49 protein-coding genes and 3 pseudogenes (1 of these 52 cut by a window edge) are annotated in these 43,890 nt (G+C 70.6%); 24 read left to right on the top strand and 28 right to left on the bottom strand.

Annotation, left to right across the window (positions count from 1 at the left end; translation table 11 throughout):
- Window positions 1-175 precede the first annotated feature (175 nt).
- The 5 genes from amaP to OP79_RS14590 are packed head-to-tail and all read right to left on the bottom strand — an operon-like array spanning window position 176 to window position 2,603.
- Window positions 176-769, bottom strand: a complete 594-nt coding sequence (amaP, locus tag OP79_RS14610) for an alkaline shock response membrane anchor protein AmaP (protein ID WP_033320620.1) — start codon at window positions 767-769, stop codon at window positions 176-178.
- 10 nt (window positions 770-779) lie between these two features.
- Window positions 780-1,466 (bottom strand): DUF6286 domain-containing protein, encoded by a 687-nt coding sequence (locus OP79_RS14605; protein WP_033320563.1) that lies wholly within the window; start codon window positions 1,464-1,466, stop codon window positions 780-782.
- The gene (locus OP79_RS14600) at window positions 1,463-1,909 is read right to left on the bottom strand and encodes an Asp23/Gls24 family envelope stress response protein (RefSeq protein WP_033320562.1); all 447 of its coding nucleotides are present in this window, start codon (window positions 1,907-1,909) and stop codon (window positions 1,463-1,465) included. The genes OP79_RS14605 and OP79_RS14600 overlap by 4 nt, the downstream gene beginning before the upstream one ends.
- On the bottom strand, window positions 1,906-2,133 hold the full coding sequence (locus OP79_RS14595) for a hypothetical protein (RefSeq protein ID WP_033320561.1): 228 nt from the start codon (window positions 2,131-2,133) through the stop codon (window positions 1,906-1,908). Before OP79_RS14595 ends, OP79_RS14600 begins: the two co-directional genes overlap by 4 nt.
- 38 nt (window positions 2,134-2,171) lie before the next feature.
- Entirely contained in the window at window positions 2,172-2,603 is a 432-nt protein-coding gene (locus tag OP79_RS14590) for an Asp23/Gls24 family envelope stress response protein (RefSeq protein ID WP_033320560.1), read from the bottom strand.
- 203 nt (window positions 2,604-2,806) lie between these two features.
- Between OP79_RS14590 and OP79_RS14585 the strand changes: the two genes are divergently transcribed.
- The 4 genes from OP79_RS14585 to OP79_RS56980 all read left to right on the top strand — a co-directional run bounded on the left by OP79_RS14585 (window position 2,807) and on the right by OP79_RS56980 (window position 5,376).
- The gene (locus OP79_RS14585; RefSeq protein WP_033320619.1) at window positions 2,807-3,571 is read left to right on the top strand and encodes a hypothetical protein; all 765 of its coding nucleotides are present in this window, start codon (window positions 2,807-2,809) and stop codon (window positions 3,569-3,571) included.
- Window positions 3,572-3,624: 53 nt separating this feature from the next.
- On the top strand, window positions 3,625-3,876 hold the full coding sequence (locus OP79_RS14580) for a hypothetical protein (RefSeq protein WP_033320559.1): 252 nt from the start codon (window positions 3,625-3,627) through the stop codon (window positions 3,874-3,876).
- 353 nt (window positions 3,877-4,229) lie between these two features.
- Entirely contained in the window at window positions 4,230-4,490 is a 261-nt protein-coding gene (locus OP79_RS14575; RefSeq protein WP_033320558.1) for a hypothetical protein, read from the top strand.
- A gap of 307 nt (window positions 4,491-4,797) precedes the next feature.
- Window positions 4,798-5,376 carry a DUF5994 family protein gene (locus OP79_RS56980; protein WP_051744653.1) on the top strand — a complete coding sequence of 193 codons (579 nt, stop codon included), beginning with the start codon at window positions 4,798-4,800 and terminating at the stop codon, window positions 5,374-5,376.
- Window positions 5,377-5,619: 243 nt separating this feature from the next.
- Here the strand turns inward: OP79_RS56980 and OP79_RS14565 are convergent, their stop codons facing one another.
- From OP79_RS14565 to OP79_RS14555, 3 genes are all read right to left on the bottom strand, one after another.
- Complete coding sequence (locus OP79_RS14565; RefSeq protein WP_033320557.1) at window positions 5,620-6,021, bottom strand: DUF5994 family protein; 402 nt, start codon at window positions 6,019-6,021, stop codon at window positions 5,620-5,622.
- Window positions 6,022-6,395: 374 nt separating this feature from the next.
- A complete protein-coding gene (locus OP79_RS55255) occupies window positions 6,396-6,596 on the bottom strand; it encodes a hypothetical protein (protein WP_033320556.1) in 201 nt (66 codons plus the stop codon).
- Window positions 6,597-6,814: 218 nt separating this feature from the next.
- Window positions 6,815-7,318, bottom strand: a complete 504-nt coding sequence (locus tag OP79_RS14555; protein ID WP_033320617.1) for a DUF5994 family protein — start codon at window positions 7,316-7,318, stop codon at window positions 6,815-6,817.
- Window positions 7,319-7,591: 273 nt separating this feature from the next.
- Here OP79_RS14555 and OP79_RS14550 point away from each other — a divergent pair, with 273 nt between their 5' ends.
- The 4 genes from OP79_RS14550 to OP79_RS14535 all read left to right on the top strand — a co-directional run bounded on the left by OP79_RS14550 (window position 7,592) and on the right by OP79_RS14535 (window position 11,303).
- Window positions 7,592-7,864, top strand: coding sequence for a hypothetical protein (locus tag OP79_RS14550; protein ID WP_033320555.1), 273 nt, complete (start codon window positions 7,592-7,594; stop codon window positions 7,862-7,864).
- Between the two features lie 309 nt (window positions 7,865-8,173).
- A complete protein-coding gene (locus tag OP79_RS50410; protein WP_051744652.1) occupies window positions 8,174-8,773 on the top strand; it encodes a hypothetical protein in 600 nt (199 codons plus the stop codon).
- A 294-nt stretch (window positions 8,774-9,067) separates the two neighbouring features.
- Complete coding sequence (locus OP79_RS14540) at window positions 9,068-10,162, top strand: ferredoxin reductase (RefSeq protein ID WP_051744651.1); 1,095 nt, start codon at window positions 9,068-9,070, stop codon at window positions 10,160-10,162.
- A gap of 85 nt (window positions 10,163-10,247) precedes the next feature.
- Window positions 10,248-11,303 carry a fatty acid desaturase family protein gene (locus tag OP79_RS14535; RefSeq protein WP_033320554.1) on the top strand — a complete coding sequence of 352 codons (1,056 nt, stop codon included), beginning with the start codon at window positions 10,248-10,250 and terminating at the stop codon, window positions 11,301-11,303.
- A gap of 15 nt (window positions 11,304-11,318) precedes the next feature.
- On the opposite strand, the pseudogene OP79_RS56970 reads toward OP79_RS14535, so the two are convergent.
- The 9 genes and pseudogenes from OP79_RS56970 to OP79_RS14495 form a co-directional block, all read right to left on the bottom strand.
- Window positions 11,319-11,519 (bottom strand): annotated as a pseudogene (locus OP79_RS56970) (MFS transporter); the annotation flags it as partial.
- Window positions 11,520-11,582: 63 nt separating this feature from the next.
- Complete coding sequence (locus OP79_RS14530; RefSeq protein ID WP_157857314.1) at window positions 11,583-12,368, bottom strand: hypothetical protein; 786 nt, start codon at window positions 12,366-12,368, stop codon at window positions 11,583-11,585.
- A gap of 74 nt (window positions 12,369-12,442) precedes the next feature.
- Window positions 12,443-12,718 carry a hypothetical protein gene (locus OP79_RS14525; protein WP_033320552.1) on the bottom strand — a complete coding sequence of 92 codons (276 nt, stop codon included), beginning with the start codon at window positions 12,716-12,718 and terminating at the stop codon, window positions 12,443-12,445.
- Window positions 12,719-12,906: 188 nt separating this feature from the next.
- Window positions 12,907-13,677: a trimeric intracellular cation channel family protein gene (locus OP79_RS14520; RefSeq protein WP_063741920.1), complete on the bottom strand. Its 771-nt coding sequence runs from the start codon at window positions 13,675-13,677 to the stop codon at window positions 12,907-12,909.
- Window positions 13,678-13,692: 15 nt separating this feature from the next.
- The gene (locus OP79_RS14515) at window positions 13,693-16,278 is read right to left on the bottom strand and encodes an FtsX-like permease family protein (protein ID WP_211270789.1); all 2,586 of its coding nucleotides are present in this window, start codon (window positions 16,276-16,278) and stop codon (window positions 13,693-13,695) included.
- A 50-nt stretch (window positions 16,279-16,328) separates the two neighbouring features.
- On the bottom strand, window positions 16,329-17,114 hold the full coding sequence (locus OP79_RS14510) for an ABC transporter ATP-binding protein (RefSeq protein ID WP_051744649.1): 786 nt from the start codon (window positions 17,112-17,114) through the stop codon (window positions 16,329-16,331).
- Between the two features lie 64 nt (window positions 17,115-17,178).
- Complete coding sequence (locus OP79_RS14505) at window positions 17,179-17,610, bottom strand: hypothetical protein (RefSeq protein ID WP_033320551.1); 432 nt, start codon at window positions 17,608-17,610, stop codon at window positions 17,179-17,181.
- Between the two features lie 209 nt (window positions 17,611-17,819).
- Complete coding sequence (locus OP79_RS14500; protein WP_033320550.1) at window positions 17,820-18,509, bottom strand: response regulator; 690 nt, start codon at window positions 18,507-18,509, stop codon at window positions 17,820-17,822.
- On the bottom strand, window positions 18,506-19,723 hold the full coding sequence (locus OP79_RS14495) for a sensor histidine kinase (protein WP_033320549.1): 1,218 nt from the start codon (window positions 19,721-19,723) through the stop codon (window positions 18,506-18,508). The genes OP79_RS14500 and OP79_RS14495 overlap by 4 nt, the downstream gene beginning before the upstream one ends.
- Window positions 19,724-19,969: 246 nt before the next feature.
- Here OP79_RS14495 and OP79_RS14490 point away from each other — a divergent pair, with 246 nt between their 5' ends.
- From OP79_RS14490 to OP79_RS14465, 6 genes are all read left to right on the top strand, one after another.
- On the top strand, window positions 19,970-20,542 hold the full coding sequence (locus OP79_RS14490) for a SigE family RNA polymerase sigma factor (protein ID WP_245685326.1): 573 nt from the start codon (window positions 19,970-19,972) through the stop codon (window positions 20,540-20,542).
- A 2-nt stretch (window positions 20,543-20,544) separates the two neighbouring features.
- Window positions 20,545-21,387 carry a hypothetical protein gene (locus OP79_RS50405; protein WP_051744648.1) on the top strand — a complete coding sequence of 281 codons (843 nt, stop codon included), beginning with the start codon at window positions 20,545-20,547 and terminating at the stop codon, window positions 21,385-21,387.
- Between the two features lie 136 nt (window positions 21,388-21,523).
- On the top strand, window positions 21,524-22,492 hold the full coding sequence (locus OP79_RS14480; protein ID WP_157857313.1) for a hypothetical protein: 969 nt from the start codon (window positions 21,524-21,526) through the stop codon (window positions 22,490-22,492).
- The gene (locus tag OP79_RS14475) at window positions 22,489-24,099 is read left to right on the top strand and encodes a peptidoglycan-binding protein (protein WP_245685325.1); all 1,611 of its coding nucleotides are present in this window, start codon (window positions 22,489-22,491) and stop codon (window positions 24,097-24,099) included. The genes OP79_RS14480 and OP79_RS14475 overlap by 4 nt, the downstream gene beginning before the upstream one ends.
- The gene (locus OP79_RS14470; protein ID WP_033320547.1) at window positions 24,096-24,782 is read left to right on the top strand and encodes an ABC transporter ATP-binding protein; all 687 of its coding nucleotides are present in this window, start codon (window positions 24,096-24,098) and stop codon (window positions 24,780-24,782) included. Before OP79_RS14475 ends, OP79_RS14470 begins: the two co-directional genes overlap by 4 nt.
- Window positions 24,779-26,140 carry an ABC transporter permease gene (locus tag OP79_RS14465; protein ID WP_245685324.1) on the top strand — a complete coding sequence of 454 codons (1,362 nt, stop codon included), beginning with the start codon at window positions 24,779-24,781 and terminating at the stop codon, window positions 26,138-26,140. The genes OP79_RS14470 and OP79_RS14465 overlap by 4 nt, the downstream gene beginning before the upstream one ends.
- 115 nt (window positions 26,141-26,255) lie before the next feature.
- On the opposite strand, the gene OP79_RS14460 is transcribed toward OP79_RS14465, so the two are convergent.
- The 7 genes from OP79_RS14460 to OP79_RS14430 all read right to left on the bottom strand — a co-directional run bounded on the left by OP79_RS14460 (window position 26,256) and on the right by OP79_RS14430 (window position 32,538).
- Entirely contained in the window at window positions 26,256-26,831 is a 576-nt protein-coding gene (locus OP79_RS14460) for a hypothetical protein (RefSeq protein ID WP_033320546.1), read from the bottom strand.
- Window positions 26,828-28,201, bottom strand: a complete 1,374-nt coding sequence (locus OP79_RS14455; RefSeq protein WP_033320545.1) for a hypothetical protein — start codon at window positions 28,199-28,201, stop codon at window positions 26,828-26,830. Before OP79_RS14455 ends, OP79_RS14460 begins: the two co-directional genes overlap by 4 nt.
- On the bottom strand, window positions 28,198-29,004 hold the full coding sequence (locus OP79_RS14450; protein WP_033320544.1) for an ABC transporter ATP-binding protein: 807 nt from the start codon (window positions 29,002-29,004) through the stop codon (window positions 28,198-28,200). The genes OP79_RS14455 and OP79_RS14450 overlap by 4 nt, the downstream gene beginning before the upstream one ends.
- A gap of 80 nt (window positions 29,005-29,084) precedes the next feature.
- Complete coding sequence (locus OP79_RS14445) at window positions 29,085-29,906, bottom strand: membrane protein (protein ID WP_033320543.1); 822 nt, start codon at window positions 29,904-29,906, stop codon at window positions 29,085-29,087.
- Entirely contained in the window at window positions 29,903-30,472 is a 570-nt protein-coding gene (locus OP79_RS14440) for an RNA polymerase sigma factor (protein WP_425428570.1), read from the bottom strand. The genes OP79_RS14445 and OP79_RS14440 overlap by 4 nt, the downstream gene beginning before the upstream one ends.
- Window positions 30,473-30,613: 141 nt before the next feature.
- On the bottom strand, window positions 30,614-31,291 hold the full coding sequence (locus OP79_RS14435) for a response regulator (RefSeq protein ID WP_033320541.1): 678 nt from the start codon (window positions 31,289-31,291) through the stop codon (window positions 30,614-30,616).
- Window positions 31,288-32,538 (bottom strand): sensor histidine kinase, encoded by a 1,251-nt coding sequence (locus OP79_RS14430; protein WP_245685323.1) that lies wholly within the window; start codon window positions 32,536-32,538, stop codon window positions 31,288-31,290. The genes OP79_RS14435 and OP79_RS14430 overlap by 4 nt, the downstream gene beginning before the upstream one ends.
- Window positions 32,539-32,657: 119 nt before the next feature.
- Between OP79_RS14430 and OP79_RS14425 the strand changes: the two genes are divergently transcribed.
- The gene (locus OP79_RS14425) at window positions 32,658-32,876 is read left to right on the top strand and encodes a hypothetical protein (protein ID WP_033320540.1); all 219 of its coding nucleotides are present in this window, start codon (window positions 32,658-32,660) and stop codon (window positions 32,874-32,876) included.
- A gap of 748 nt (window positions 32,877-33,624) precedes the next feature.
- On the opposite strand, the pseudogene OP79_RS56965 reads toward OP79_RS14425, so the two are convergent.
- Window positions 33,625-33,777, bottom strand: a pseudogene (locus OP79_RS56965) (VOC family protein); the annotation flags it as partial.
- Between the two features lie 65 nt (window positions 33,778-33,842).
- Window positions 33,843-34,025: a hypothetical protein gene (locus tag OP79_RS14420; RefSeq protein ID WP_033320539.1), complete on the bottom strand. Its 183-nt coding sequence runs from the start codon at window positions 34,023-34,025 to the stop codon at window positions 33,843-33,845.
- Between the two features lie 115 nt (window positions 34,026-34,140).
- Here OP79_RS14420 and OP79_RS14415 point away from each other — a divergent pair, with 115 nt between their 5' ends.
- The gene (locus OP79_RS14415) at window positions 34,141-34,509 is read left to right on the top strand and encodes a winged helix-turn-helix transcriptional regulator (protein ID WP_033320538.1); all 369 of its coding nucleotides are present in this window, start codon (window positions 34,141-34,143) and stop codon (window positions 34,507-34,509) included.
- Window positions 34,510-34,674: 165 nt separating this feature from the next.
- Here the strand turns inward: OP79_RS14415 and OP79_RS14410 are convergent, their stop codons facing one another.
- Both OP79_RS14410 and OP79_RS53860 read right to left on the bottom strand, forming a co-directional pair.
- Window positions 34,675-35,070, bottom strand: a complete 396-nt coding sequence (locus OP79_RS14410; protein ID WP_033320537.1) for a nuclear transport factor 2 family protein — start codon at window positions 35,068-35,070, stop codon at window positions 34,675-34,677.
- Window positions 35,071-35,345: 275 nt separating this feature from the next.
- A pseudogene (locus OP79_RS53860) lies at window positions 35,346-35,952 on the bottom strand (HAD family hydrolase); the annotation flags it as partial.
- A gap of 180 nt (window positions 35,953-36,132) precedes the next feature.
- On the opposite strand from OP79_RS53860, the gene OP79_RS14400 reads away from it, so the two are divergent.
- From OP79_RS14400 to OP79_RS14365, 8 genes are all read left to right on the top strand, one after another.
- Window positions 36,133-37,038, top strand: coding sequence for an NADP-dependent oxidoreductase (locus OP79_RS14400; protein ID WP_033320535.1), 906 nt, complete (start codon window positions 36,133-36,135; stop codon window positions 37,036-37,038).
- 77 nt (window positions 37,039-37,115) lie between these two features.
- Window positions 37,116-38,177 carry an alkene reductase gene (locus tag OP79_RS14395; RefSeq protein ID WP_033320534.1) on the top strand — a complete coding sequence of 354 codons (1,062 nt, stop codon included), beginning with the start codon at window positions 37,116-37,118 and terminating at the stop codon, window positions 38,175-38,177.
- 11 nt (window positions 38,178-38,188) lie between these two features.
- A complete protein-coding gene (locus OP79_RS14390) occupies window positions 38,189-38,668 on the top strand; it encodes a MarR family winged helix-turn-helix transcriptional regulator (protein WP_033320533.1) in 480 nt (159 codons plus the stop codon).
- A 1,211-nt stretch (window positions 38,669-39,879) separates the two neighbouring features.
- The gene (locus OP79_RS58265; RefSeq protein ID WP_051744645.1) at window positions 39,880-40,233 is read left to right on the top strand and encodes a CAP domain-containing protein; all 354 of its coding nucleotides are present in this window, start codon (window positions 39,880-39,882) and stop codon (window positions 40,231-40,233) included.
- A gap of 57 nt (window positions 40,234-40,290) precedes the next feature.
- Window positions 40,291-40,413 (top strand): hypothetical protein, encoded by a 123-nt coding sequence (locus tag OP79_RS58030; protein ID WP_281193184.1) that lies wholly within the window; start codon window positions 40,291-40,293, stop codon window positions 40,411-40,413.
- A gap of 179 nt (window positions 40,414-40,592) precedes the next feature.
- Window positions 40,593-41,675 (top strand): iron ABC transporter substrate-binding protein, encoded by a 1,083-nt coding sequence (locus OP79_RS14375; protein WP_245685322.1) that lies wholly within the window; start codon window positions 40,593-40,595, stop codon window positions 41,673-41,675.
- 41 nt (window positions 41,676-41,716) lie between these two features.
- Window positions 41,717-43,240: an ABC transporter permease gene (locus OP79_RS14370; RefSeq protein WP_033320529.1), complete on the top strand. Its 1,524-nt coding sequence runs from the start codon at window positions 41,717-41,719 to the stop codon at window positions 43,238-43,240.
- 1 nt (window position 43,241) lies between these two features.
- Window positions 43,242-43,890 carry the 5' portion of an ABC transporter ATP-binding protein gene (locus OP79_RS14365; RefSeq protein ID WP_051744644.1) on the top strand. The gene runs 440 nt beyond the window's last position, so 649 of the gene's 1,089 nt are visible here — the first part of the coding sequence; it begins with the start codon at window positions 43,242-43,244; the stop codon falls past the right edge of the window.

Here is a 43,890-nt window from a genome sequence, read left to right as displayed (position 1 = left end):
CTACAGCACCGCAAGTTGTTCGACGAACACACCGCGTTCCCCACCGAACTCGCCGCCGCAGCTTGACGCGTTGGCATCGTGAGGTGTCTGCCTTCATGCGCGTACCGCCGGAAGATCACCCGACCAGGAACTCCGTTCGATCTGCACGTTCCAAGATCGGTTGAGAGACGGCTTCTTAGGCGGCGCGTTGGGCGCGGTGGCGGACTTCCTGGAGTCGGACCTTCGACGGGAGGCGGTCCAGGCCGGCCGAGTCCCGCGCGTGTGCGAGCGTTTCCCCGCTCAGTCGCCCCAGAGTCCGCGCTGGATCCGCGTGAGGCTCCAGCAACAGCCGCACGCGTGCGGTCGGAGCAGTACGTCGGCCCATCAGCCGTACATGAGCCCGCGAGACCCCGCCCAGGGCCTGCGCCTCTTCCTTGATCACGTCCTCCAGGGTGCGGCCGTTGAGTCGGGTCGCCGCGCCGTCTTCGCTGTCGACGAGGACCTGGGCCAGGCGGTGTCTGCGCTGTGCGAGGAGCCACCACAGCAGCAGGGCGAGCAGCACGGCGAGCACCGCGATGGCGGTCGGCCACCACCAGCCTTCTTCCCGCCAGCGGGTGCGTCCCTCGGTGCCCAGCACCACATCGTCCGGCCCACGGAAGGGCCACCAGCCCGGCATGCCGAATCCCCAGTGGCGTTGCAGATCCAGCCCGCCCAGCAGTACGCCGCCGCCCAGGGCGAACAGTCCAAGGCCGAGAAGCCCCAGCAGCACCCGGTTCACTGTCTTGAGCATCAGGATCACCTCAGCCCTTCTTCGGGCGCCGGACGTGCACCGTCAGCGTGGGTTGCCGGGCGAGACCCAAGGACGTCACGGCTTCGCCCAGCGTGGCGTCCAGGTCCGCGCGGACGTCCTCGAGATCGCGGAAATGTGACCGTGCCCGGGCTTTGACCTTCCGGCGGCCGAAAGCGACCTGTGCCGACTGGACACCGGGCACCTGCATGGCCCGGTCGCGCAGAACCAGGGTGGCCGCGCGGCGGTCGAGCCCGGCGCGGACCTCCTCTGTCCCGGGGATATCGGTGGGCTGCCGCATGGGCAGCAGCCTGCGCAGTCCCGGCGTCACCGCCAGCAGGAAAAGCCACAGGCCGAGGGCCATCACCAGTGCGGCCCCGACGATCATCCAGAAGTCATCCAGGGGCCGTGTGGCCAGTTCCTCGGCGAGCCGCCGCCAGCGCATCGCGGACCGGTCTGCCCGCACCGCGACCACGTCGTACAGGAGCAATCCAATGGCCGCGGCGGACAGCAGGGCCGCCAAGGTCGCGGGAATCCGCCGCGCTGACCAGAAACGGCGCGCCGACCGACCTGATTCATCGATCGCCGCCGTCGCGCCGGCGGCCGCCCCCGGGGTGCCATCGGCGGACGGAGCTGCCTGTCCGGAATCGGAGGGAAGGTCGCTGTCACCGGTCGGCTGCCGCCAGGTGTTCGCGCTCATCTCACCCTCTCCTGGTCCGTGTGCTGCGAATGCACCGAGTGCAGTCTCTCGACCGACACCGCGAGGTCGGACACATCCATGCCGGCCCATGTCCTGAGCCGTTCGGTGACCTCCTGGCGCACTGCGGCGCACTGCGCCCCGATGTCGGACGGATAGCCGAGCTCGACGGTGATGCGCAGCCGTGCCTCGCCGAGCACCGCCTGCCGCCCGACGGCAGACTCGGCGTCTCGTCCTGCGGTATTCCGTTCGGGTGCCCGCCGCACGGCTGTGGTCACGCGTGGCGTCTGGCGGCCGGGTGGTACGTGGCCAGCCGACTCGGTGAACCGGCTCAGCGCCTCGTGCGCCACCTGGGATGCGATCTTCGCAACGACCCGGTCAGCGACGGTGATCGCACCGCGCTCCCTGCGGGGGATGCCGGGACGCCGATCGGCTTCACCGGTCACTGCCGCCAGTCTCCCCGAGCCCGTCGCCGGTCATCGCGGATCCGCTCCTGCCGGTCTCGGCGGCGGACGAAGTCGCCCGGTTCGAGATCGCCTTCCATAAACCGCCCGACCACGAGACCGACGACGCCCAGACCCAGCACCAGCAGGAAGGCCCAGAAGTCACCGAAATACGCGGCGAAACCCAGCGTCATTCCGGCTATCAAGCCCACCACAGCCCTGCTCATCACGCGCTCCTTCGCTCAAGCGTGCTGCTTCGCCCCGGCTACTGGATCCGCTGCCGCTCTTCCCCTCCGTCCTCCTCGTCGGGCAGCTTCACGTCGCTGACCATGATGTTGACTTCCACGACTTCCCGGCCCGCCATCCGCTCCACTGCGGCGATCACGTTCTCCCGCACCGCACCGGCCACGTCCGTGATCGAGACGCCGTAGTCGACGACGATCTCCAGATCGATGGCCGCCTGCAGCTCTCCGACCTCGACACTGACCCCGCGTGTGACGGACTTGTCACTACCGGCGCCAGGCATCCGCTCCCGCATGGATCCCATCGAGCGCGCGAATCCGCTGCCCAGGGCATAGACGCCGAGCACGTCCCGTGCCGCCATTCCGGCGATCTTCGCCACCACCACATCGGCGATGGTCGTCCGGCCGCGAGAACCGGGCGGACCGCCATGCTTTGCGCCGGTGTTCTCAGCCATCAGGGCATTCCTCTCTCAAGAAGCCCACCTTGCACATTTTATTCAGATTATATTCCTATTAAGACATTTGCCCGGCTGTGGAGTGTGAGGCGAGTGGCCCAACGAGTGGCCCGAGCGTCCCTGCCCGAAGCCCTCCGCGGACACTCCGGGCGCAGTGCGGCAGGAAGAGAACCGCGACCATGGAAGAAAGGCGCGAGAGGCCGGTGACCGAGACGTGGACGCAGGCAGTACGGCGCCAGCTCGACCTGGGCCGACTGCTCCCGCTCGGCGGGCCCGACGACGGGACATGGATCATCGAGCAAGCGGCCGTCCGGGCCCTCGGGCGCGCTGCCGCTGAGATTCCCGGTGTTCGGCTGGGGTCTCTGCGCATCGGGTCGGCACTGCTGGAGCCCGTGTCCGAGCCGGCCGTCCGTCCGCCGGCCAGCGCGCTACCGCCTGGCCCGCTCAGGATCGAAGCCGCCTTCACAGCATCCCTCGGGCAGCCTCTGCCTGAGGCCGCCGACCAGTTGAGGAGCGCACTGCTCAACGCGGCCGCTGAACGGATCGGCCTGGCCACCGTGATAGCTGACCTGCGCGTCACGGATCTCCATGAGGGCCCGGAGACAGGCGTGAAGTCGCGGACCGCAGCGAGGGCCATGAGGCCCGCGCCGGAAGCTGCAGCCGCGCGAAGCTCGCCCCCGGTGACCGGAACAGGATCCATGCGGGGGCCCGTCGGGGAACTGGCGGACGTCGCGACGGGTGTTCCGGGCGTCGCCCGCCTCGCCGCCGTGCTGGGAAGCCGCCCGGTCAAGGTGGAGGACCATGACGATCCACCCGGCCGACACATCGAGGTCCAGCTCGCGGTCGCCCCGGGGCAGTATCCATTGGAAGTCGCCCGCGCCGTCCGGGCCGCCGTAGCCGACGCAGCCACCACTGACGCTCCGGGCCCGGTCACCGCGGCCGTCCTAATCACAGAAACCGCGGCCTAGCCAGCCAGGTATCAACGACGGCTCGACGCATTCGGCGTGATCCGGTCCCATTTGTGGCGGGTTCGGGCTCTGAACTGGGCGAACGACCCGGACGGGGCCTCGTTGGGCTTGGCCGCTTTCACCGCTTCGGCACCAACGCCCCGCTGGCCCGCGCCGCCAAGGACACCGCCCCCGACGCCTGGCGCCGCGGCATCGCCTTCATGCTCGACGGCCTACGCACCAAAGGCGCCCACCCGCTTCCCACCGGCCCGCTGCCCCCGCAACAGCTGTACCAGGGGATGGGCAACCTCACCGGCACACCATGATCAGCGCGGCCGCGAGACGGGCGTGGTGTCCCGGGACGGCTCACCCGTCCCGGGTGGCGTCCGGGTTGATGGCGTTGGCTTGAAAGTGAGGCACAACCAGCGGATCGCGGCATTCCACTACAGTGAGCCCTGCCGTGGATCGGCCGACGAAGCTGGAAGACCCGGCAGTCGGCGGGGCCTGCAGGATCGCCCCGCGCCACCACCCACCGCGAGCCCCGAGACGGGGACGGGGATGGGGATGGGGGTGGCCAATGATGTAGGGCTTTCTCCTCGCTGGAGGCGGTGGGGTGTGGCGCGACGGTCTTATCGCCCATAGTCACCGTTGTCACGTCGTCCTGAAGAACGAGGTCACCATGGAGCCACTGGAAGTCCCCCCTGCCGGGCACGCCGAAGTACGCATCGTGGCCGCGTCCCCCGAAGTCTCCCGTACGGTTGCGGAGGTTCTCCGTCGTTGCTTCGCCTCCGTCGAGCAGCGCAGCTATCCGGAGGGCAGCGAGGGCGGGACCCGTCTCCACCTCACCGTGGACACCACCCGCCCGGCGGAGCCGGCCCGGTCCTGGCTGGTGACCAGTCAGTCCTCGGAGGATGACCGCAAGCAGACGGACGAGGTCTGAAGCGTTCTCCTCATCGAGGTCGGCATGGCTCCGCAGTCCTGCCTCCTTGGACTTCGGGTCGTCCCTTGGTCTCCTGGTCGGTTCGCGGCACTCTTTCTCTGCTCCCGCGGAGGGTGGCGGCACTCATCAGAGGTGTGCAGGGCAGTGTTCACAACCCGCGCCTCACCGGGGCCCGTTCGACGTCCCGGCGGAGTAGCGTGAAGGCATCGAGAGTATTTCGCACACCGGCCTCCATGTCGGTGTCGTTCTCGGCGAGTGACGACACCGGGCCGAGCCTGTGGCGGCGGTCTGGAGACGGGTTCGCGCGATGTCCGCGACCACCGGCCTTGCCCCGCTGCGGATGGTGCCCTTCAGGGTTCCGAGCACCCGCCTCGCGCTGAAGCCGATGAGCACGTCCCGACAGGGCCTGGACGGCGCCTGGTGGCCCCGCTCCCGGGACCTGCCAGGCGAACTCTCCGCTCTGGCCGACGTGCTGGATCCTCTGTGGGGACGGATCACCCGGATCGCCGTCAACCCTCAGTACTGGCCGGTCATCCCGCGCAAGGTGCCCGTCAACGGTCATGCGGTGAAGGTCGGTTGGTTCGCGCGGGAGCTGGACCCGTACAAGATCATGCTGCTGTCCTACACCGCCGGCCGGTGGGACCTGCTGGTGATACCGCCGGAGGTCAGCCCCCCGGCAGCCGCCCGGCTGATGGCCGCCGCGAGCGACGGCTCCGGCCCTCCGATGACCGCAAGCGAGCTCATGGCGGCGGAACAAGCCCTCCACGGCAGCCCGACGGGTTATCGGGCACAGGTTCCTGAGGAGGCGTGGGAGGGCAGGGAGGACACTTCCTCGTGTTACCCGGCCACCCCGACCGGGCCGAGGCGACTGATCACAGGAATGTGACCGTGATCCTGATCGTTGCCGCGCTCCGGCCCTCGGCGCGACAACCGGACGGCGGCAGGGCCCGATTACGCCCCACCACCGCAGAACGGGCTGTTGGGACGACCCTGGCGGGTGAAGCTGCCGTATGGTGCTCCGTCTCGGCAAGGATGGCCAGCGGCGACCGGTGCTGTCTCAGGCAACCACAGCTGGCCAGGGTGGGCGAGGCCCATCGCGCAGCTTCGCCATACGGACGGCGCTCACCGCTCAGATGGTGTCGTCGCCCACGGCAGCGGCCATGAGCGGCTCGGCCGTATCGGGCGGGGTGTCGGGCGGTACGACCAGCAGGTCCCAGCGTCCCCGGCTGGGGGCAAGGAGGCAGACCGTGTCCGGGGCGGACATAGTGGTGGACCTGCGCAGGCGCACGACCTGGTTGAAGACGAGCATCCGGCCGGGGGTCGCGGACCACGTCGCCCCGTTGACTGTGACACCGCTGATGTGTCCCCAGGCCTGCGGCAACCCGGCGAACAGCCGCGGGAGTTCCACCAGCAGGTCGTACGAGCGGGGCCACCACACTCCGTCGATGCGGCGCGGCACGCCGGTGCGGGGTGCGAGACGCAGGCGGAGGAGGGGGTGCGAGGGAAGCGGGGGCTGCAGGGCGGTCGTCATGAAGGCTCCTGTCAACTGCCTTGAGGAAAGGGGTGGGCCGGGTTCACACGCGGCGGGCGGCGACGCGGTCCGGTGCCGGCCAGCGCACGTCGTACACCCAGCCGAGGCGTTCGAGGAGGCGGATGACGGCGGCTGGACGGCGTTCGACGGGACGGCCGTTGAAGGGGGTTCGGCCATGGACTTGGCGGAACTGAGGGACATGCGGAGCTCCTTGACCTCGGTGCGGGTGGCGCGGCCGGGGTCCGGGGCTGCTCCTGTGTGGACGGGTGGTTTGATGCTCAGAGACGGTCAGGTGTTCTCGTTCGGATGCGTACGGTCCGTCGGCCGCCTGCTGGTCTCGATACGGGCGGCATTGGGCGCGAGGATCGCGATGATTACGAGCGCGAGGAGTACGAGGGAGCCAGGGGCAGGCGCAGGTCCGTGGCTTTGGGACCCGCCCGGTAGCTGCTGTCTTCGTCGAAGGCGAAGAACCAGCGGAGCGCATCGGCGACTTGTCGTGTCACTTCCGGGTACGGGGAGACGAATCGGACCTCGGCCGACGGCCCGTCGGATAACGGAAGGGCTTCGGCGGTCATTTGGCGGAACCTGCCTCGAGCGCGAGCACCCGCTGTCGTGAAACCGCGAGGCCGAAACCGGCCTGGCACCGGCATACGAAGGGGCCTCGCTTGCTCCACCGTACTCCTGCCTGCCACGAAAGGAGGCGGACCCGGCTCGCGCGGCCGATCGCCGGGCGTCTCGCACGGAATCACCGGGCGCCGCAAGCCGCACACGGGTCGTGGTGATCCTGGCCGGGCTACGGGGCTTCCGTAGCGATCGGGAGGACTCGACCGGTACCGGTGTCGATGAGGATCTGCGCCGCCTGTGTGAGGTTGTCGGCGCGGACGGCCCTGGCCATCGCGTCGCGCGCCGCGTCGGGTGTCGCGTGCGGCGGTACCACGAGCAGGGAGAAGAGATCTCGATCGCCCCGGCTGACGAGGACGGTGTCGTCGCCGACCGAAGATGAGTCGATGTGCACGACACGGTCGTCGATGATCAACCGCGTCGGCAGTTCTTCCCAGGCGCTGGAGTCCAGGCCGACGCGCGTGACAGGCCCGAGGTGTTCGGTCACCGCGGCGATCAGGCTGGGAAGCTCGGCGCCGATGTCGCGGGACCGTGGCCACCACGCCCCGTCGAGGATTCCCGCGCGGTCGTGTGTCGTTTGCAGCCGCAGGATGGCTGTTCCGGGCCGGACGGCCTGGTGGATCGCGTCCGGCAGGAGCTTCGCCTCACGTGACGGGTCGGGGTCGAGGTCGGGCATCGTCATCGCCTGTCTGCGGGTTCGGCGGCTCGCCGACCGCCTGAGGCGATGTCGGCGTCACCGCCGGGGAAGCAGAGACGCTTCCTGGGTCCACGATACTCCGCACCGGCCACGACAAGGCTCGCCCAGACGCTGCCGCCCAATGCTCCGGTACCCGAGAAAACCGCTGGTCAACGCAGGTGCTCGGGGCCCGGACCGGAGTACAGTGAACACCAGGAGTTCCTCGTACCCCAGCTGACTTTTCGTCGGTGCTCGGCACGAGTGGCGGCAATCATGGCAACACTGCACGAGCGGAAGCACTACCGCGAAGCGATCATGAAAACCCTGTACGAGGCCACGGAAGGCAATCGCCTCCTTGGCGTCACCGGGGCGAAGCTGCGTGACGACTTGGGGATCCCCGAGCAGGATCTGGCCGCGGCCTGCACATATTTGGTGGGCGAAGGGTTTATCACGGCCGACTGGACCCGAGGAAATGCACCCGCGATGGTCACGCTGACGCATCAGGGGATTCGGCTCATGGAGGCCGATGAGGAGGAGCGCGACTGACGCGACAGGGCCACTTCAGGACACCGGAGCCAGGGGCCGTATTACCCGAAACCGCCTATGCCAAAAGGGTGTTTCGGTCATACGATGACAAGTGGGTCGGCGCACTCTCACGTGCAATGGCCCGAAAGGGCGGCCCCGGTGTGTATACGCCGGGGCCGTTGCACAACCGGTGGCGCGCAGGCAGGGCGTCACACCCCTGATCCCGACACTCGGTCGACCCCCTGTCCCGACGCCCGGTTTACCTCGTCGGCTCCTGCTGTCACCATGCCGAATCCGGGGATGTTCGTCCCACGGCTGGGAGAGGCTCGTATGACAGACGTGTACTTGCGCAGACTGTCCCGTTGGCAGGCCGAGCAGCAGCGGGACGTCGTCGCGGACCTCCACGTCACGGCGTACCGCGGTGCCGCGGGTGCCGAATACCGTGACCGCCAGAGCTTTCTGAACCGGTTCGAGCAGCATGTGCAGCGGACCGACTTCGACATGGTGGTCGCCGACGCGGCGGGCTTGGTCGGCTGCGCCTACGGGTTCCGCGTGGCTCGTACCGGCGAGTGGTGGTCGGGCTTCCGGGACGAGCTGCCGACGGAGATCGAGGAACTCACGGCCGCGGGCCGGACCTTCCTGCTGGCCGAACTGATGGTGCTGCCGTCCCAACGGCGCCGCGGCACCGCGACCCGCCTCGGCGAGCGGTTGCTGGCCCGCCTCGACGCCGATCTGATCGTCGCGGCCGTGGACCGGCCTGGCGAAGGCGGCCGGAAGACCGCGGCGGAGGAGACCTTGCACGCCTGGGGATGGTCGAAACTCGGCGAACTCGGCCCTCGAGTTGCTTCAGACGTTGGTCCCGGTTCGGATGCCGGTGCCGACCGGGAGACGGCTGCCCGGGAGGTGTGGATCCGCAGGCCGCTGCGATGATCCCGATGCGTCCCGGGAGGCGAGGCCCCACCCAGCAGCGCTCCTCACCGAGGTGAGCGGTCGGTGTCCGTACGACTTGTTCGGTCGGCGCCTGGGCCTGGGCTGGGCGGACGGAATCGCCCACGCCCTCGGATTCGATGTCGAGTGGCCGCCGGGCCGCCGCGCAGAGCGCGGGGTCAGCCGCCGGCTCGCGCCAGGTTCATGCCCGTCGGGGACGGAGCAACCCGGCTTGCCGGTCGTCCACGACTGCGTGAGCGTAGGTGGTCGGAGAGTGACGAGGAACGGAGTGGCGGAATGGTCGGTGTGCTCCGGCACTTGGCGCGACCCCTCTGGCAGGGCGCCGGGCGGCTGACCACCCCGTTGCTGCCTGACGACTTTCTGGCCGTCGTCGATCCCCTGTGGTCGGCCAGGTGGCCGGCGGGCCGGGTGGAGCGGGTACGGGCGGAGACGGCGGACGCGACGACGCTCGTGGTGCGGGCGGGGCGCGGCTGGTCGGGGCATCGCGCGGCCGGGCAGTACGTGCCGGTGGGAGTGGACATCGACGGAGCACTGCACTGGCGGACGTACTCGATCACGACCCCGCCGGACGGTTCCGGGCGTTTCGCGATCACCGTACGGCCAGTCCCGGACGGGCGGGTGTCCCCGCACCTGGCGCGACGGGTCAGGCCCGGGGAGAGACTGCGCCTCGGTCCTGTCCAGGGGGATTTCGTGCTGCCCGGCCCGCCGCCTCCGCGCCTGCTGTTCCTGACCGGCGGTATCGGCATCACTCCCGTGGTGGCCATGCTGCGCGCGCTCGCCAGGCGCACGGGCCGCCGTCCGGACACCGTGCTGGTGCACAGCGCGCCGGACTCCGACCGGTTCGTCTTCGGCGGTGAGCTGCGTGCGATGGCCACCCGCGAGAGCTGGTTGACGCTGCAGGAACACCACACCCGCCAGGAAGGGCGGCTGGATCGGGTACGTCTGGGCGCTCTGTGCCCTGACTGGGAGAAGCGCGAGAGCTGGGCCTGCGGGCCGGAAGGACTGCTCGCGTTCACCGAACGGGCCTGGCGCGACGCGGATGCCCGGCACCGGCTGCACCTGGAACGGTTCCGGCCGCCGTCACCGGCCGTGCCCGGCAGGGGATCGGGCGGGCACGGCGGGCGGGTGCGCTTCACCCGCAGCGGTGTCGAGACAGACGCCGGACCGGCCACCTCCCTGCTGAATGCCGGTGAGGCGGCGGGTGTCGTCATGCCCAGCGGCTGCCGTATGGGCATCTGCCGCAGCTGCCTCAGCCCGCTGTCCGCCGGCCGGGTCCGCGACCTGCGGACCGGCGACGTACACGGCGAGCCGGGCGATGTGATCCAGACCTGCGTGTCGGCCGCCTGCGGCCCCGTGCACCTCGACCTGTAGAGACCACCCGCGCATATCGACCTGCAAAACCAACTGTCGAGCCTCGTTGCCTGTCGGGCCTCGAGTCTTTGGGAAGGGAGAACCAGTGGCCGCTGCGCTTGCTCTTGCGCCGTCCGAAGCCGACGCCTTCGGGCAGGAACTGGACCGCATTCGCGCCGAGGTGCTGGCCGAGCGCGGCGCCGAGGACGCCCGCTACATCCGTACCCTCATCACCGTGCACCGCGCGCTGGAAGCCGGCGGCCGGGCCGCCCTGGCCGTCTCCCTGCTGCCGCCCGCCTGGCCGGCCGGGACGGCGATGCTCACCATCGCCAAGATCCTGGAGAACATGGAGCTGGGCCACAACATCCTGCACGGGCAGTGGGACTGGATGCGTGACCCGGCCATCCACTCCACCACCTGGGAATGGGACTTCCCCACCCCGGCCGCCGCCTGGAAGCACACCCACAACGACCTGCACCACACCTGGACCAACGTGGTGGGCCACGACCGCGACCTCGGCTACGTGGCCATGCGGATGAGCGAGGACCAGCCCTGGCGCCCCGTCCATCTCCTCCAGCCCCTCTACGGCGGGCCGCTGCTGGCACCGCTCTTCGAGTGGGCCATCGCGCTGTACGACCTGGAGCCCGAGGCCGTCGTCCAGGGCCGCAAGTCCGTGCGCACGTTCCTGGACGACCTCGCCGCGATGGCCCGCAAGTCGGCACGGCAATTCACCAAGGACTACGTCCTCTTCCCGCTGCTGGCCGGCCCGTCCGCCCTTCCCTGCCTGCTCGGCAACCTCACGGCCAACCTCACCCGCAACATCTGGGCGCACACCGTCATCTTCTGCGGCCACTTCCCCGCCGGCGCGGAATCCTTCACCGAAGACGAGATCGAGGGCGAGTCGCACGGCGAGTGGTACGTACGGCAGGCCCTCGGCTCGGCGAACATCGAAGGCAGCCCTCTCCTGCACATCCTCACCGGCAACCTCAGCCACCAGATCGAGCACCATCTCTTCCCCGACCTGCCCAGCAACCGCTACGGCCAGATCGCTCCCCAGGTGCGCAAGCTGTGCGAGAAGTACGGCATCCCCTACACCACCGGCCCGCTACTGCGCCAGTACGCCTCCACCTGGGCCCGCATCTGGCGCATGGCGCTCCCGTAACACCCCCGTACCAGCCGGTTCCCCGGCCGCCGTCTCGGACTCCGGCCCCGTCCCCGTCCCCGTCTCGGCGGGGGCGGCCGCGCCGATCGCCGCGATGCCCAGGGCCAGGCCCAGGTCGTAGGCCGTCTGGCCGGTCGCCGCGGCGGCCCCCGCCTTCTCCTCAGGCGCGGCGCCGACCGCCAGTACCGTGCCGAGGACGCTGATCGGGGCGACCCCGATTCCGGAACGGAGACCGAAGGGGCCACCGACGGGGCCACCGACGGCGAGCGCCGTGGCGCTTCAGGCCGTGCGTTGCATGCCCTGGCTGAGCCCGGCCGAGGACACGACCGTGTAGGAGAAGCGCCCCCAGCGGCCGGTCCTGCACAGAGCCAGTCCCAGGCGGTCGAGGAGAGGGGCCAGCCGCAGCATCCGGGCGCGGAGGGCGGCCCGGGCCAGCGGCTGTTCGGCTGAGCCCAGCAGACGCGTCAGATCGTGGCAGCACCAGGGCTGGGGATCGGCGAGGAAGAGACCGAGCAGAACCTTCTGCGAAGCCTGGTGGGGAAGCAGGTGGGACGGCGACAGCTCCTGGCCCTGCGCCTGCCCCTGGTACCAGGGCGTGCGTGCTTCCTTCCTGGCCAGCCAGCGCTGATCCGCCACCAGCCTGGCGGCCAGTTCCTCGACCGGCATGCTGCGCGCCAGGACGTTGGTGGCACCCGCTTCGAGCAGCGCCGCGGGGCAGGTGTCCTCGGGCACGAGGACGGTCACGGGTGCCAGCCGCCGCAGCAGCGCGACGCGGTGTCCGAGAACGTACGCGCATCTCTCGTCCGGCACGTCGAGAACCGCCAGCGGTCGCGGTCGTCCGGTCAGCAGTTCTGCGTAGGCATGGAGCGCCCCCCAGGGGTGGACCACTGGAGGGAGCAGCTGAGTTCTGCGCGCATCGCGCAACAGTGGCCCGCTGCGCGCCCGGTCGAGGGAGATCACCACACATGGCCCTAAGGGCGTGTCGATCCCGTCGGCACCAGCCCGTCCGGCCGGATTGTCCCCGCCCGCGGGCCGGCGGGCGGCCGTCGGCGTGGCAGACCTCATGAGACCTCCGTGTTCTTCCATGTCTCTTCGTTCTTCTCCGGCGCGACGGGTCTTCTCGGCGGGGCGGCGCTCGGTCAGCACTGCCCTGGGAAGGCCGCGCCCGGGCGGCGGGTGGGCAGCGGCGGCCGCTCAGTTCGACCGCCGCGGCCGCCACTGCCGCGGTCACGCCGGTCGGCATCCCGCCGACGTGTGGACAGGTGTGGTTCCGGCGCCCGGGCCCCACGTCCCGCGACGAGTTCCTCCGTACCCGCACCGCTGAGGGTGGTCAGGACGGAGAACACTCCGGCGACGAGGAGGCAGAGCCCGGCGAGGACGGCGATGCTGATCTGGACCACGTTGAGTATCTGCATGCCTTGACGATCCCGCCCGACGGCAGGTCCTTCCCTCGGCCGGGGAGCCGATTCCGCGCACCGCACCTCGGCCATTCGGCCGACCCACCGCTCGGCCGTTCTTCCACGGCCTTCGACACCGCCATCAACGGAGCCATCGACACAGTCTTCGACCGTGAACACCGAGACCCCGTTCAATCCAGTTCTGATCACTTCCACCGTGCCGGCGCGTGCCGACCGGGGAGCCGGATGCGGAGGGTGTCCTCCATCGGCGGGTACTGACCGTGGACCGCGGCCATACCCTCCGACTGCGCGGGGCCTGGCTGCTGTCGCATTCCAGTGAAGGGATCACGCCACATACGCGAGCGGGGGGTGCGCCAGTGGCGGCGGAGGGCGAGCAGTCTCAAGAGGAAGGCCGCCAGGGCGGCACCGACCGCGGTGAGGACGTTCAGCGCCTCGACGGCGTGCAGCAGTGCCACGGTGCCGGCGCCGACGAGGGCGGGCAGTGCGTACAGATCACGGTTCCAGCGGAGGAGGGGCGGCACTTCGAGCGCCAGCAGGCTGCTGAGGACACCGCCGCCGACGGCCGTGGCCACCCCGAGCGTTGTCGCGGCGGTGAGGCCGAAGCCATGGGTGAGGGCCTTGATCGTCCCTGTGACACTGAACAGTCCCAGTGCCGCCGCGTCGAACCCGTCGAACAGGGAGCTGTCGTGGTGGATGGTCGCGCCGAAGAAGATGATCAGGGCCGCGCCGAGCGGCGCCAGGTAGTAACCGAGGTCGACGAACGCCACGGGGGTGACACCGATGACGAGGTCGCGGAAGAGTCCGCCGCCCAGGCCGGCCGCCTCGGCGAGAGTGATCGTCCCGAAGATGTCGAAGTCCTTGCGGACGGAAAGAAATGCTCCGGAGAGCGCGAAGGCGAAGATTCCCAAGAGATCCATCGCGTACTGGATCCAGTGGTTGAGTTCGCTCGTCGGCATGGGTTCTCCCGGAGCTCATTCGCTGGTGCCCAGCGCCACCACCGGGCTGACCCGGGCCGCGCGGCGGGCGGGCAGCAGTCCGGCGAGTGCGGTGACGAGCACCAGCCCCAGGAAGACCGCCAGCAGTTGTCCGTACGGCAGTGCCAGCGGCGCCCCGATGTTCAGCAGCCGGACCGCCAGCCAGGCGTAGGGCACGCCGAGGGCCAGACCGAGGACGCCGCCGAGGACGCCGTACAGGGCGGCCTCCATGCCGATCAGGAAGCGGAGTCCGGACCGGCCGAGTCCCAGGGCACGCAGCAGTCCTGACTCGCGGGTGCGTTCCAGCACGGTGAGGCCGGTCGTGGTGCCGACGCCGACGACGGCGATGAGTACGGTGAGCCCGAGCAGACCGAGCGACAGGGTGGCCACCATCTCGATGTCGGCGTCGCTGTTGTCGCGCTCCTCCGCGAGGATCCTCAGCTCCATCGCGCTGCCGGGGCCGACGGTCTTGCGAATCGCCTGCTCCGCCGCGTTGCGGGCCGCCTGTCCCGACTCGGCGGCATTCGCCAGGACACCGGCCGGCAGCGGCGAGGCGCCCATCTTGTCCAGGTCGCCCGGCGTGACGATCGCGTCGGCGCCCAGGGGCCCTTCGTCGGGCAGCGTGGCCGCGACGGACATCCGGAGGGTGCCCTGCTTCGCCGTGGTGAAGGTGATGCTGTCACCGGCAGCCATGCCGAGTCCCCTGGCGAGTCTGCTGCTCACGATCACTTCACCCGGACCGAGATCGCCCAGTGCGCCGCTCACCGGGCGAAGCAGCCGTGAGGAGGGCAGAGCGGTCAGGTCCAGGTCGACGGCGGACGCCTCCATGCTGCCGACGGAGACATCGGTCTGCCGGTATGCGGTCGCGTCGGCGAGCTGGGGTACGGCCTTGAGGCGGCGTACGAGATCGGCGCTGAGGCCGTTCACGGTGCCGTTGTCGGTGGCGGTGCCGTCGCCGTCGCCGTTTACGGTGCCGCTCACATCGAAGTCCGCGGGGGCCTGAGCGGCCAGTTCCCGGTCCATATGGCCCTGCAGGGTCGCGATGCCGACGAGGGTGCCGGAGACCAGGGCGACGCCGAGCGCGACGACGACCGACACGGCCGCCGCGCGGCGCGGGGCACCACCGATGCCGCCGACGGCGAGTGTCCCGGTGGGCCCGAGCCGGCGCAGCGGCCACCCGGCGGCTGCCAGCAGCGGGCGTACGAGCAGCGGGCCGAGGGTGATCAGCGCGAGGAACGCCAGGGTGCCCGAGAGGACCGTCAGCATCAGGCCCGCGACCGAGTCGTAGTTCAGGTCGCCCGGTTCGGGCAGGTCGGCGAGGAGCACACCGGCCAGTCCGGCGGCGCCGGCGGCAAGGAGCAGGCCGACGCCGAGGCGTGCACGGCCGATGCCGCGTTCGCCCGCCAGGGTGCCGGCGCTGCGCAGTGTCTGCAGCGGGGAGACCCCGGCGGCGGACGACGCGGGGGCGAGCACCGCGCCGACGGTCACCAGGACGGCGCCGAGCACCACCGCCACGGCCGCGACCGCGGGCACCGCGGGCGCCGAGAGGCTCAGTCCGGTGGCGTGGGCGATCACCGGGGCGGCGTATCCGGCGCCGAGTGCCAGCAGGACGCCGGCCGTACCGGCGATGAGGCCCACCAGTGCGCCCTCGACGGCGAGCGCCCGGACGAGCTGGCCGCGGTGGGCGCCGATGGTGCGCAGGAGCGCCAGTTGGCGCAGCCGCTGGGCGAAGACGACGCGGAACGTCGAGGTCGCGACGAGAGCGGCGGCCACCACGGCGATCGCCAGGAACATCGCGATGAGCCGGAAGACATCCGCGTACTGGTCCACCGCGGCCCGGGCCTCCTCGGCGCGTACGGTGTCACCGGGGACGAACTCGAAAGCCGAACCGTCAGTGCGCTGGAACACCGCGGACAGCCGCTCGGTCAGGGCCTCGGCGGACACACCGGGTTCCGCGCGGACGTCGAGCCGCGGATAGCCCTTGATGTGTCCCATCGCGTTGAGGGCGGCGGCGGGGGCATAACCGGTGGCCTCCCGGTCGGAGTTCGCCTCGACCACACCCGTGACGGTCACGGTGACCGTCCGTGTCTCGTCGGTCTCCTCGGTCTCCTCGGCGTCCCCGCCCACGGGGACGAGTAGGCCGACCCGGTCGCCGGGCCCGATGTCCAGCCGCTGCGAGGCCTGCTCGTTCACGGCCAGTTCGAGGGGGCCGTCCGGGTAGCCGCCCGCCACGAGCCGCACCCGCGACAGCGGTCCGCTGCCGGGGTCGCCCTGAAGCTCCAGATAGCGTCGGGAGACCTCGGCGAGCGACACCCCGTTCTCCGCGCGGGCGGCGACCTCGGCCACTCCCGGTACCGCCTGGACGGCTTTGGTCTGCGCGTCGGTGACGACGTCGTCGTCCCCCAGCACGACCAGGTCGGCGGCCTCGGGGGTGCCGCGGAACCGGTCGACGGTGGTCTGTTCGGTGATCTGCTGGGCCATCACGGTGCCGAACACGACGAACGCGGCGACGAGCACCGACAGTCCGGTCATGAGGAGCCGGCCGGGCCGGGCCATCGCCCCGGCGAGCTGGGTGCGCAGCACGGCGGCCAGCGGTCCCGGACGCTTTTCAGGACGCGGTCCCGGTCCCCGGCTCATCGGGTGCCCGCCAGGTTCTGCAGCGCGCCGGTGACCGACTCCCGGCTGGGGGTGTCCAGGTCCTCGACGATGCGGCCGTCGGCGAGGACGACGACGCGGTCGGCGTAGACGGCGGCGCCCGGGTCGTGGGTCACCATGACGACCGTCTGTCCGAGGTCACGCGCCGAGTCCCGCAGGAAGCCCAGCACTTCGGCGCCGGAGCGGGAGTCGAGATTGCCGGTGGGCTCGTCGGCGAAGACCACGGCGGGCCGTGCCACCAGGGCGCGGGCCAGCGCGACCCGCTGCTGCTGGCCGCCGGACAGCTCACCGGGCCGGTGGGTCATCCGGTCGCCGATGCCGAGGACGCCGATGAGATGGTCGAGCAGCTCCTGGTCGACGGTCCGGCCGGCCAGGTCGAGCGGCAGGGTGATGTTCTGCCTCGCGGTCAGCTGCGGCAGCAGGTTGAACGCCTGGAAGACGAAGCCGATCCTGTCCCGCCGTACGGTGGTCAGTGCCCGTTCGGACAGGCCGGTGAGGTCCGTACCGTCGATCAGTACGCGCCCGGAGGTGGCGGATTCGAGGCCGGCCAGGCAGTGCATGAGGGTGGATTTGCCGGAACCTGACGGGCCCATGATGGCGGTGAAGCGAGCGCGTGCGAAGCCGACGGTCACTCCGTCCAGGGCTCGTACTCCGGTGTCGCCATGGCCGTAGACCTTGACGAGGTCCTCCGCGCCGACGGCGGTGTCATCGCCGACGTGGCGGGAGATGCTTTCAGTTCTGTGCGCGACGGCGCGGATTCCCATGGTCTGATTCCCCTGTGCGGCTGTTTCGGCTGTTCGACTGCGTTGCCGTGTGGCGTGAAATGCGTCAAGCCGCGATCGGCGGGACCACGAGGGTGCGTTTGGCCTCGGTGCAATGCGAATTGGCCGTCTTCGTCATGTCGGCCAGTTCCTGCTTCGTCGGCGCCTCGGCCGCACCCGTCGCATGGTCGGCGGCCCACTGCTCGTACGTGGCGATCCGCAGCCCGAGGTAGCCGTCCTTCATCTCCGAGATGCGCAGGTCACGGGTTTCCTTCCGCCACTTCGCGACCACGGCCTTGTCCCCGGGAAGCTCCTGCGCCTCGTCGATGATCTTCTGGGCCAGGGCGCAGTCGGCCGCCGACGCCTGGCTCGGCGCATTGCGCTGCTGCCACCAGTAGGCGCCGCCGACTCCCACCACCGCCATCACCACGACCGCGACGACGATCCCGAATACCAGCGCTTTCTTGTTGCGGCTTTCTGCCTGGACGGTGATAACCATCGGATGCCCCCGAGAATTGCCGGAGAAAGGCGCTTTCGTGCGCTCTTTCGTGTCGTCAACAATCCTTGCGGGGTCGGCTTTTCGGCACATCCGATCGGGATACGACCCCCGGGCAGCCGCTCGTACGACCCGGGTCGTACGCCGATGCGCGACCGCGTCCTACACCGGGAGGATCCCCTGCGGCGGGTGGAAGGGGCCGGGCGGAAGGATCAGCCGGTCGGCCGGACCAGCCCGGTCTGGTACGCCAGCACCACGGCCTGCACCCGGTCGCGCAGCTCCAGCTTGGTGAGGATCCGCCCGAGGTGCGTCTTCACGGTTGTCTCCGCGACGTACAGGCGAGCGGCGATCTCGGAGTTGGACAGCCCGCGGCCGACCAGTTCCAGCACGTCCCGCTCCCGCTCGGTCAGGACGGCGAGCCGGTCGTCGTCCTGCGGCTCCGGGGCGGGAACCAGTTGTCCGGCGAACCGTTCGAGCAGCCGGCGGGTCAGCCGGGGGGCCACGACGGAGTCGCCCGCCGCCACCACGCGGATCGCGGCGAGGAAATCCTCGGGCGGCACGTCCTTGAGCAGGTAGCCGCTCGCGCCGGCCTGGAGCGCGGCGAACGCGTCGTTGTCGGTGTCGAACGTGGTGAGGACAAGGATCTTGGGCGGGTTCGGGCGCTCACCGATCCGCTCGGTGGCCTCCACCCCGTCCATGACGGGCATGCGGATGTCCATGACGACGACATCGGCCGTGGTCCTGTCCAGCAGCGCCAGCGCCTCCGCCCCGTCCCCCGCCTCTCCGACGACCTCGATGTCGGGCTGTGCGTCCAGCACCATGGCGAACCCGGCGCGCACCAGGGGCTGGTCGTCCACGACCACCACCCGGATCGGCCTCGCCGCAGTATCCGAACCGTTCATGCCGCCGCCTTCGCCGGAAGTTCGACCTTGATCTGCCACCCCGGGCCGAGCCGGGGGCCGGCGGTGAACCGGCCGCCGTGCACATCGACCCGCTCCCGCATGCCCACCAGCCCGTTGCCGCCCGATCCGGGCAGCACGGGAGCGGAGCCCGCCAGCTTCCCGGCCCCGTCGTCGAGGACCTCCAGTACGGCGGTGCCGTCGCGGAACTCCAGCGTGACGGTGACGTGTGCCTCGGGTCCGGCGTGCCGCAGCGCGTTGGTCATGCTTTCCTGGGCGATACGGAAGAGAGTCAGCTCTTCGGCGGTCGAGAGCCCCTGCGGCTCACCCTCCACGCGCAGGTCCACTTGGAGTCCGGCGGCGCGGGCCCGCTCCACCAGCGGTTCGAGATGGGCCAGCCCGACCCGGCGGCGGTCGTCGGCACCCTCACCGTCGCCGTCGCCATCGGTGCCGGACCTCTTCGTACCGCGCAGCACCTCCACGATGCCGCGCATGTCCTCGAGCGCGTCCCTGCCGGTGCCCGCGACCGCCCGCATCGCCTTGCTGGCCTTGTCCTGATCCGCGGCGATCGCGTATCTGGCCCCGTCCGCCTGGATGATCATCACGGCCAGGCTGTGCGCCACCACGTCATGCAGCTCACGGGCGATCGCCGCGCGCTCTTCGACGGCGGCCAGCCGGACGAGGTGGGCACGCTCCCGCTCGGCACCGGCGGCACGCTCCTCCAAGGCCGCCACCAACAGCCGACGGGTCCGCAGTACGTACGCGGTCAGCCACACCGCCGCGCAGATGCCGGTGAAGGTCAGGTTCTCGTTGAACTCGTCCCAGTCGGCCGCCGAGTTGAGCGAGGAGATCCCACCGAAGGCCAGCACGGTGCCGACGACAACGATGGCACCGGCGGTATATGCCTTCCACGTCTCCTCGGCATGGATCACCACCGTCACCATCGCGATGAGGAGGGCGATGTCGTATCCGGTGAGTTCCCCCGCCAGCGGCTCGGCCAAAGCAGCCAGCAGATACTGCGTCAGGGCGAGGGCGGCGACGACCGCCATCACGGTCAGAGGAGCACGACGGCGAAACACCACGGCCAACGCCATGGAGAGCCCGATGAGTTGGTCGTAGCCCGTGTCGTAGAACAACGTCGTGTAGGCAACCAGCACCGCGAGTGCCAGGTCGTAGGCCCTGTGCATCCACGGTTGCGGCAGTAACGGGCGCACCATGGCCGTCAGCGTACACGGCTGATCAAACCGTTCCCGAGCACGCAGGCAGTGGGTATGCAGGCAGGCGCACTGCCGGGCGGCGGTTCGAAAAATTCTTCGGACCTCTGACAACCTGACGGTCGGCCCGCTCCGTCCTGTGTGCATGACGTACTTCTCACCGCTCGGCTCCGGGCCCGTCGTGGTCGGATTCCCCGCAACTCCGGGAATGCCGCCGCGCCATGTTCCCGCGCCAGGTGAAGGTGGCCTGTGACCCGGCTTGTGACCCGTTCCGCGATCCACGCGCCGGACGAGCAGGACATCACGTTCGACGAGTTCGCGCGCAGCCGCCAGACACACCTGCGCAGAGCGGCCTACCTGCTGTGCGGCGACTGGCACCTGGCCGAGGACCTGACGCAGACCTCGCTGGCGAAGCTGTACGCCGTGTGGCGCCGGGTGCAACGGACGGATTCCCCGGACGCGTACGCCCGCAAGGTGCTGTACCGGACCTTCGTGGACGAGACCCGACGACGCCGCTGGTGGGAGCGGCCCGGGTCGCACGAGTACGACGCGGTCGCCCCGGCGCAGGACCCGGAGTTGCGGTTGACGCTGCTGGATGCCCTGCGGCAGGTGCCCGCGCGCAGCAGGGCGGTCCTGGTCCTGCGGTTCTGGGAGGACCAGAGCGTGGAGGAGACCGCGGCGGCGCTGGGATGCAGCACCGGCACGGTGAAGTCCCAGACCTCTCGGGGTCTCGCGGCGCTGCGCCGCATCCTGGGCGACACGCCGTTGGGGTCGGCGTCGTCGCACCGTACTGGCACGGGCTATCTGACGGTGGAGTGGTGAGCATGACGGGCGAGAGCGGCTCGGGCAAAGGCCCCGGCGGGGTGGGCGGAGGCATCGGTGACGAGGCCGGATTCGCCGAGGCACTGGGCGGTCTGAGTGTCGGGGCGGAGCCGCCGATGCCGGATCTGGTGCCGGGCGCGGTCAAGCAGGGCGTCCGGATCCGCCGCCGAAGGATCGGCGTGGCGTTGGGCACCGCCCTGATGGTGGTGGCGCTGGCCGGCGGAGGAGCCGCGCTGACCCGGGGACTGCTGGGCGGCGACGACCGCGCGGCGCCGGCGCCACCGGCCGCGCCGGACCGGTCGGTCCGGTATCCGTCCCTGGAGCTGCTGCGTTCGGTCGTCCCCGCGTCGGCGGGCACGGTCCGGTCCTCGGACCCGGCCGATCCGCCGGTGCCGGGCCGCTACTTCCGGCTGACCACCGACAGGGGCACGGTCGACCTGTACGTGGCCATCAGCCGGACGACAGTGACGCGGGCGTCCGCCGGCTCGCCCACCGCGGCCGGGGATACCTGCGCGGACAGCGCCGGACGCCTGGTCACCTCACCCTGGGACTCCTTCACGCGCTCCTGCGAGACGACGCGAACGGGTTCGGGGGGACTGCTCCTGTCGTACGTGGTGTCGAACGCTTCACCGGCGCCGACGTCGGCGAACGACGCACCCTTCCCCGCCGAGGCGGCCGGCGTCTCCTATCTGACGCCGGACGGCTGGACGGTCCAGGTGATCACGGGCGACCTCGGCACGGGAGCCCCTGCCTCGGGGAGTGACGCGCAGCTGTCGAGAGCCGAGTTGTCGGCGCTGGCCACCGATCCACGGCTCTTCGGCGCGACCACGGCAGCCGGCCCGTAGGGGGCGGGGCCAACCGGTCCCCGCCCCCCGGCACCGCTGACTCTTCCTCACCCCTCTACCGGCACATCACCCCCTACCGGCACCTTCCACAGTCCTGCCGGCTCAGCAACCCTGAAAGCAAGGAGATGGCATGCGCATGTCCAAAATTAAGGTCCGGCGTTCTCTGGCAGTCACCATGGCAGCAGGCCTGCTGCCACTGTTCGCCGCCTGCGGCGGCACGGATGACGGAAACGGCGCCGTATCCGGCACCGGCTCCGGCTCCGGCTCCGGCTCCGCGACCAAGGACGCTACGGCGCCCGGCGGACAGGCGGCGAGCCAGTCGTCCGGCGACCTCGCCGTCCCGGCGGACGCGGACCCAGAGACCAAGAAGCAGTACCTCGTCGAGAACGCCATCGCGGCGTGCATGAAGAAAAAGGGCTTCGACTACACGCCGCAGGTCGACGCCGCGACGGACGCGTCCAACGGAGCATTCAGCGGAGCCGACTACGCGCTCGCCAAGCAGTACCGGCAGAAATACGGCTTCGGTCTGTACGCGGCCGCCGTCTACCCCGACGACCCGAAGGCGCCGAACAGCAAGGCAAGCGAAGAAACCCCCAACTCACGCTACTTCGCCCAGCTCACCCCTGCTCAGCAGACCGCCTACACAAAAGCGATGGGGCAGTTCGTGATCGACGGCCCGAACTCCGGGCCGACCGACGGCTGCGTGAAGGATGCCCAGGACAAGGTGTACGGCCCCGGCAAGAGCGCCGCCGAGCAGGAGAAGGAGGACGCGGCCGAGGCGGAGAGGAACCGGCAGTCCGGACAGGCGCTCAACGGTGACGCGGAGCTGGTGCGGCTCGCCCAGGCGTACGCCTCCTGCCTCAAGAAGGAGGGCATCACGGTGAGCACGACGCAGCCCACCGGCATCGCGGACGCGGTCCTGTTCAGCCTGAGCAGCCAGATGCCCGCCGACGGCACAGCCGACATGGACAAGAACACCGCCATGCCGCTGCTCACCAAGGAGATCAGCGCCGCGATGAAGGACCTGGAGTGCGGCAAGGAATTCCGGGCCGCGTACTTCCCCAAGCTCAAGGCGCACCCCTACACAGGCGGGGGCAAGGGGTGAGGATCCGGCGCGACAGGCACGCGGAGCCCGTCGGGAAGGCCGTCCGCCGGCCCCGTGAGCCCGGCGGCGGCAGCAACCGCAGACGGCTGGGAGCGCTGGTCTGCGCGGTCGCCGTGGTCGGAGCGGGCGGCTGGTTCGCCGGCAGCCAGGTGCGGTCTCCCGCCGACGTCGCCGCCTCGCACCGGGCTCCGAAGGCGGGGCCGGTGACCGTGGCCGTCGAACGGCGCCCCCTCACCGCGACCGTGGTGGCAGCGGGTTCCGTGGAGTTCGCCTCGCCCCAGGCACTCTCCCTGGCGGGCTCGGTCGGCTCCGGGACGGCGGGAGGCACGAGCGGCGCGGACGGGCAGACGGCTGAGCAACGGGTCACCAAGGCACCGGCCGCCGGGACGAAGCTGAAGGAGGGAGACGTACTGATGGCAGTAAGCGGCCGTCCGGTGCTGGTGCTGCGCGGATCGGTACCGATGTACCGGACCATCGGGCCGGGCACCTCCGGGGACGACGTGACCCAGCTTCAGAAGGCCCTGCGGCGGCTCGGCTTCGACCCCGGCTCGATCAGCGGAACCTTCCGCCAGGGGACCGCGTCGGCGGTCACGCGCTGGTACAAGAGCAAGGGTTACGAGGCACAGCAGCCGAGCGCCGCGGACCAGCAGCGGCTGGGGGAGTTGCAGCAGGCGGTGTTCAGCGCGCAGGAAGCACTCCTCACCGCGAAGGGCGCGAGCGGTGGCACCGACGTCACGTCATCGTCGGAGACCGATACCGGGACGCCGGGGACGCAGGGGACCCAGACCCAGGGGACGCAGGAGACCCAGGGGACGCAGGACACCGAACTCCAGAAGCTGCGGCTCAAGTCCGCCCAGAAGGCGCTGGACACGGCGAACGCCGCCCTCAGCGCGTTCCAGGCCGCCTATGGGACGAGGGTTCCGGTCGGTGAGGTCCTCTTCCTGCCCGAGCTGCCGGTACGGCTGGACAAGGTGGCCGTGCGGGCGGGGGACGCCCCGACCGGCCGGATCGGCACCGTGACCAGTTCCGATCTCGTGGTCCAGGCGGTCGTCCCGGGTGCGGACGCCACGCTGCTGCGGCGGGGCATGGCGGTGGAGGTGCGGACACCGGACGGCAAGAAGGCGGAAGGCACAGTGACCGCGCTGGGCGACGACGCGACGGTGGCGTCGCAGGACGGCGGGGAAGGCGCGACCACCGGCGCCGACGACTCCTCGTCCGGCACCGCCGACGACACGTCCTCCCAAAGCTCCGCCGACGACGCGTCCTCCGAAACCGCGGCCGACTCGGAGAGCTCCGGGGCGGCCGATCCATCAGCCCCGGTGCAGTTGCGCGTCGCGGTGCCCGAGCCGGGCCCGCTGGCCGGGCAGGCCGGTGCCTCAGTCACGGTGACCATCGAGGTCGGCGCCTCGGAAGGCCCCGTACTGGCCGTGCCGGTCGCCGCGATCCGCACGTCGGCGGACGGCAAAGCCCGGGTGCAGGTCGAGCGCGGCGGCGGCGTGACGGACGTGCCCGTCACGGTGGGGCTCTCGGCGGCCGGCCTTGTCGAGGTCAAGCCGACCGGCGGCGGCAAGCTGGACAAGGGCGACCGGGTGGTGGTGGGCGAGTGACCGTCATCGAACTGACCGGGGTGCGGCGCACCTTCGACTCCGACCCACCGGTGCACGCCCTGCGCGGAGTGGACCTGACGGTGCGTCGGGGCGAACACCTGTCGATCGTCGGACCGTCCGGCTCCGGGAAGTCGACCCTGCTCAACACGCTGGGCCTGCTGGACCGGCCCAGCTCCGGGTCGTACCGACTCGACGGAGTGGAGACCACCGGCCTCGGCGATCTCGAACGCACCTCACTGCGCGGCAGCCGCATCGGGTTCGTCTTCCAGTCCTTCCACCTCCTCCCGTACCGGACGGTGGACGAGAACGTGATGCTGGCCGAGGCGTACCGCAGGCCACGCCCCGGGCGCGGACGCGGCAGCCGCCTCACCCGTGCCCGGGAGGCGCTGGACCGCGTCGGACTCGCGCATCGCTCCGGCTTCCGGCCCGACCGGCTCTCCGGCGGCGAGCGTCAGCGGGTGGCCATCGCCCGCGCGCTGATCGGCGATCCGGCGCTGCTGCTCTGCGACGAGCCCACCGGCAACCTGGACAGCGAGAACACTCTCTCCGTGCTGGAACTCTTCGACGAGCTGTGCGCGCAGGGCATGACCCTGGTGCTGATCACCCATGACGAGACGGTCAGCCGCAGGGCGAATCTGCGGGTACGGATCACCGACGGCCTGCTCACCCAGGAGACCGGATGAGCACGGACGCGGACATGGGCACGGAAGCGGACATGGGCACGGATCCCCGCACGGCCACGACCGTGCGCACGCGCCCCCGGTTCCGAGGTCCCCGGTTCGGAGGCCCCCGGTTCGGACGCCGCGCGACGGAACGCCTCAGGATCGAACGCCCCTGGATGGACCCCCGGGACCTGTGGACGGAGGCGCTTGCCGGTGTACTGGCCCGCCCGGTCCGCTCGGCCCTGACCACCCTCGGCACGGTGCTCGGCATCACCACACTCGTCATCACCATCGGCGTCGCGTCCACCGCCGGCAACCAGATCGTCGGCCGGTTCGACGCCCTCACCGCCACCTCGGTCAGCGTGGTGGTACCGGAGGCGCCGCCCGGGACGGACACCGGCCCGCTGGTGGACTGGGCCGGGGCCGACGCGGTCGGGCGGTTGGCCGGGGTGACCTCGGTGGCCGCCATCGCCGACTCGGAGGCGACCGCCAACGTACGGGTACGGGCGAACGACGTGGTGTCCCCGGGCGACACCTCCGGCCAGAGCCTCGCCGTGGTCGCCGCGTCCCCGGGCCTGCCGGCCGCCGTACGGGGGACGATGGCCACCGGCCGGTTCTACGACACCGGCAACATCGCCCGCCACGACCGGGTGGCGGTGCTCGGCGACCAGGCGGCCCAGCTCCTCGGCATCCGCCGGGTGGAGGACTCCCCCGCCGTCTTCCTCGCCGGACAGTCCTACACCGTGATCGGGATCCTCGGTGGCATCCAGCGCGAGCAGCGCCTCTCCACCGCCGTGATCCTGCCGCCCACCGTGGCGTCGGACCGGCTGAACCTGAGCCGGGTGACCCGAGTCCTGGTGAACACCTCCCTCGGCGCGGCCACGCAGGTGGCCGGGCAGGCCCCGACCGCCCTGGCCCCCGGCCACCCGGACAGCCTCACCGTGCTGGCCCCACCTGACCTCTCCAAGGCCCGCCGCGGCGTGCAGAACGACGTCAACGGGCTCTTCCTCGTCCTCGGACTCGTGTCGCTGGTGGTGGGCGCGATCGGCATCGCCAACGTGACCCTGGTGACGGTGATGGAACGCGTCGGCGAGATCGGCCTGCGCCGAGCGCTGGGCGCCTCGCGCCGCCAGGTGGCCGGACAGTTCCTGCTGGAGTCCACGACCATCGGTCTGCTCGGCGGCGTCGTGGGCGCCGCCCTGGGAATCACCGTCGTGGTCTGCGTGGCGGTCGCCAAACAGTGGACCCCGGTCCTGGACCTGAACCTGGCCCTGGGCGCTCCGGTCGCCGGAGCCGTCGTAGGCCTCCTGGCAGGCCTCTACCCGTCGCTGCGCGCCGCCCGCCTGGAACCGGTGGACGCCCTGCGCGCACCGTCCTGACAAGGGTGGACCGTGCCCGGCGACAGGACGGGCACGAGGCCTCGTGCCCACGAGGCTGCGAACCGCCCGCCATGCCGGGCGATGCGGCCCGCATCGCCCGGGTACAGGTGCCAGGTCAGCGCCGGGGGCCGGCCAGCGCGTAGGCCAACGTGCCGACGGCCGCGAGGACCAGTGAGGTCCAGGTGGCGGCGGCGGTGTCCGGGGGCTGCAGCATCCAGGTGGCCACCTGGACCGGTCCCCCGGCCGAGGGCGGGACGAAGAGCGCGGCCGAGAGCCAGCCGAACGGCAGTGTCCAGCCGAACTGGCCGCCGAACGCCGCGGCCCCGATCGCGACCAGCCCCGTCAGCCCGGCGGCGTCCCGGACGATGAACCCCGTCGGTGCCAGGTCGTCGCCCATGAACGCCAGTGCCGGCAGCACCGCCCCGGTGACCGCGCCGATGAGCAGTACATGCGCCGCACGCCGGGGCACCCAGCCGAACGCGGCCGTCCGGTCCAGCGCGTGGTCCTGCCCGCTCAGTCCTGCCGCGGCCACCGCGACCGCCGCGGTCAGAAACAGTGCGGCCGTCCTCGGATCACCCGGCCCCTCGCCCGTGCCCTGCGTGAGCGCCCACACCGTCCCGGCGCCCATCAGGACCAGGGCCAGCGAGGCGGGTACCTGCCGGGAGCGCGCGTACAGCGTCACCCATCTCACCGGGCCCCCTTGCCCGCCAGTACGTCCAGCAGGTCGCCGTCGCAGGACAGCGCGGCCGCCCGCAGTGCCGTGATCCGGGCACGCTGCTCGTCCGCCGGCAGCGCGCGCAGCGCGTTCCACGCGGGCCGGGCCAGCGCGTCGATCTCGTCGCGCAGATAGGCGGAGTGGTGGGGGCGCAGCTCACCGAGGAACCAGGCCGCCGCGACGTTCCGCGCGGCCCGTTCGCGGACGTACCGGGGACCGTATTCACCCTCTTCGTCGACGCACGGTGGCGTTCCGGCGCCGGTGAGCAGGCTGCGGGTGAGTTCCTCGCCGGCCACATCTCCGCGGAATCCCGGGGCATCGAAGTCGACGGGCACGATATCGGCGGTCCGTGACTGCCGCGTGCGGGGCGGCCACGCGCCGGTTGCCTCCCGGACCGAGCCGGGTGCACCCGGCAGCTTCGCCAGGAGCCGCAACGCGTCCTCGCCAGGGCCGGCGAGCGTGGCGAGCCTGGCCCTGCTCACTTCGGTGACGCAGACCCGGCCGCTGCACACCGGTGCCGTCGCACCCGCGTCGACGACGAAGGCTCGTGCCGGATCCGACGGCAGGATCGGCAGGGCAACCGCCGCGCCCAGCGCGAGCGGCAGCAGCGCGAGCAGCCGCGCACGCCGCTGAGCGGCCGCCAGCAGCAGGAATCCGGTGGCGGCCACGCCGAGCAGCCAGAGAGCCTGCCCCAGACTGACGCGGCCCGCGACGGTGACGAACACATCGTTCACCTCCGGCAGCGCCGGGGAGAGCAGCGCGACCCGGTTCGGCACCGCGCCCTCGGCCCCCGCGTCCATCACCACCACCAGGAACAGCATGGCCACGAGGGACGCCACGGCCAGCACCGGTGGAGTGAGCGCGGAAGGAACGGCGCGGCCGATGCCCATGCCCAGCCAGGCTCCGGCCACGAGTCCCAGTACCCCGACCGCCAGGATCGGCAGCCAGGCCAGATGGAAGTATCCGTCGCCCGCGATCACCTGCACCGCTCCGACGAGGAACACCAGCAGGTAGGCGACGGTCAGTGTGAGCGCCGACGCGCCCGCGGTCCTCGCCGCCCGCTGCCAGCCGGGGCGCGGCGCGGTCGCGAGCAGCTCCCGCATCCCCGATCGGTGGTCGCGCAGACCCTGCACAGCTCCGGCTCCTGTCGCCAGGGGCCACAGGAACGCCAGCAGGTAGCGCTCCCACCGCGCGGTGGACGTCCACTGCGCGGTCCACAACTCGGCGCCTTTCCACCACGGTCCGCTGAGCAGGTGGAGGAACGCCAGCGCGACCAGCAGGACGAGCAGGCCCGTCCAGGGCGCGGTCGACCGCCGCAGTTCGATCCGCAGAATCCGCCCGTTCACCAGGCACCCCGCTCCTGGTCGGGACGTGCCAGCAGCGCCGAATAGCCGCGCTCGATCGGGCTGTCGCCCACGTCCTTCGGGCCGCCCGCGGCGGCCAACTCGTTCGGCGTGCCCTCGAACACCAGCTTGCCCTCGGCGAGGAGCACGACCTCCGTGCAGGCCGCCGCGACGTCCTCCACCAGATGCGTCGACACCACGACACAGGTGTCGATGCCGAGTTCGTGAAGCAGCTCGCGAAAGCGCAGCCGCTGCGCCGGGTCGAGCCCGACCGTCGGCTCGTCGAGCAGCAGAATCCGCGGATCGTTGACGATCGCCTGAGCGATGCCCGCACGTCGCACCATGCCGCCTGACAAGGTCCGCATCCGGTCGTCGGCCCGGTCCGCCAGGCCCACCCGCTCGACGGCGCGCTGAACGGCCGCCGGGATGTCCCTGCGGGGCACCTCCTTCAGCCACGCCATGTACTCGACGAACTCACGGACCGTGAAGCGCTTGTAGTACCCGAAGTCCTGTGGCAGATAACCGATCAGGCGGCGCAGCTCCCGCAGATCCGTAGCGCCCCCGAGGGACGTGCCGAGCAGTTCCAGGGTTCCGCCGGCCGGCCGGAGCACCGTGGCCAGAGAACGGATGAGGGTGGTCTTGCCGGCGCCGTTGGGCCCGAGCAGCCCGTGCACTCCGGTGCCGAGCGACAGGTCGAGCCCGTCGACGGCCATCCTGCGAAGACCGGCCCGCACCTTCAGCCCCTCGGCCCGGATCTCCCAGGCGTAGGACGTCGGTGCGACTTCGGCCGCGCTCACCGCGCGCATATGTTGTCGCCTTTCCGATTGCACATGATTGTCAGAGATGTGAGCAGCTCAGTTGTGAGCAAGTCAGATGTGAGCAGGTGTCAGTGGTGGGCGCCCAGGCGGGCGTAGGCGTCCCTGCGGACGGCCACCACCACCGCCCCGAGGAGGAAGCCCGCGGCCCAACCGGGCAGGACGCCGGGCTGCAGGGCGAAGGACGTACGGCTCAGTGCCAGGGCCGGTGCCACGATCACGGCCGCCCACACCACCACCAGCGCGACCGCCGCCCGGGTCACCCCCACCAGCCCGCCGAGCGCGAGGGTTCCGGTGGTGAAGGCCAGGCAGGGCAGCAGCCACTGCGCGGCCGTGGCGCCCGTCGACCACCCGGCCACCAGCAGCGCGGGGATCACCACGGCGAGCACCGACGCCGTCCGCCGGAGCACCAGGTGAAGTCCGGCCCTGGGTGCGGCGGCGGTCAGTTCGTACGCGGGGTCGAGCCCGCGGGCCCAGGAGGCGGCGACACCGAGCACGGGCAGTACCGGCGCCAACAGCTGCACCACCGAGACACCGTCGTCGGGGCGCCCGGTCAACCGATCGCACACCACGGCGAGAAGCGTGACGACCACGGTCATGACCAGCCAGGGCACCATCACCGGCGACGCCCACGTCGACAGCCACCCGAGCCGCTTCCGGGGCCGCGGCACCGGGGCGTGCGCCCCCAGCAGCGGTTCCAGCTCCGACCAGACGCCCTCGACCAGCGAACCCACCGCCGCGTCCTGCTCCCGGACGACCGCCGAGAGCCGGCCGCGGCACACCGCGCAGGCATCCAGATGGACTTCGAGCGCCCACACCTCGTCGCCGGGGATTCCCGCCTCGCCGCCCGCGTACCGGCCGATCAGCCGCTCCGACGCATGTTCCCCGCTCATGACAGCGCCTTCCGCATCGCGATTCTCGCCCGCCGGGCACGGGTCTTGACGGTGCCCTCGGGCACCCCGAGCAGGACCGCGGTCTCGCGGACGGACAGCCCGTCGAGCACCATGGCCTGCAGTACGGCCTGCAACTCCGGTGCGAGCCGCCGCAGTGCGTCCCCGACGTCGCCGCCGACCGTGGCCGCCAGCACCTCGTCCTCAGCGGCCGGTACGACAGCCTCGGCACTCGCCGCCGCGGGCGGCTGGGCGTGGCGCGCGCGCCGGCGGAAGGCGTCGACGAGGCGGCGCGACGCGATCGTCCACAGCCAGCCGACCGCCGAGCCGCCGACCGCCGAACCGGCGAACGCGTCGGCCGCCCGCCACACCGCCAGATACGACTCCTGCATGACCTCGGCGACGATCTGCTCGTCCGAGCAGCGGCGTCGCAGCCGGACCGCCATCCACGGCGACGTCCGCCGGTACAACTCCTCGAACGCGGCGCGGTCGCCCTTGGCGACAAGGCGGACGAGCCGTTCCTCGTCCGCCTCCGCCAACGTTCCCTGTCGTGATCTCACGCCTGACAGACGCCCCGGCCGGCTCGACGGTTTTCCTTCTGAGGTGTTGTACGTCACAGCGATGGGCGTCGACGCGACCTCAGGGGGCTCCCTCATGGGGATTCCTCATGGACGTCCCTCATGAGGGAGGGGAAAAGAACCGACCAGGCGTCAGCGGGGTGGTCGGACCGCGCCGTTCTCCCAGGCCCAGGCGGCGATCTCGACGCGGTTGCGCACACCCAGTTTGGTCTGGATGTTCGTGAGATGCGTCTTCACCGTGGACAGGGACAGGACCAGCTCCGCGCGGATCTCCTGGTTGGTCCGGCCGACTGCCACGAGTCGCGCGACATCCAGCTCACGGTCGGTCAGCGGGTGGGCCCCCGCGCCACCGCCGTGCGCCGAGGGCGGCTGCCGGTCCTGCAGTTGCTCCAGCAGGCGCAGGGTCACGGCGGGCGAGACCAGTGCGTCGCCTCGTGCCGCGGCCCGTACGGCTTCGATGAGCAGCGCGGAACCGGCGTCCTTGAGCAGGAAGCCGCAGGCGCCGTTGCTCAGTGCGGTGTGGACGTAGTCGTCCTGGTCGAACGTGGTCACCACCACGACCCGGAGCGGGTCCAGCACCCCGGGTCCGGCCAGCGCCCGGGTGACGTCCAGGCCGTCCAGCTTGGGCATCCGGATGTCGACCAGGCAGACGTCGGGGCGCAGCCGGCGGGCCATTTCCACGCACTCGGCGCCGTCCTGCGCCTCGCCGACGACCTCGATGCCGGGCTGGGTGTTCAGGATGAGGCGGAATCCGGTGCGCACCATCTCCTGGTCGTCGGCTATCAGGACCCTGGTCGCGGAGGTGCTCACGCCGGTGATCCTTCCACAGCTGTGGACAGTACGGGGAAGACGGCGGTGACGCGCCAGCCGCCGTCCGCCGTGCTCCCCGTCTCCAGCGTGCCCTCGACCGCTTCGACGCGTTCACGCAGGCCCACGATGCCGAACCCGCCTCGTCCCCCGGCGGGGACGGCGGACCGTTCGCGGGGAGCGGAGTTGCGCACCTCCACCCGCAGCCGGTCGTCCTCGGCGTCGACCCGGACCGCGACCGTGGCACCGGGCGCGTGCCGGCGCACGTTGGTCAGGGCCTCCTGCACGACGCGCTGCACGGAGGTCTCCACCTCGGGCGCGAGTTTCGTCGCACGGGCCGCCGTCCCCAGGTGCAGGCTCGCGTCCTGCTCGCCGCCCGAGGAGAAGTCGGACACCATCTTGGCGAGTTGGGGAACGAGTTCGCCGGGCCGCAGGGTGCGGTTCTCCTCCTCGCGCAGCACGCGTACCAGGCGGCGCATCGAGTCCAGCGTCTCCATTCCGGCCTTGCGGATGTTCTCGAGGATCGGGTCGATCTGGTCGGGGGCGATCGGCAGTACGGCGCGGGCGGCGTCCGCCTGGACGACGATCCCGGTGACGTGGTGGGCGATGAAGTCGTGCAGATCGCGGGCCAGTTCCATCCGCTCGCCCTCGCGCACGGCGACGACCGCACGGGCCCGTCGGGCGTCCAGCGACCGCAGATAGCAGCCCAGCGCGACCGCCCCGGCGGCGGCCAACGTCAAGAACATGGCGAAGTTGCCCGGCCAGAGCGGGTCGCCCCACCACCGGTAGGGAAGGACGATCACCGCGGCGCCGAGCGTCACGACCAGCGCCACCACGACGGCGGGTGGCGTCGTCGTACGGCAGACGCGCACCAGCAGGATCAGCATGCAGGCGAGCTCGAGGAAGCTCCACTCCTCCGGCAGCAGGTGGGTCGTGACAGCGAAGACGGTCAGGGCCAGTGAGAGGAGGGCGGTGAGCCAGGCCCGGACCTCCAGACGTATCCAGCGGGCGGGCAGGAGCAGGATCAGGGCCGCCACGAGCCCGCTGCACAGGGGCACGAGACCGAGCCGGTCCAACTCGGAGTCCGTGCCCGCGGCCGCGGCCGGGGCGTGCCATGCCGACCAGTTCCACAGGTCGAGCAGCCACAGCAGGGCGAGGCCGACGTAGGTCGCCAACGAGACGACCGGCAGGTTCAGTTGGAGACGCCGGGCCCGAGCACGCCCTTCGGGGAGCGGTGTTTTGGTGTTCACGGTCGAAGGCTAGGGAAGAACGGCCGGTCTGCGGGTCGGCCAAATGGCCGAGGTGCGGTGCGCCGAATCGGCTGTGCGGCCGAGGGAAGGACATGCCGACCGGGCGGGATCGTCAAGGCATGCTGATCCTCGACGCGTTCCAGATCGTCCTCGCCGCCTTCGCCGGACTGACCTTCCTCGTCACCGGAGTCTTCTCCGTCCTGAGCACCCTCAGCTGCGGGTTCGGAGGAACTCGTCGCGAGACGCAGGGCAAGGGCACCGGACCCGTCCCCCGCGAGCGCTGCTTCGACCATCACGCTCACGCAGGATCCCGCCGATCCACGGCGTCGTGCCCATAGCGTGCCCGTAAGAGCGGACAACCACGGTCAACAACGGTGCGATCCGACCCGCGCGACCACCCAGAGGGAAGACCTCTGTGCAGGTCAGAGCCACAGCGGCTACCCAAGCGCCGTAGCTTCCCGAGCTGAGAGCGCGAGTTCGATTCTCGTCACCCGCTCCACAACTAAGGCCCAGGTCAGCGACCTGGGCCTCTTTGTCGTCTCCGCCGATCACACTCTGCGAGCGATCCCGGCACCTCAAGCGCACCATGGAGTCTCCAGTAGCGGCCAAATACAGCACTGGGCATGGGAGCTGAGGGGACTGCCGCACAGCAGGTCAGAGGCGCTTTGTGTTACGAGCGAGGCCAGATCGTGGCGGCGGTGCGGTGTCGGCACTCCCGCTCCCGTGGACGGTGCTCCGTGGCTGAGGCGGTCGGCTCCACGGCTTTGCGCAGCCACTTTGGCGCGAGCCTCGAAGATCATGGCCCCAACGTCGTGCTTTACCGGGCAGGTCCGCAGACTGCCCGACGCGCCGCAAGCTTACGGGGCCATGGTCACTCGCCCCACGGCAGCTCCCGCCCAAAGCCGCGATCACAGCTGAGGGTCGTAGGCGATCTTGGGCCGACACTCTCGCGATCAATACGCACAAATATGGCCAGAATTGCGAAGTTACCGCCACGCTAATAAACGACTTCAGAAGTGGCGAGCCACCTCTCTCCGAGGTCCCTCTCATGGCTTCCGTTCGGCTGCATGGTTCGGTTCCTCCTTCTCAGCGCAGCTGCTCGGCCAGTTCGCCGATGATGCCCTCGGGGCCACGGAGGTAGCAGAGCAGATAGCTGTCCTCGAACCGGGCGATCTCGCCGACGAGTTCGGCGCCGTGGGTGCGCAGGCGGGCAACGGTGTCCTCGATGCCGTCGACGGCGTGCCCACCGCCGCCAGCCCGGTCGACAAAGCGGACGCCTGCAGGAAAGTACGACGTTCCATGGATTACCTCCCAGTGAGAACTCTCTGCTGACTGGTCGGCTCGGCCCCATCGGTAGTTCCCGGCGCTGTTGTGGAAGGTTTACCGGCGATGTCGTCGGCGAACATGCCGTCGACCGCGGCGAAGTCCTTGGCGGACACCGCGTCGACGTAGCGGTTGGTGACGGCGAGCATGGTGGTGGGCTCCATAGTCGATTCTCCTCAGCCGAGTTCGGCCGAGCTCAGTCGAGTACTGCCTGCTGGGGCCCTACACTCACCATCGGTAACCAGTCGCCTCCACGTAACCGACGAGGGGATGTCACGCATGCCACAACTGCCGGCCTTCGACGTCATGACGGCGACCTGCCCGTCCCGTACCTCACTCGCTCGCGTCGCCAACAAGTGGACGGCCATGGTGGTCATCGCCCTCAGTGCCGACCGCATGCGCTTCCGCGACCTGCGCGCCACCGTCGACGGCATCAGCGCCAAGGTCCTCACCGAGACCCTCCGGGACCTGGAACGGGACGGAATCGTCAACCGGCACGTGTACGCCGAGGTGCCACCCAGGGTCGAATACGAGCTGACCGCACTGGGTCGCACCCTGCACGCCCCGATTCACGCATTGGGCAGTTGGGCCGAGGACCACATCACCGAAGTACTCGCGGCACGGGAGAGCTACGACGCCCGCCAGTGACTGTGACTGGTCACCAGAGGTGGGCGGGCGGCGTCCTGAACTCGCGCCCGGAGCCGCCCGGAGTCGAGGGATCCTGCCGCCGGTCGCCTGGTGACCCACGCAACAAGCCGTCCGGCACGGTAGCGCAGTGCCGGACGGCTTCTGTCTGGGAAGGATGCGGGCGGCCTACTGTCCCCAGAAGGCGTCCTCGGCGACCTGGTCGCCGGAGAACAGCCACATCTCGACGATCTTGCCGTCCTTGAGGCGCAGGACATCCACGCCGTCCATGCTCATGGAGGCGTCCTCGCGCCGGCCGGCGAAGTGGATGGAGGCGGCCACCATGTCGCCGTTGCCCATCAGGGTGTGGACCGTGTCGATGGTGAAGGAGCCCTGGCTGGCCTCCATCATCCCGCCGAGCATCGCGAAGACGGCGTCGCGCCCCTTGTGCTCACCGGAGAACCGGTTGGCGCCCGGCTGGTGCCAGACGATCTCCTCGGCCAGGAGCTCGCCCACCTTGGCCAGGTCACCCTTCTGCACGGCCTGGAAGTACTCGCTTGCGATGTCGACGTTCTTGCCGGTCATGACAACACTCCTTAGGCCTCTGGCATTGAGGCGGTACGACTTACTGTTATGGGTTCGCCCTGCTGCACCTCCATACTCACCATCAGTAACCAGTCACCTCAACGTAACCAATGGAATGACGTGACACACGTCACACGCCGTTTCGGCGCGCGCTATGCCACACCGATGTCGGCCAGCCACTGGATCGCGGTCCGGGGAGTGATGCCCAGCAGTTTCTGGGCGGAGCGCTCGGGTGCGATCGAGCGGTCCGGCAGCGCTTGCATGGCCTGGTAGCCGCCCGCGACATCCGCGGCGGGACCCTCCCCGATCAGGGGCGCGAGGGAGGCCCGGAAGTCCTCGGAGTCCTCGGGTGTGCAGCGGGCGTACACCTCCTCGATGCCGAGCGCTACGGCGACCGCCTGCGCCGGTGCCTCCCGGTCGCCGGTAGCGAGCACCGGGCGCACACCGAGGCGCCGCAGCCGATCCACGGCCCGGTAACTGCCGGGGCGCACGACGTCCCCGACCTCGATCAGCGCCTCGGCGACCCCGTCGACACGGACCAGCACGGGGGTGTTGACGCCGGCCTCCGCCGCCCGCAACGCGTCGGTGAGGGCGGCGGGCAACTCGCCGTCCGGCGCGAGGACTTCGACCAGCCGCCCCTCGGCCCGGCCGCGCACGCCGCGCCCCGCGGTCACGGCGAAGCCGCTCACCTCCGGCAGCGTGCCCTGTCCGATCAGGACATCACCCGACGCTCGAACTCGGTCGCGCGGGGGCACCCCCATGGCGTACGCGACGATCGTCCGGCCCAGCGGGTGCTCCGAGCCCTGCTCCACCGCACCGGCCGGCCGCAGCACCGCCCTCACGGCCCGCACCGCCTGGGTGTGCCGCGCTCTCGGCGCCTGAGCGCAAGGCTCGCTCCGACAGGCACCTCCCGCATCGACCACCGTCTCGAGGGGACCGACGCGACCGCGGCCGATCTCGCGCAGCACCGAGCGGCAGCAATACTTGGCTAGCCACAGATTCGCTGTTACGTTGGTTATGTGTCCAGCCACCTAAATGGGTGGCGACACGAGAGGAGTCGTCATGAAAGCCATCCTGTTCGACCGTTTCGGAGGCACGGAAGTGCTGCACGAGGCGGACATCGAGGTCCCGCAGCCCGGCCCCGGCCAGGTCCGCGTCCGCGTCAAGGCGGCCGGGCTGAACGCGCTGGACGGCAAGATCCGCTCCGGGATGCTGGAGGCCGTCCGCCCGACGACCTTCCCCGCCGTCCCCGGTGGCGAGCTCGCCGGCGTGGTGGACGCCCTGGGTGAGGGTGTGAGCGACGTGCAGGTCGGCGATGAGGTGCTGGGCTGGTCGGACACCGGCTCGTACGCCCAGTACGCGCTGGCCACCACCGTGGCCCCCAAGCCCGCCGGCCTCGACTGGCAGGACGCGGTCGCGCTGCCGGTGGCCAGCGAGACGGCTGAGCGGGTTCTGAACCTGCTGAGGGTCGCCGCCGGGGAGACCGTACTGATGCACGGCGCGTCCGGAGCGGTCGGCACCCTGGCGGTCCAGCTCGCCACGGCCCGCGGAGCACGCGTGATTGCCACCGCAGGCCCCGCCAACCAGGACTACCTCACCTCGCTCGGCGCCACCGCGACCCTCTACGGCGAGGGCCTGGTCGAGCGGGTCCGGGCACTGGCCCCCGACGGAGTGGACGCGGTGTTCGACCTGGCCGGGAAGGGCGCCCTGGAGGACTCCATCACCCTGCGCGGCGGCACCGAGCGCATCGTCACCATCGCCGACTTCCGCGCGCACCAGCTCGGCATCACCTTCTCCAGCGGCGGCCAGGAACGCTCGGCCGCCCGCCTGGCCGCCCTGGCCCAGGATGTCGCGACCGGAAAGCTCGTCACCACCGTCACCGCCTACCCGCTCGACCAGGCCGCCACGGCCCAGCAGGTCAGCGACGCCGGACATGTCCGGGGCAAGCTCGTCCTCACCCTCGACTGATCACGCTCGCCACTCCCTCCGCCACGCCCCCGCTTTCCCGATCACCACCTGTTCATCACCGCACCGAAGGACCGCTCATGCTGAACTCCCTGTGGACACCGACCGCCGTCGGCGACATGCCCCTCCCGCACCGCCTGGTCATGGCCCCCATGACCCGTGACCGCTCCACACCTGAAGGCGTACCGACCGAGCTGAACGCCGAGTACTACGCCCAGCGGGCCTCGCACGCGCTCATCATCACCGAGGGAACCCAACCCTCCACCGACGGCCAGGGCTACCTCCTCACCCCCGGCATCCACAATGACGAGCAGATCGCCGGATGGCGCAAGGTCACCGACGCCGTGCACGCGGCCGACGGACGGATCGTCATCCAGCTGATGCATACCGGACGCATCTGCCACCCCGACAACACCCCCCACGGACGCCGGCCGGTCGCCCCTTCGGCGATCCCGCCGGAGGGCATGATGTTCACCGTGTCCGGGCCCCAGGAGATGCCGACACCCCGTGCCCTGTCGACGCAGGAGGTCGCGGCGACCGTCGACGACTTCCGCCGCGCCGCAGCGGCCGCCGTCGCGGCAGGCGCCGACGGCGTGGAGATCCACGCCGCCAACGGCTACCTGGTGCACCAGTTCCTGTCCGACAACACCAACCAGCGCACCGACCGCTACGGCGGTTCCCTCGACAACCGCATCCGCTTCGCCGTCGAGGTGGCCGCTGCCGTGGCCGGCGAGATCGGCGCCGACCGCACCGGCCTGCGCATCTCCCCCGGCAACCCCTACAACGACATCGCCGAGTCCGACACCGCCGAGCTGTATCCGGCGCTGCTGCGCGCCCTCAGCCCGCTCGGCCTCGCCTACCTCCACGTGATGCACGCGGGCGACGAGGAGCTGCTGGGCACCCTGCGCGCGCTGTGGCCGACCACGCTGATCCTCAACCGGGCCGGCACCGACCTGCCCACCCGCGCCAAGGACATCGACAACGGCACGGCCGACCTCGTCTCCGTCGGCGCCCTCGCGCTCGCCAACCCGGACCTGGTCGAGCGGCTACGCTCTGACGCGCCGCTGAACACCCCCGACCCGGCGACCTTCTACGGCGGCGGAGTGGCCGGCTACACCGACTACCCCACCCACACCGTCTGAGGAACCGACCTATGCCCGCCCCCACACCCCGCATCCCCACCACGGCCGGCGAGGGGCCGATGAGCTACGCGATCTACCAGCTCGCCCGCGCTCACCGCGCCCGCGCCGCGGCCATGCTCCGCGAGATGGACCTGCATCCCGGACAGGAACTGCTGCTGATGCACCTCCTGGACCGGGACGGCCAGACCCAGTCCGAGCTGCTCGAAAGCGTCGACGTGGACCACTCCACCATCTCCAAGGCACTACGCCGCATGCAGGACGCCGGCCTGCTCGTCCGCGAGCCGGCCGCACACGACCGGCGTGTCATGGTCGTCCACCTCACCGACAAGGGCCGTGCCATGCGCGAGCCCATCGCAGCCATGTGGCAGGCCCTGGAGGAGACCTCCGCGCAGAACCTGTCGGCGCAGCAGGCAGAGTCCTTCGTCCGCACCGCCTACGCCATCGCCGACGCGATCAACAGCCGCGCTCTTCCGCAGGAAGAGTCCACGTAACTCCTTCTGTTCGCACCTCATGTCCGCGTGCCCCACACGACACATGGAGGGGTACGCGGACATGGGTGCACGTCGTTTGGATGCGGCGGGCACCGCTCACCTCGTACGTCGGAGAACGCGCGGTGGCGGGGGCCTCGGCGTCATGGGCAAGCGCGAGCGGTTCCGGTACAGGCAGGCGGAACTCATCCGGGGGAAAGGGCAACACCTCCGCGGGGACGGTGAGCCCTTCCTCGCCGCCGGCCGGCGGCGCGTCGAGGACGGCCGCATCAGCCGCGTCCGGCCGACCACCGACGCGAGCAGGCTCGAAAGCCGACGCGCGTCCTCAACCTCGATCACACCCGGCCAACACGCAGGAAACTCAACCGTTCCGGCTCAGTAATTCCCACACCTCGATCAGAGTGATATGCATCACGCCAGAATTTTACCCAATGGGATGGATTGGCCGATTACTGCTGGTAACAGCTCCGTTCTTTTGAATCCCAATCGGACATTTTCTACCGCAGGTGGTAATCCAGCTGATTTTCTCGATCGGTGAATTTGACGACCACAGCTGCGGGAGAGCCTCTTCGGCCTGGTCACTGGTGTGTGCGGGTGGCGGAGATTGTGTGCCGACGGCTGGATCCGTACGTCCTCATGGCCCGGGTGAACTCGTCGGCACCCCCAGCAGCAGTACGGGTGTTCGTTGCCCGGTGCGCTCGCCGATCCCCATAATGACCGGGCTCGCCAGCGCTGCGCTGCTTTGCTGCCCAATGCCGGACCACTGAGTGAGGCCACGTATGAACAAGCATCGCCAGAAAAAGAAGCGCCGGAAGATATCCCGTACCGCAGTCATCGTGGTGGCTGCGGGCGCCGTGGGTATTCCTTCGGTCGCGCTGGCGAGCGGTAGCGAGCTGGGGGGCTTGCGCAGTGTGGCGTTCTCCTGGCTGGGATGGGGCACTTCGGATCAAGTAGCCGACGCGCCGCCCTCGCGGACGCCCACCGCGCCCCCGGCCGCCTCCAAGGCGGCCACTTCTCCCCCTGCCACTCCGGCCAGAACCCCGAAGAAAGCGTCCCCCTCGGCGTCCAAGAGTCCCAGTCCCACCCCTACGCGCCCCCGCAGCAAACCCGTTAGGCCTGCTCCGCCTTCAAGCACTCCGACCCCGAAGGCCACGCGTTCCAGCAAAGCTCCCAGCGCCCCCGCCAGCACGGCGGACTCCGGTCCCACGAATCGTGTGCTGACCCTGGTCAACTCCGAGCGCGACAAGGCGGGTTGTGGGCCGCTGACCACGAACGCCAAGCTCACCAAGGCCGCTCAGAACCACAGCCAGGACATGGCCGATCACAAGAACATGTCTCACACCGGTTCCGACGGTTCGTCCATGGGCGACCGCCTCGCCCGTGTCGGGTACAACTTCAGGTCCGCGGGCGAGAACGTCGCCGCCGGATACGGCACTCCCGAAAGCGTCATGGCCGGCTGGATGGCCAGCCCCGGCCACAAGGCCAACATCCTCAACTGTGGCTTCAAGGAGCTCGGTGTGGGCCTGGCGCAGCCGGGCAACTACTGGACCCAGAACTTCGGGTCGTAGCCGGACAGCGCCCCCGGCATGAGCTGAACTGTCCTTTGCCATCGGCGGAGGACACGGTTGGCCCTCAGATGTACCGAGAGGCTGGGCGAGCCGCTCTACCTCGCTCAGGTCGTCGAGCGGCCCGAGAGCCGACCCGACCACGAAGTGCCCGGTGCCGGGGACGGCCTGCCCGGCATCTGAATCCGCGTGCGCGACTGATCCGCGTACGCGACCTGTCACCGATTGCCTCTGCTCACGGCGTCACCCCTGACGCCGAACAAAAATGGGCATATGTGCCATTGGCGAGGTTAGCCTGACTTAAAGAAGCTTAGCCTGACCTAACCATGGCCTGGTGTGGCCGGCGACGGAGGAGCGGGATCGTGAGTATCTCCGGGATGAGGCCCCTGCTGGCGTCGGCCCTCGGCGGTCTGCTGGCCCTGGGAGCCACGGCCTGCGGGGGACAGACCACGCAGACCGAGGCCGCGCGGGCCGAGGCCGACCGGGCCGAGGCTCACCCGGGCACGGACGACAAGATCACCGTGTACAGCGGTCGGAGCGAGTCGCTCGTCAAGCCGGTGCTGGAGGACTTCCAGGAGGCCAGAGGTATCACCGTCGAGGTGCGCTACGGCGATACCGCGCAGATGGCCGCCCAGCTGCAGGAAGAGGGCAGTCGGAGCCCGGCGGACGTCTTCCTCGCCCAGGACGCGGGGGCCCTGGGGGCGGTGGCCGCGAAGGGTCTCTTCGCCAAGCTGCCCGACGAGGTGCTGGACAGGGTGCCGGCCGCCTACCGGGACGAGGGCGGCGAGTGGGTCGGTGTGACAGGCCGCGTGCGCACGATGGCCTACAACGCCGACCAGGTCGCCAAGGCCGATCTGCCCAAGTCCGTGTTCGAACTGACCGAGCCCGAATGGAAGGGCAAGGTGGGCATCGCGCCGACCAACGGCTCGTTCCAGGCGTTCATCACCGCGATGCGGGTCGAGCACGGTGACGCGAGGACAAGAGAGTTCCTCGACGGGCTGAAGGCCAACGACGCCCAGATCCGCGAGGGGAACGCGCCGATCGTCGCCGACGTCAACTCCGGCAAGCTCGCTTCCGGGCTGGTCAACCACTACTACGTGTACGAGCTGGCCAAGGAGGAGGGCACCACCGTCGACGCCCTCAAGGCGAAGAACCACTTCTTCCCGGACAAGAACATCGGCAGCCTGGTCAACGTCTCCGGTGTCGGCGTGCTGGACAAGGCCGACGACGATCCGGACGTCCGCGAGTTCGTCGACTACCTGCTGGGCAATCAGGCCCAGACCTACTTCGCCGAGCAGACGTACGAGTACCCGCTGATCGACGGTGTCGGCCCGGCTCCCGGCCTGCCCTCGCTGTCGTCGCTGAACGCACCGGACATCGACCTGAACGACCTGGACGACCTGGCGACGACCATCGAAATGATCAGGGAATCGGGGCTCGTCTGAGCAGCACGCCGGCCCTCGTCCTGCGCCGGACGCGGCGGCTGATGCCGCGCCCGGCTCTGGCCTGCGCGGCGATGCTCGCCATCGGCGTCGCGCTCATTCCGCTGGCCTATCTGGGGATACGGGTCGGCGAGGCGGGCTGGGACCGGATCGCCGGCGAACTGTTCACCGAGCGCACCGGGGAACTCGTCGTCCGGAGCGTGGCGCTGGCGGTGGTCGTCACCGCGGCCTGCACGGTCCTGGGCGTGGTCGTGGCGTTCCTGGTCACCCGCGCCGATCTGCCGGCCCGGCGGTTGTTCGGGGTGCTCGCCGCGCTTCCCCTCGCGGTCCCCAGCTACGTCGCGACCTTCGCCTGGGTGTCCACGGTGGAGGGCTTCGAGGGCTTCTGGGCAGCGGCCCTCGTGCTCACGCTGGTCTCGTACCCGTACGTCTACCTGCCGGTCGCCGCCGCGCTGGTCGGCGTGGACCCGGGGCAGGAGGAGGTGGCCCGTTCTCTGGGGCGCGGTCCGTGGCGTACGACCGTCGGTGTGACGCTGCGCCAGGTACGGCCGGCGGTGGCGGCGGGCGCGCTGCTGGTCGCGCTCTACGTGCTCTCCGACTTCGGGGCCGTCTCGATCCTGCGGGTGGACGTCCTCACCCGGGCCGTCTTCACCTCGATCAACCTCGGCTTCGACCGCACCGGGGCGCTCGTGCTCGCCACGGCCCTCGTCGCCCTCACGGCGCTGGTGCTTCTCGCCGAGCAGCTCAGCCGACGGCGTGCGGCCCGCTACGCCCGTCTCGGCGGCGGGGCGCCCCGGCCGCCGACGCGACTGCGCCTGGGCCGGTTGCGCCGGGCGGCCGTACTCGGGCTCGCCGGTGTGCTCGGGTCGGCTCTCGGCGTGCCGGCGCTGAGTCTGGTCCGGTGGTTCGGCGAGGGCGTCTCACGGCCCGGGTCGCTCGGCGAACTCGCCGACGCCGCCGGGAACTCGCTGCAGGTCGCCCTGCTCGGCACGGTCCTGACCCTAGTGCTGGCGATGCCGGTCGGACTGCTGTCCGCCCGCGCTCCCGGCCTGCTCTCCGTGGCTCTGGACCGCCTGGCGTATCTCTCGCACGCGCTGCCCGGTCTGGTCATCGGGCTGTCGCTGGTGTTCTTCGGCATCAACGTGGCCTACCCCCTCTACCAGAGCGTGTGGCTGCTCGCGCTCGCGTACGCGGCCCTGTTCCTGCCCCTCGCCGTCGCGGCCGTCGGCGCAGCCGCGGCACAGGCCCCGCCCGGCCTGGAGGAGGTGGCCCGCTCGCTCGGACGGCGCCGGGCGTACGTACTGCGCACGGTGACCCTGCCACTGGCCGCACCCGGCATCGGCGCCGGCGCCGCACTGGTCTTCCTCACCTGTATGAAGGAACTGCCCGCCACGCTGCTGCTGCGCCCCACCGGAACGGACACCCTCGCCACCGGTCTGTGGAAGCACACCTCGGTCGCCGCGTACGCCGCCGCCGCCCCCTATGCGGCCCTGCTGGTGCTCATCGCCGCCGTACCCACGTGGTGGCTGTCGGCACGCACCGGCGTCCTCACCCGGACAGGCGGCTGACATGGCGGAACTGCGCATCGCCGGCGTCCACAAGGCCTACGGCCGCGTCCAGGCACTGTCCGGAGTGGACCTCGGCGTCCGCTCCGGAGCGCTCGTCGCCGTCCTCGGTCCCTCCGGCTCGGGCAAGACCACGCTGCTGCGCTGCATCGCGGGCTTCGAGGCGCCGGACGCCGGAGAGATCCGTATCGACGGCCGCCGTGTCGCCACCTCCGACGCATCGGTGCCGCCGGAGCGGCGGCGGATCGCGGTGGTCCCCCAGGAGGGCGCGCTCTTCCCGCACCTTTCCGTCCTCGGCAACGTCGCCTACGGGCTCGGCCGGGCCGCCCGGCGGGCCGGCCGGGCGGCTGCCGTGCTGGAGCTGGTGGGTCTTGCAGGCTTCGAGGAACGGATGCCGCACCACCTCTCCGGCGGGCAGCAGCAGCGCGTCGCGGTCGCCCGGGCACTCGCGCCGCGCCCGCCGGTCGTGCTGCTCGACGAGCCGTTCAACGCACTCGACGCCGCGCTGCGGGCCGAAGTGCGCCGGGACGTCTGGCAGGCCCTGCACGCCGACGGCGCCACGGCGGTCCTCGTCACCCACGACCAGGCGGAGGCGCTGTCGATGGCCGCGGAGGTCGCGGTCATGCGGGACGGCCGTATCGTCCAAAGTGGCC

This window comes from Streptomyces yerevanensis, assembly GCF_000716805.1.
Lineage (GTDB): Bacteria > Actinomycetota > Actinomycetes > Streptomycetales > Streptomycetaceae > Streptomyces > Streptomyces flaveus.
This window is presented reverse-complemented; position numbering and strand designations above follow the sequence as displayed.

Excerpts from the sequence above, each read along its gene's own strand:
- OP79_RS14370 (WP_033320529.1), top strand. The coding sequence starts at position 41,717 with ATGCCGCGCCCGGCTCTGGCCTGCGCGGCGATGCTCGCCATCGGCGTC.
- OP79_RS14605 (WP_033320563.1), bottom strand. The coding sequence starts at position 1,466 with ATGAGCGCGAACACCTGGCGGCAGCCGACCGGTGACAGCGACCTTCCC.
- OP79_RS14500 (WP_033320550.1), bottom strand. The coding sequence starts at position 18,509 with ATGAACGGTTCGGATACTGCGGCGAGGCCGATCCGGGTGGTGGTCGTG.
- OP79_RS14415 (WP_033320538.1), top strand. The coding sequence starts at position 34,141 with ATGCCACAACTGCCGGCCTTCGACGTCATGACGGCGACCTGCCCGTCC.
- OP79_RS14565 (WP_033320557.1), bottom strand. The coding sequence starts at position 6,021 with ATGACGACCGCCCTGCAGCCCCCGCTTCCCTCGCACCCCCTCCTCCGC.
- OP79_RS14530 (WP_157857314.1), bottom strand. The coding sequence starts at position 12,368 with ATGAGGTCTGCCACGCCGACGGCCGCCCGCCGGCCCGCGGGCGGGGAC.
- OP79_RS14575 (WP_033320558.1), top strand. The coding sequence starts at position 4,230 with ATGGAGCCACTGGAAGTCCCCCCTGCCGGGCACGCCGAAGTACGCATC.
- OP79_RS14465 (WP_245685324.1), top strand. The coding sequence starts at position 24,779 with ATGAGCACGGACGCGGACATGGGCACGGAAGCGGACATGGGCACGGAT.
- amaP (WP_033320620.1), bottom strand. The coding sequence starts at position 769 with ATGCTCAAGACAGTGAACCGGGTGCTGCTGGGGCTTCTCGGCCTTGGA.
- OP79_RS50410 (WP_051744652.1), top strand. The coding sequence starts at position 8,174 with ATGACAGACGTGTACTTGCGCAGACTGTCCCGTTGGCAGGCCGAGCAG.
- OP79_RS14495 (WP_033320549.1), bottom strand. The coding sequence starts at position 19,723 with ATGGTGCGCCCGTTACTGCCGCAACCGTGGATGCACAGGGCCTACGAC.
- OP79_RS14450 (WP_033320544.1), bottom strand. The coding sequence starts at position 29,004 with ATGCGCGCGGTGAGCGCGGCCGAAGTCGCACCGACGTCCTACGCCTGG.
- OP79_RS50405 (WP_051744648.1), top strand. The coding sequence starts at position 20,545 with ATGACGGGCGAGAGCGGCTCGGGCAAAGGCCCCGGCGGGGTGGGCGGA.
- OP79_RS14555 (WP_033320617.1), bottom strand. The coding sequence starts at position 7,318 with ATGCCCGACCTCGACCCCGACCCGTCACGTGAGGCGAAGCTCCTGCCG.
- OP79_RS14505 (WP_033320551.1), bottom strand. The coding sequence starts at position 17,610 with ATGGTTATCACCGTCCAGGCAGAAAGCCGCAACAAGAAAGCGCTGGTA.
- OP79_RS14520 (WP_063741920.1), bottom strand. The coding sequence starts at position 13,677 with ATGCCGACGAGCGAACTCAACCACTGGATCCAGTACGCGATGGATCTC.
- OP79_RS14390 (WP_033320533.1), top strand. The coding sequence starts at position 38,189 with ATGCCCGCCCCCACACCCCGCATCCCCACCACGGCCGGCGAGGGGCCG.
- OP79_RS14510 (WP_051744649.1), bottom strand. The coding sequence starts at position 17,114 with ATGGGAATCCGCGCCGTCGCGCACAGAACTGAAAGCATCTCCCGCCAC.
- OP79_RS55255 (WP_033320556.1), bottom strand. The coding sequence starts at position 6,596 with ATGACCGCCGAAGCCCTTCCGTTATCCGACGGGCCGTCGGCCGAGGTC.
- OP79_RS14550 (WP_033320555.1), top strand. The coding sequence starts at position 7,592 with ATGGCAACACTGCACGAGCGGAAGCACTACCGCGAAGCGATCATGAAA.
- OP79_RS14425 (WP_033320540.1), top strand. The coding sequence starts at position 32,658 with ATGCTGATCCTCGACGCGTTCCAGATCGTCCTCGCCGCCTTCGCCGGA.
- OP79_RS14445 (WP_033320543.1), bottom strand. The coding sequence starts at position 29,906 with ATGAGCGGGGAACATGCGTCGGAGCGGCTGATCGGCCGGTACGCGGGC.
- OP79_RS14540 (WP_051744651.1), top strand. The coding sequence starts at position 9,068 with ATGGTCGGTGTGCTCCGGCACTTGGCGCGACCCCTCTGGCAGGGCGCC.
- OP79_RS14590 (WP_033320560.1), bottom strand. The coding sequence starts at position 2,603 with ATGGCTGAGAACACCGGCGCAAAGCATGGCGGTCCGCCCGGTTCTCGC.
- OP79_RS14420 (WP_033320539.1), bottom strand. The coding sequence starts at position 34,025 with ATGGAGCCCACCACCATGCTCGCCGTCACCAACCGCTACGTCGACGCG.
- OP79_RS14400 (WP_033320535.1), top strand. The coding sequence starts at position 36,133 with ATGAAAGCCATCCTGTTCGACCGTTTCGGAGGCACGGAAGTGCTGCAC.
- OP79_RS14525 (WP_033320552.1), bottom strand. The coding sequence starts at position 12,718 with ATGCAGATACTCAACGTGGTCCAGATCAGCATCGCCGTCCTCGCCGGG.
- OP79_RS14410 (WP_033320537.1), bottom strand. The coding sequence starts at position 35,070 with ATGACCGGCAAGAACGTCGACATCGCAAGCGAGTACTTCCAGGCCGTG.
- OP79_RS14480 (WP_157857313.1), top strand. The coding sequence starts at position 21,524 with ATGTCCAAAATTAAGGTCCGGCGTTCTCTGGCAGTCACCATGGCAGCA.
- OP79_RS14595 (WP_033320561.1), bottom strand. The coding sequence starts at position 2,133 with ATGAGCAGGGCTGTGGTGGGCTTGATAGCCGGAATGACGCTGGGTTTC.
- OP79_RS14395 (WP_033320534.1), top strand. The coding sequence starts at position 37,116 with ATGCTGAACTCCCTGTGGACACCGACCGCCGTCGGCGACATGCCCCTC.
- OP79_RS56980 (WP_051744653.1), top strand. The coding sequence starts at position 4,798 with ATGTCCGCGACCACCGGCCTTGCCCCGCTGCGGATGGTGCCCTTCAGG.